48 protein-coding genes and 1 pseudogene (2 of these 49 running past the window's edge) are annotated in these 56481 nt (G+C 71.5%); 22 read left to right on the top strand and 27 right to left on the bottom strand.

The annotated features are described in order from the left end of the window. The 11 genes from crtI to MPPM_RS18365 all read left to right on the top strand — a co-directional run. Positions 1 to 674, top strand: the end of a protein-coding gene (gene crtI, locus MPPM_RS18415; protein ID WP_096486306.1) for a phytoene desaturase family protein. It extends 919 nt beyond the left edge of the window; only the last 674 of its 1593 coding nucleotides appear in the window; its start codon lies beyond the left edge, outside the window; it ends in the stop codon at positions 672 to 674. After that, complete coding sequence (locus MPPM_RS18410) at positions 674 to 1102, top strand: DUF2141 domain-containing protein (protein WP_096486305.1); 429 nt, start codon at positions 674 to 676, stop codon at positions 1100 to 1102. The genes crtI and MPPM_RS18410 overlap by 1 nt, the downstream gene beginning before the upstream one ends. A 7-nt stretch (positions 1103 to 1109) precedes the next feature. Then, the gene (locus tag MPPM_RS18405) at positions 1110 to 2078 is read left to right on the top strand and encodes an ABC transporter ATP-binding protein (RefSeq protein ID WP_096487913.1); all 969 of its coding nucleotides are present in this window, start codon (positions 1110 to 1112) and stop codon (positions 2076 to 2078) included. Then, positions 2075 to 3286, top strand: coding sequence for an ABC transporter permease (locus MPPM_RS18400; RefSeq protein WP_096486304.1), 1212 nt, complete (start codon positions 2075 to 2077; stop codon positions 3284 to 3286). Before MPPM_RS18405 ends, MPPM_RS18400 begins: the two co-directional genes overlap by 4 nt. Positions 3287 to 3383: 97 nt before the next feature. Next, the gene (locus MPPM_RS18395) at positions 3384 to 4226 is read left to right on the top strand and encodes a type 1 glutamine amidotransferase (RefSeq protein WP_096486303.1); all 843 of its coding nucleotides are present in this window, start codon (positions 3384 to 3386) and stop codon (positions 4224 to 4226) included. A gap of 144 nt (positions 4227 to 4370) precedes the next feature. After that, the gene (locus MPPM_RS18390) at positions 4371 to 5909 is read left to right on the top strand and encodes a phytoene desaturase family protein (RefSeq protein WP_096486302.1); all 1539 of its coding nucleotides are present in this window, start codon (positions 4371 to 4373) and stop codon (positions 5907 to 5909) included. 12 nt (positions 5910 to 5921) lie between these two features. After that, positions 5922 to 6734, top strand: coding sequence for a lysophospholipid acyltransferase family protein (locus MPPM_RS18385; protein WP_096486301.1), 813 nt, complete (start codon positions 5922 to 5924; stop codon positions 6732 to 6734). Continuing rightward, complete coding sequence (locus tag MPPM_RS18380) at positions 6731 to 7927, top strand: glycosyltransferase family 2 protein (RefSeq protein WP_096486300.1); 1197 nt, start codon at positions 6731 to 6733, stop codon at positions 7925 to 7927. The genes MPPM_RS18385 and MPPM_RS18380 overlap by 4 nt, the downstream gene beginning before the upstream one ends. Before the next feature lie 147 nt (positions 7928 to 8074). Next, positions 8075 to 9202 (top strand): Ppx/GppA phosphatase family protein, encoded by a 1128-nt coding sequence (locus MPPM_RS18375; RefSeq protein WP_096486299.1) that lies wholly within the window; start codon positions 8075 to 8077, stop codon positions 9200 to 9202. Positions 9203 to 9323: 121 nt separating this feature from the next. Continuing rightward, positions 9324 to 10040: an RlmE family RNA methyltransferase gene (locus tag MPPM_RS18370; protein ID WP_096486298.1), complete on the top strand. Its 717-nt coding sequence runs from the start codon at positions 9324 to 9326 to the stop codon at positions 10038 to 10040. Between the two features lie 195 nt (positions 10041 to 10235). After that, positions 10236 to 12041 carry an adenine deaminase C-terminal domain-containing protein gene (locus MPPM_RS18365; protein ID WP_096486297.1) on the top strand — a complete coding sequence of 602 codons (1806 nt, stop codon included), beginning with the start codon at positions 10236 to 10238 and terminating at the stop codon, positions 12039 to 12041. Positions 12042 to 12119: 78 nt separating this feature from the next. Here MPPM_RS18365 and MPPM_RS18360 read toward each other — a convergent pair whose 3' ends face one another. Then, the gene (locus MPPM_RS18360) at positions 12120 to 13007 is read right to left on the bottom strand and encodes a DUF3313 domain-containing protein (RefSeq protein WP_096486296.1); all 888 of its coding nucleotides are present in this window, start codon (positions 13005 to 13007) and stop codon (positions 12120 to 12122) included. 287 nt (positions 13008 to 13294) lie between these two features. Between MPPM_RS18360 and MPPM_RS18355 the strand changes: the two genes are divergently transcribed. After that, positions 13295 to 14776 carry an MFS transporter gene (locus tag MPPM_RS18355; protein WP_096486295.1) on the top strand — a complete coding sequence of 494 codons (1482 nt, stop codon included), beginning with the start codon at positions 13295 to 13297 and terminating at the stop codon, positions 14774 to 14776. Here the strand turns inward: MPPM_RS18355 and MPPM_RS18350 are convergent. Further along, a complete protein-coding gene (locus MPPM_RS18350) occupies positions 14733 to 15257 on the bottom strand; it encodes a DoxX family protein (RefSeq protein WP_096486294.1) in 525 nt (174 codons plus the stop codon). The genes MPPM_RS18355 and MPPM_RS18350 overlap by 44 nt on opposite strands. Positions 15258 to 15569: 312 nt before the next feature. Here MPPM_RS18350 and MPPM_RS18345 point away from each other — a divergent pair, with 312 nt between their 5' ends. From MPPM_RS18345 to MPPM_RS18335, 3 genes are read left to right on the top strand one after another with little or no spacing between them, the layout of a single operon-like run. Further along, positions 15570 to 15821: an acyl carrier protein gene (locus MPPM_RS18345; protein ID WP_096486293.1), complete on the top strand. Its 252-nt coding sequence runs from the start codon at positions 15570 to 15572 to the stop codon at positions 15819 to 15821. A gap of 19 nt (positions 15822 to 15840) precedes the next feature. Next, a complete protein-coding gene (locus tag MPPM_RS18340) occupies positions 15841 to 17358 on the top strand; it encodes an AMP-binding protein (protein ID WP_096486292.1) in 1518 nt (505 codons plus the stop codon). 4 nt (positions 17359 to 17362) lie between these two features. Then, complete coding sequence (locus MPPM_RS18335; protein ID WP_096486291.1) at positions 17363 to 18652, top strand: type III PLP-dependent enzyme; 1290 nt, start codon at positions 17363 to 17365, stop codon at positions 18650 to 18652. A 67-nt stretch (positions 18653 to 18719) separates the two neighbouring features. Here the strand turns inward: MPPM_RS18335 and MPPM_RS18330 are convergent, their stop codons facing one another. Next, positions 18720 to 19628 (bottom strand): LysR family transcriptional regulator, encoded by a 909-nt coding sequence (locus MPPM_RS18330; RefSeq protein ID WP_096486290.1) that lies wholly within the window; start codon positions 19626 to 19628, stop codon positions 18720 to 18722. 95 nt (positions 19629 to 19723) lie between these two features. Between MPPM_RS18330 and MPPM_RS18325 the strand changes: the two genes are divergently transcribed. Then, positions 19724 to 20605: an aldo/keto reductase family oxidoreductase gene (locus MPPM_RS18325; RefSeq protein ID WP_096486289.1), complete on the top strand. Its 882-nt coding sequence runs from the start codon at positions 19724 to 19726 to the stop codon at positions 20603 to 20605. Positions 20606 to 20702: 97 nt separating this feature from the next. Here the strand turns inward: MPPM_RS18325 and MPPM_RS18320 are convergent, their stop codons facing one another. Further along, positions 20703 to 21605 (bottom strand): LysR family transcriptional regulator, encoded by a 903-nt coding sequence (locus MPPM_RS18320; RefSeq protein ID WP_096486288.1) that lies wholly within the window; start codon positions 21603 to 21605, stop codon positions 20703 to 20705. Positions 21606 to 21732: 127 nt separating this feature from the next. Between MPPM_RS18320 and MPPM_RS18315 the strand changes: the two genes are divergently transcribed. Next, positions 21733 to 22611, top strand: a complete 879-nt coding sequence (locus MPPM_RS18315) for an NmrA/HSCARG family protein (protein WP_096486287.1) — start codon at positions 21733 to 21735, stop codon at positions 22609 to 22611. Between the two features lie 175 nt (positions 22612 to 22786). Here the strand turns inward: MPPM_RS18315 and adh are convergent, their stop codons facing one another. After that, positions 22787 to 24310 (bottom strand): aldehyde dehydrogenase, encoded by a 1524-nt coding sequence (adh, locus tag MPPM_RS18310; RefSeq protein ID WP_096486286.1) that lies wholly within the window; start codon positions 24308 to 24310, stop codon positions 22787 to 22789. Positions 24311 to 24509: 199 nt separating this feature from the next. Then, positions 24510 to 26345, bottom strand: coding sequence for a serine hydrolase (locus MPPM_RS18305; protein WP_244573341.1), 1836 nt, complete (start codon positions 26343 to 26345; stop codon positions 24510 to 24512). A gap of 226 nt (positions 26346 to 26571) precedes the next feature. On the opposite strand from MPPM_RS18305, the gene MPPM_RS18300 reads away from it, so the two are divergent. After that, the gene (locus tag MPPM_RS18300) at positions 26572 to 27168 is read left to right on the top strand and encodes a hypothetical protein (RefSeq protein ID WP_096486284.1); all 597 of its coding nucleotides are present in this window, start codon (positions 26572 to 26574) and stop codon (positions 27166 to 27168) included. 332 nt (positions 27169 to 27500) lie between these two features. After that, positions 27501 to 28667 carry a multidrug effflux MFS transporter gene (locus MPPM_RS18295; protein ID WP_096487912.1) on the top strand — a complete coding sequence of 389 codons (1167 nt, stop codon included), beginning with the start codon at positions 27501 to 27503 and terminating at the stop codon, positions 28665 to 28667. A gap of 39 nt (positions 28668 to 28706) precedes the next feature. Here the strand turns inward: MPPM_RS18295 and MPPM_RS18290 are convergent, their stop codons facing one another. Beyond that, positions 28707 to 29447 (bottom strand): 3-oxoacyl-ACP reductase family protein, encoded by a 741-nt coding sequence (locus tag MPPM_RS18290; protein ID WP_096486283.1) that lies wholly within the window; start codon positions 29445 to 29447, stop codon positions 28707 to 28709. An 81-nt stretch (positions 29448 to 29528) separates the two neighbouring features. Here MPPM_RS18290 and MPPM_RS18285 point away from each other — a divergent pair, with 81 nt between their 5' ends. Beyond that, positions 29529 to 30182 (top strand): TetR/AcrR family transcriptional regulator, encoded by a 654-nt coding sequence (locus MPPM_RS18285; protein WP_173807924.1) that lies wholly within the window; start codon positions 29529 to 29531, stop codon positions 30180 to 30182. Positions 30183 to 30251: 69 nt separating this feature from the next. Here MPPM_RS18285 and MPPM_RS18280 read toward each other — a convergent pair whose 3' ends face one another. The 3 genes from MPPM_RS18280 to MPPM_RS18270 all read right to left on the bottom strand — a co-directional run bounded on the left by MPPM_RS18280 (position 30252) and on the right by MPPM_RS18270 (position 37041). Then, entirely contained in the window at positions 30252 to 31160 is a 909-nt protein-coding gene (locus tag MPPM_RS18280) for a transglutaminase family protein (protein ID WP_096486281.1), read from the bottom strand. Next, positions 31157 to 33619: a circularly permuted type 2 ATP-grasp protein gene (locus MPPM_RS18275; RefSeq protein ID WP_244573582.1), complete on the bottom strand. Its 2463-nt coding sequence runs from the start codon at positions 33617 to 33619 to the stop codon at positions 31157 to 31159. The genes MPPM_RS18280 and MPPM_RS18275 overlap by 4 nt, the downstream gene beginning before the upstream one ends. A gap of 137 nt (positions 33620 to 33756) precedes the next feature. Continuing rightward, on the bottom strand, positions 33757 to 37041 hold the full coding sequence (locus MPPM_RS18270; RefSeq protein ID WP_096486280.1) for a transglutaminase family protein: 3285 nt from the start codon (positions 37039 to 37041) through the stop codon (positions 33757 to 33759). 239 nt (positions 37042 to 37280) lie between these two features. Here MPPM_RS18270 and MPPM_RS18265 point away from each other — a divergent pair, with 239 nt between their 5' ends. Further along, entirely contained in the window at positions 37281 to 38441 is a 1161-nt protein-coding gene (locus tag MPPM_RS18265; RefSeq protein WP_096486279.1) for a zinc-binding metallopeptidase family protein, read from the top strand. Positions 38442 to 38537: 96 nt separating this feature from the next. Here MPPM_RS18265 and MPPM_RS18260 read toward each other — a convergent pair whose 3' ends face one another. The 10 genes from MPPM_RS18260 to msuE all read right to left on the bottom strand — a co-directional run bounded on the left by MPPM_RS18260 (position 38538) and on the right by msuE (position 47932). After that, positions 38538 to 39227: a DUF2147 domain-containing protein gene (locus MPPM_RS18260; protein ID WP_096486278.1), complete on the bottom strand. Its 690-nt coding sequence runs from the start codon at positions 39225 to 39227 to the stop codon at positions 38538 to 38540. A gap of 237 nt (positions 39228 to 39464) precedes the next feature. After that, positions 39465 to 39674 (bottom strand): hypothetical protein, encoded by a 210-nt coding sequence (locus tag MPPM_RS18255; protein ID WP_096486277.1) that lies wholly within the window; start codon positions 39672 to 39674, stop codon positions 39465 to 39467. Positions 39675 to 39992: 318 nt separating this feature from the next. Beyond that, positions 39993 to 41375, bottom strand: a complete 1383-nt coding sequence (locus MPPM_RS18250) for an FAD/NAD(P)-binding protein (protein ID WP_096486276.1) — start codon at positions 41373 to 41375, stop codon at positions 39993 to 39995. A gap of 33 nt (positions 41376 to 41408) precedes the next feature. Further along, the gene (locus MPPM_RS18245) at positions 41409 to 42383 is read right to left on the bottom strand and encodes an aliphatic sulfonate ABC transporter substrate-binding protein (protein WP_096486275.1); all 975 of its coding nucleotides are present in this window, start codon (positions 42381 to 42383) and stop codon (positions 41409 to 41411) included. A gap of 74 nt (positions 42384 to 42457) precedes the next feature. Continuing rightward, complete coding sequence (locus MPPM_RS18240; protein WP_096486274.1) at positions 42458 to 43450, bottom strand: sulfonate ABC transporter substrate-binding protein; 993 nt, start codon at positions 43448 to 43450, stop codon at positions 42458 to 42460. An 18-nt stretch (positions 43451 to 43468) separates the two neighbouring features. Next, a complete protein-coding gene (gene ssuD / locus MPPM_RS18235; RefSeq protein WP_096486273.1) occupies positions 43469 to 44656 on the bottom strand; it encodes an FMNH2-dependent alkanesulfonate monooxygenase in 1188 nt (395 codons plus the stop codon). A gap of 32 nt (positions 44657 to 44688) precedes the next feature. Then, positions 44689 to 45453: an ATP-binding cassette domain-containing protein gene (locus MPPM_RS18230; RefSeq protein ID WP_096486272.1), complete on the bottom strand. Its 765-nt coding sequence runs from the start codon at positions 45451 to 45453 to the stop codon at positions 44689 to 44691. A gap of 40 nt (positions 45454 to 45493) precedes the next feature. Next, positions 45494 to 46354, bottom strand: a complete 861-nt coding sequence (locus tag MPPM_RS18225) for an ABC transporter permease subunit (RefSeq protein WP_096486271.1) — start codon at positions 46352 to 46354, stop codon at positions 45494 to 45496. Between the two features lie 8 nt (positions 46355 to 46362). Next, the gene (locus MPPM_RS18220; protein ID WP_096486270.1) at positions 46363 to 47340 is read right to left on the bottom strand and encodes an aliphatic sulfonate ABC transporter substrate-binding protein; all 978 of its coding nucleotides are present in this window, start codon (positions 47338 to 47340) and stop codon (positions 46363 to 46365) included. A gap of 7 nt (positions 47341 to 47347) precedes the next feature. Then, positions 47348 to 47932, bottom strand: coding sequence for an FMN reductase (gene msuE / locus MPPM_RS18215; RefSeq protein ID WP_096486269.1), 585 nt, complete (start codon positions 47930 to 47932; stop codon positions 47348 to 47350). Between the two features lie 402 nt (positions 47933 to 48334). On the opposite strand from msuE, the gene MPPM_RS18210 reads away from it, so the two are divergent. Further along, complete coding sequence (locus MPPM_RS18210) at positions 48335 to 49510, top strand: MFS transporter (RefSeq protein WP_096486268.1); 1176 nt, start codon at positions 48335 to 48337, stop codon at positions 49508 to 49510. A gap of 6 nt (positions 49511 to 49516) precedes the next feature. Here MPPM_RS18210 and MPPM_RS18205 read toward each other — a convergent pair. The 7 genes and pseudogenes from MPPM_RS18205 to argS all read right to left on the bottom strand — a co-directional run. Then, positions 49517 to 50223 (bottom strand): annotated as a pseudogene (locus tag MPPM_RS18205) (metal ABC transporter permease). Positions 50224 to 50367: 144 nt separating this feature from the next. Beyond that, the gene (tatC, locus tag MPPM_RS18200; RefSeq protein ID WP_096486267.1) at positions 50368 to 51168 is read right to left on the bottom strand and encodes a twin-arginine translocase subunit TatC; all 801 of its coding nucleotides are present in this window, start codon (positions 51166 to 51168) and stop codon (positions 50368 to 50370) included. Further along, positions 51165 to 51644, bottom strand: a complete 480-nt coding sequence (tatB, locus tag MPPM_RS18195; RefSeq protein ID WP_096486266.1) for a Sec-independent protein translocase protein TatB — start codon at positions 51642 to 51644, stop codon at positions 51165 to 51167. The genes tatC and tatB overlap by 4 nt, the downstream gene beginning before the upstream one ends. Positions 51645 to 51763: 119 nt before the next feature. Further along, positions 51764 to 52057: a twin-arginine translocase TatA/TatE family subunit gene (locus MPPM_RS18190; RefSeq protein WP_096486265.1), complete on the bottom strand. Its 294-nt coding sequence runs from the start codon at positions 52055 to 52057 to the stop codon at positions 51764 to 51766. 166 nt (positions 52058 to 52223) lie between these two features. Continuing rightward, a complete protein-coding gene (gene nagZ, locus MPPM_RS18185) occupies positions 52224 to 53237 on the bottom strand; it encodes a beta-N-acetylhexosaminidase (protein WP_096486264.1) in 1014 nt (337 codons plus the stop codon). Positions 53238 to 53524: 287 nt separating this feature from the next. Further along, the gene (locus MPPM_RS18180; RefSeq protein ID WP_096486263.1) at positions 53525 to 54949 is read right to left on the bottom strand and encodes an SPOR domain-containing protein; all 1425 of its coding nucleotides are present in this window, start codon (positions 54947 to 54949) and stop codon (positions 53525 to 53527) included. Positions 54950 to 54980: 31 nt separating this feature from the next. Then, a protein-coding gene (gene argS / locus MPPM_RS18175) for an arginine--tRNA ligase (RefSeq protein WP_096486262.1) crosses the window boundary here: on the bottom strand, positions 54981 to 56481 show its 3' portion. The gene runs 281 nt beyond the window's last position; the window shows 1501 of its 1782 coding nt (coding positions 282-1782); the start codon falls outside the window, past its right edge — the gene reads right to left on this strand; it ends in the stop codon at positions 54981 to 54983.

The following is a 56481-nucleotide window of genomic DNA, read 5'->3' as shown; positions in this document are numbered from 1 at the left end:
CGCGCTGGCGCGACGCCAAGATCGCCAAGGCGCGGCTCTCCTGCTCGACCTACATGCTCTATCTCGGGATCGAGGGCAAAATGCCCGAGAGCCTCGGCCATCACACGATCCTGTTGTCCAAGGAGTACGAGCGCAACATCACCGAGATCACCGGCGGCACCCTGCCGATGCAGCCGTCGATCTACGTGCAGCACGCGGGCTTCACCGATGGCGGCATGGCGCCGCCCGGCCATACCGCCCTCTACGTGCTGGTGCCGGTGCCCAATCTGAAGTCCGGCATCGATTGGGAGGCGGTCGGCCCGAGTTATCGCAAGCTGGTGCTGGAGCGTCTGAAGCTCCTCGGGCTTCCCGACATCGAGAGCCGCATCCGCTACGAGCGCGTGATCGATCCCCGTGACTGGCGCGACGAATTCGCCGTGCACGAGGGCGCGACCTTCAACCTCGCCCACGATCTCATGCAGATGCTGTGGTTCCGCCCCCACAACCGCTTCGGGCCGGGGCTCTACCTCGTCGGCGGCGGCACCCATCCGGGCTCCGGCCTGCCCGTGATCTACGAGGGCGCGCGCATCTCCGCCCGGCTCCTGATCGAGGATCTCGCAAGGGAGAAGGCGCCCGCGATCCTGGCGGACCTGCCGACGACCTCGCCGCTCGCCACGCAGGGCGATCCGAGCTGATGCGGGCGGTCATTCTCCCGGGTCTTGCCGTGCTGGCCGCCCTTGCGGGCCCGGCGGGGGCCGCGGGCGTGGAGGTCATCGTCGAAGGGACCCATCCGGGCGCGGGCGAGGTCTACGTCACCCTGTGCCAGGGCGGCCTGAGCGAGACCGCCTGCCCGATCGGCCGCAGCGTCCCGGCCCGCGGCGGCGCCGAGCGCTTCGTCTTCACCGATGTGCCCTCCGGCATCTGGGCGGTCGCCGCCTTCCAGGACGAGAACGGCAACGGCCGGCTCGACCGCACGGGGCTCGGCCTGCCGCTGGAGCCCTACGGCTTCTCCGGCGCGGTCGGACGCCGGGCGCGGCCGGATTTTTCGAGCGCGAGCTTCGACCTGCGCGAGCCCGGCGCCACCGTGCGGGTCCGCCTTGCCCGCCCCCTGCCGCGGCGCTGACGGGCGGGTGATGCACATCGAGGCCCCGCCCCTCGCCTCCGTCGAGGGGGTCGCCTTCGCCTATCGCGGCCGTCCGGCTCTGCGCGGGCTCGACCTCACCCTCGTGCGCGGGACGACGCTGGCGCTGCTCGGGCCCAACGGAGCCGGCAAGACCAGCCTGATCCGCCTGCTCGCCGGGCGGCTCGCGCCCGATGCCGGCCGCGTCCGCGTCCTCGGCGGCGACCCCTTCGCTGACCGGGCGACCCGGAAGCGGATCGGCTTCGTGCCGCAGGAAATCGCGCTCTATCCCCGCCTCACCGTTGCGGAGAACCTCGACGTGTTCGCCCGGCTCGCCGGGCTCAAGCGGGGCGAGCGGCGCGGGGCGGTCGCGGCGGCGATTGGGCGCTGCGCCCTCGCCGAGGTCGCCGGGCGGGTCGTCGCCACGCTCTCGGGCGGCTATCAGCGCCGGGTCAACATCGCCGCGAGCCTCCTCAGCGAGCCCGACCTGATCCTGCTCGACGAGCCGACGCAAGGCGTCGATCTCGAGGCCCGGGCGGCGATCCACGCGGTGCTGGCGGCCCTGCGCGCGGGCGGCGCCGGCCTCGTCGTCAGCACCCACGACTTCTCCGAGGCCGAGCGGCTCGCCGACCGTGTCGCCATCCTCGCCGACGGGCGGATCCGGCGGGAGGGCTCGCTCGCCGCCCTCATGCGCCCCCTCGACGCCGCCCCGCCGGAGCACGAGGCGGTTCTGGAAGGCGCTCCCGATGCCGCCGCCGAGGCAGCCCTGCGACGCTCCGGCTTCTCGCCGCTCCACGGCGACGCGCGGTTCTGGCGCGCCGACCACGGCGCGGCGGGCGGGCTCGACGGCGCGGCCCTGCTCGCCGCCCTGCGCGCCTCCGGCGTGCCGGTGGCCGAGATCCGCGTGCGCCGCCCCGGCCTGGAGACGCTCTACCGCGACGGCCTCGCCGACCGCCCGGACCTGGAGAGCGCGGCGTGATCGCGGCGGCGTTCCGGGTGATGTGGCTCTCGCTCCTGCGCGACCGCGCGGCGCTGACCATGGCCTTCGTGCTGCCCACCGTCATCTTCGCGATCTTCGCCGCGATCTTTTCCGGCGCGATCGGGGACCGCATCCGCATCCATCTCGGGCTCGCCGATCTCGCGGGCACCGCCACCACGCAGCGCCTCGTGACCGCCCTGGAGGCCGAGCCGTCCCTGCGCGTCGAGCGCCTCGGCGTGGCGGATGAGGCGGCCGCCCTCCACGCCGTGCGCCGCGGCGAGGTCGATGTCGCCCTGGTGCTGCGCGGCGACCTCGCGGCGCCGGGCGGCGCGGAGCAGGCGAAAGCGGCGGCGAGCCAGCCGGTGCTGCTGATCGAGAGCCCGTCCCGCGCGCTCGCCACGCCAATCGCGCTGGGCCAGCTCCAGCGCGCCCTCAACGACGCCCTGCCCGACGTGGTGCTCTCGCGCATCGTCGCGGACGTGGAGCGCTCCGGCAAGATCGGCCCGGACGAGCGCGCCTTCCTCGACGAGGCCTTCGCCGAGCAGCGCGCGAGGAAGGAGCCGTTCTCCTTCACCCGCCTCGTCGAGACCCGCACAACCGCGAGCGGACGCGGCAACGAGCGGGTGAGCTACTACGCGGGCGCCATCGCCGCGGTGTTCCTGCTGTTTGCCGCGATGCAGGGGGCGCTCTCCCTGGTGGACGAGCGCGAGGGCGGCCTGGCCGACCGCCTCGCCGCCGGCCCCGGCGGCCTGCCGGTGATCGTCCTCGGGAAATTCCTGTTCCTGCTCGGCCAGGGCGTGGTCCAGGCCGGGCTCATCTTCGCCGCCGCCGCCTTGCTGCACGGGGTCGATGTCTCCGGCCACTGGCTCGGCTGGCTCGTGACCTCGGTTCTGGTCTCCGCCATGGCGGCGGGCCTCGCGCTCGCCGCCTGTTCCCTCTCGGCGACGCGCCAGCAGGCGCACCTCGCCGCGACCTTCGGCGTGCTGCTGCTCTCGGCGGTGGGCGGCAGCATGGTGCCCCGCTTCCTCATGCCCCCCTGGCTGCAGCAGGCCGGCTGGCTGACCCCGAACGCCTGGGCGATCGAGGCCTATCAGGCGGCTTTGGGCGAGGGCGTCTCCGCCGCCTTGCCGGCCTGGGGCGTCCTGGCGGCTCTCGCGGCCGCGGGGCTGGCGGTGGCGGTCGGCGTGGTGGGACGCAGACGGATCTGAGGCGGATCGCCCTGCGGCGACCTGCACTCGCGACCCGGGGGCCCGGATCGGGCAGAGGCAGCGCCTGCCCTGTCTTTCCCGAGCTGCGCAAACTCCGATGACCCACGCGATGCTGCGCCTGCTGATCGCCGACGGCAACGACCGCGACGGTCGCGCCAAGCGCGCGGGGGCCGTCGGCCGGACCACCTCGCAGGCCTTCGCCGCCGTGGTGGCCGACCTCGCGCCCGCGGCGGTCTGCACGCTGGTCAACCCCGCCGACGCCGATGCGATTTCCGGACTCGGTTTCGAGGCATTCGACGGCATGGTGCTCACCGGTTCCACCCTCCGGCTCGCCGAGGACGGGCCGGCGGTGCGGCGCCAGCTTGACCTGATGCGCGCGGCGCTGGAGGCCGGCCTACCGGTGTTCGGCTCGTGCTGGGGCATGCAGGTCGCCGCGGCGGTCGCCGGCGGAGACGTCGGCGAGAATCCGCGCGGTCCGGAATACGGCTTCGCCCGGCGTATCGCGCCGACCGGTGACGGCGCCGCGCATCCGCTGCTCGCTGGCCGCGGCCTCGCCTGGGACGCGCCCGCGATCCATCTCGACGCCGTCCTCGGCGCCCCGCCCGGCGCGCGGGTGCTCGCCGCCAACGCTGTCCTCGACGTGCAGGCGATCGAGATCCGTTACGGTCGAGGGCTGTTCCGGGGCACGCAGTACCACCCGGAAACCGATCTCGACGAACTCGCGGCGATGCTGCGGCTGAGCGCCGACGACGTCGTCGGCGCCGGTCTTGCCGCCGACCACGCCGCGGTCGACGCCTATGCGGGCGAGGTCGGGGCCCTTGCCGAGGACGACGGTTCCGCCCGCCGCCGGCGCGCCTGGCGTCTCGGAATCGGGGACGACGTGATCGACGCCGTGCAGCGCCGCCGGGAGATCGGCAACTTCCTGACGTCTCTCTCCTGAAGTTCCCTGCCCGGGGTCTCTGTCCACAGCCCGCGGCGCGGAATGGCCGGTGCGCGACCGGGTGGCACGTTGACCCGTCCCCATCTGGGTCTAGCTTCGCTTTGACGGACTTCTTCCTTAGGTTCCGCGGGAGACGCGTTTTCAATGAGCCAGGGTTCTTCGGTCGCCGTCGTCGGCAGCGGGCTCGGTGGTCTTGCCTCCGCCTGCGTGGCGGCGGCCCGCGGGCATCGCGTCACGGTCTACGACAAGAACGATTGGATGGGCGGCAAGGCCGCGGTGCTGCACGAGGGCGGCTTCCGCTTCGATATGGGCCCGACCATCCTCACCGTGCCCCGCGTGCTGGAGCGCATCTTCGCCGAGGCCGGGCGCTCGGTGCACGACTACATGGATCTGCGCCGCCTCGACCCGCAATGGCGCTGCTTCTTCGATGACGGCTCCCGCATCGACCTGATCGAGGATGTCGACGCCATGGCCGCCACCATGGACCGGTTCGCGCCGGGCCAGGGCATCGGCGACGGCTACAAGCGCTTCATCGCCATCTCGGAGCACCTGCACGGCGTCTCCGAGCGGTTCTTCTTCTGGAAGGCGGTGCAGGACCTGTTCGACACGATCGACCTCCGCGCCAACATGAATCCCGGCACCCTGCGCGACGTCCTGTCCCTGCGCATGCACGCCACCGTCGCGAGCACGATCCGCGGCAAGGTCAAGGATGCCCGCCTCGCGCAGATGCTCGACCACTTCGTGCAGTATGTCGGCTCCTCGCCCTACGGCGCACCCGCCGTGCTCTGCGCCATCGCCCACATGCAGACGGCCGAGGGCGTGTGGTATCCGATGGGCGGCACCCGCGCGGTGGCCGAGGGGCTGATGCGGCTCGCCACCGAACTCGGCGCCACGTTGAAGCCGGCCGACGAGGTGCTCGGCCTCGACATCGCCGACGGCCAGCTTCGCGGCCTGCGCACCCGCGACGGGATCAGCGCCTACGACGCGGTGATCTCCAACATGGATTCGGTGCGCACCTACCGCGAACTCGTCGGCGGCGAAGTCGGCAAGGCCTACGAGAAGAAGAACTTCGAGCCGGCCTGCTCCGGCGTGGTGCTCTATCTCGGCCTGAACAAGCGCTACGACCACCTCGCCCACCACGACTTCGTCTTCTCCCGCGATCCCGAGGAGGAGTTCGACTTCATCTACCGCAAGGGCGAGCCGGCCCCCGACCCGACCGCCTATCTCGCCGCCCCCTCCTCCACCGATCCGAGCGTGGCGCCGGAGGGGGGCGAGGCGCTCTACGTCCTCGTCCACACGCCCTATCTGCGGCCGCACCACGATTGGTCGAAGATGTTCCCGGCCTATCGCCGGACGATCCTGGAGAAGCTCAAGCGCACCGGCGGGATGCCGGACATCGAGGAGCGCATCGTCGTCGAGCGCCACCTCACCCCGCAGGACATCCACGACCGCTACAAGGTCCTGAACGGCGCGATCTACGGGCTGGCCTCGCACGGGCGGATGATGGGCGCGTTCAAGCCCGGCAACCGCTCGCGGGAGGTGCGCGGCCTCTACCTCGCGGGCGGCGCCGCCCATCCGGGGCCGGGCATGCCGATGGTGATGATGTCGGGCTGGATCGCCGCCGATGCCCTCGATCAGGACCTGCGCGGGAGCCGGGAGCCGGAACTGCGCAAGAGCGCCTGAGCTTCCCCCGTCATGATGCGGTCGACAAAGCCGCCCGAGCGCTCACCGCGGCTCTGGCGGTTCATGGCTGCCTATTTCGACCGCTTCGTGCGGCGCCATATGAACGCCCTGCGGCTCGCCCGCTGGGGCGTTCCGGCCGGCGGGAGCGGCTTCGGCCCGCTGGTGATCTATTCCAACCATCCGGCATGGTGGGATGCGGCGATCCTGATCGTCGCCGCCGACCGCCTGTTTCCCGGGCGCGAGAGCTTCGCGCCGTTCGATGCCGCGATGCTGGAGAAGTACGGCATCTTCCGGAAGATGGGCGCCTTCCCGGTCGATCTCGACAGCGCGCGGGGCGCCGCGCAGTTCCTCGCGGCCTCCCGCGCGATCCTGGGGGCACCGAACCGCGCGGTCTGGATCACCGCGCAGGGGCGCTTCGCCGATGTGCGGACCCGCCCCCTCGGCCTGAAGGCCGGCGTCGCCCGGCTCGCCGAGATCGCGCCCGAGGCGACCTTCCTGCCGCTCGCCGTGGAATACGCCTTCTGGGACGAGCGCGGCGCGGAGGCCTTCCTCGCCTTCGGCGCCCCGCTCGCCGCCGCCGAGCTGCGGGCCCTGCCCCGCCCGGAGCGGCTCGCCCGGCTGGAGACGGCGCTGACCGCCACCCTCGACCGGCTCTCCGCCGACGTGATCGCCCGCGAGCCCGAACGGTTCGAGACGCTGCTGGCGGGCCGGCGCGGGGTCGGCGGCGTCTATGACGGCTGGCGCCGGCTCGCGGCGGCGCTGACCGGCCGCCGTTTCGAGCCCGGACACCGAAGCGGCGATGCCGAGGAGATGCGATCGCGATGATGCTGGCGCTCCTCGTTCTCGCCCTTGTCGCCCTGGCGCTGGCCCTGCTCCCGGCGGGGCTGGCGGCGGTCAACCTCGCGATCCTGCGAACCCCTGCGCCCACGCCGACCGACGGCCTCGTCTCGATCCTGATCCCCGCCCGCAACGAGGCGGCGGTGATCGAGGGCACCGTGCGGGCGGCGCTGGCGAGCCGCTTCGTTCCGGTCGAGGTCCTGGTCGGCGACGATCACTCCACCGACGACACCGCCGCGATCGTCGCGCGCATCGCGGCGACCGATCCGCGGCTGCTGCTCGTCGCCGTGCCCGCCCTGCCCGAGGGATGGACCGGCAAGAACCACGCCTGCGCCGCGCTCGCCGGCGCGGCGCGGGGCGAGCGCCTGCTGTTCCTCGATGCCGACGTGACCCTGGCGCCGGACGGCGCGGCGGCGCTCGCCGCGCACGCCGGCAAGAGCGGGGCCGATCTCGTCAGCGGCGTGCCGCGCCAGGTGATGGGGACGCTGGGCGAGCGCCTGACCGTGCCGATGATCAATTTCCTGATGCTCGGCTACCTGCCGATCGCTATGATGCGGGCCTCGCCCCGGACCTCGCTCGGCGCCGCCTGCGGGCAGATGATCCTGATCGCCCGCGAGGCCTACGCCGCCACCGGCGGTCACGGCGCGATCCGCACCTCGCTGCACGACGGCGTGCGCCTGCCGCGACTGTTGCGCGAGCGCGGCTATCGCACCGATCTCGTCGCCGGCCACGCGCTCGCCGCCTGCCGGATGTATCGCGACTTCGCGCAGTCCTGGGCCGGCTTCTCGAAGAACGCGCACGAGGGCATGGCGACGCCCGCAGCGCTCCCCGTTTGGACGGTTCTGCTGTTCGGCGGCCATGTCCTGCCCTGGCTCGTACTCGCCGCCGCGCTGGCGCTCGGCGCCGGCACCGCCGTCGCGATGGCGGGCGCGGCCGCTCTCGTCTCGCTCGCCACCCGCGCAGCGATCACCTTTCGGGTGGCCGAGCCGGCGGCGACGATCCCCCTCCACCCGCTGACCGTCTGCACGGCCCTGGCGATCCAGTGGAACGTGCTGCTGCGCCCGGCGCGTGCCGGCCGGGCGGTGTGGAAGGGCCGCAGCTACGCGGTGGGCGGATCGATGGGCGGACCCGTGGGTGGATCCTTGGAAGGAGCGTCGAAGCCGCAGCGGAAGCCGGGCTGAACCCTTTCAACCCAAAACAATCCGTGCGGCAAATCGTGTTAGGCGCGTCATCCAGCCTTTGCAGTTCCTGAACAACGCCTGTAGCCTTGGTGACACGACGGCCCGGCACCTTGCCGGGCCGCATCGCCAGGAAGTTCGGTCGCGTCGATGAGGGATGAGAGCGCCGCCGCCGTGTCGGCCCGCCCCACCGCCGACCCGCACACATCGCGGGAGGGATCCCGCACGGTCACCGGTGGACGTCCGATCGAGAGCTACCCCCCGCGCTACGAGACCGGCCGTCACGGCCGCCGCGACGCCTACGCCGCGCTGGATCTCGGCACCAACAATTGCCGCCTGCTGATCGCCGAGCCGACGCCCAACGGGTTCCGGGTGATCGACGCCTTCTCCCGCATCGTCCGCCTCGGCGAGGGCCTGGGCAATTCGAACCGCCTCACGGAGGCGGCGATCGAGCGCACGGTGGAGGCCCTGCGGATCTGCCGCGGCAAGATGAAGTCCCGCGCGGTGGCCCGCTCCAAGGTGATCGCCACGGAGGCCTGCCGGCTCGCCGTCAACGGCGCCGAGTTCGTGGCCCGCGTGCGCGCCGAGGTCGGGCTCGATCTCGAGATCGTCGACCGGCAGACGGAAGCCTATCTCGCCGTCACCGGCTGCGCCGCGCTCGCCGACCCGCGGGCGGAATCGGTCGTGATCTTCGACATCGGCGGCGGCTCCACCGAGATCGCGTGGCTCGACGGCGCCGCGGCCAATCCCTCGACCGACCCCACCCTGCGCATCCGCGCCTGGGATTCGCTGCCCGTCGGCGTGGTGACGCTGGCTGAGCGCCACGGCGGCACCGAGGTCACCCGGCGCACCTTCGAGGGCATGGTCGAGGAGGTGGGCGACCTGATCTCGCCCTTCGCGATCCGCGCGGCGGCGGCGGCCACCGCGCCCTACTTTCACCTGCTCGGCACCTCCGGCACCGTCACCACGCTCGCCGCCATGCATCTGCGGCTCGCCCGTTACGAGCGGCGCCGGGTCGACGGGCTCTGGATGAGCGACGGCGAGGTCGGCGACGCCATCGAGGATCTGCTCGACACCCGCCTCGAACAGCGCGCCGACAATCCTTGCATCGGCCGCGACCGGGCCGATCTCGTACTCGCCGGCTGCGCCATCCTGGAGGCGATCCGCCGGGTCTTCCCCTCGGACCGCCTGCGCATCGCCGACCGCGGCCTGCGCGAGGGCCTCCTGATGAACATGATGCGCGAGGACGGCGTCTGGCGCCGCGGGCGCTACCGCTAGAGCATCATCCCGAACGCTGGCCTCCGGCTTTCGGAAAAGGACGACGCGAGAACAAAAGCCCCGCGCACTTCACGGGCCGGACGGACCGCGATAGGGACGGACCCGTGAAGGAATCGAGATCATGAGCGACCGGCGAGGCGGGACGGGCGGCCTGCGCGGCGACCTGAAGCAGCGGGTGAAGACCGGCCGCGGGCGCACCCTTTCCCAGAAGCGCTGGCTGGAGCGCCAGCTCAACGATCCCTACGTCGCCCGGGCCAAGCGCGAGGGCTACCGCTCCCGTGCGGCGTTCAAGCTCATCGAGATCGACGAGCGCTTCAAGCTACTCAAGCCCGGACAGCGCATCGTCGATCTCGGCGCCGCGCCCGGCGGCTGGTCGCAGGTGGCGGCGAAGATCGTCGGCGAGAGCGGGCGCATCGTCGGCATCGACCTGCTCGATGTCGAGCCGATGGCGGGCGCCACCTTCATCACCCTCGACTTTCTCGACGACAGCGCACCCGAGCGCCTGACCGAGCTTCTCGGCGGCAAGGCCGACCTCGTCCTGTCCGACATGGCCGCCAACACCACGGGCCACAAGAAGACCGACCACCTGCGCACCATCGGCTTGGCCGAATCCGCCGCCGCCTTCGCCGCGGAGATCCTGGCGCCGGGGGGCGCCTTCCTGGCCAAGGTGTTCCAGGGCGGCACCGAGGGAAGCCTGCTGGCCGACCTGAAGCGCGATTTCGCGGTCGTGCGCCACGTCAAGCCGGCGGCGAGCCGGGCGGATTCGAGCGAACTCTACGTGCTGGCCACCGGATTCCGCGGGCCGTCGGCCGATCCCGTGGCGGACGACGAGGGCTGAGCCTCAAGACGCGTTCCGTCGGGGTGAGGCGAAGCCATCCGGCGACGCGGCCCTTCCAGGGTTGGGCGGCGCCCTCCGACGGCCTCGCTCCGCTCGCCGTGACGAAATCGGTCGGGGCGGCTGCCCGCCGCCGCCCGGTCGTGGCACGATAGCTGCGCGTTCCATTCGAGAGCCCGCGCAAGCCTGAAGGCCCCGATGACCGTCAAGCCCCTCAACCGTTTCGCCGTCGCACCCCTGGCCCAGATGACGCGTCGCCTCGCCGAGGTCGCCGCCGGGCGGGCCGAGCCCGATCTCGTCATCACCGGCGCACGGGTGCTCTCCACCTATTCCGAGCGCATCCTGCCCGACCGCGAGATCTGGATCGCGGGTGGGCGCATCGCCGCGGTGAAGCCGGCGGGCCAGCATCGCGGTCATGCCCCGCGCCACGACGCGGCCGGCGGCCTGATTGCGCCGGGTCTGGTCGACCCGCACCTGCATATCGAGAGCAGCATGATCACGGCCTGCGCCTATGCGGAGGCGGCGCTGATCAACGGCACCACCACGATCGTCTGCGACAGCCACGAGATCGGCAACGTGCTCGACGTGAACGGCGTCGAGTGGATGCTGGAGGATGCCCGCGCCGCGCCGCTCAACATGTTCCTCACCGTGCCGAGCACGGTGCCCGCCACGACGCCGGAGCTCGAGACCGCGGGCGGCGACCTGACGGCGGAGAAGATCGCCCGGCTGTTCGATGCCTGGCCCGAGGCGATCGGGCTCGGCGAGAAGATGGATTTCGTCGCGGTGGCTGCCGGGGACGAACGGGCGCACGCCATCCTCCGCGCCGCCCTGGAGCGGGGTCGCCCGGTCTCGGGCCACGTCTACGGCCGCGATTTCGTGGCGGCCTATGCCGCGAGCGGCGTCACCGACACCCATGAGGCGGTGGATGCCGACATCGCCGACGACCTTCTGGAGGCCGGCCTCTGGATTTTCCTGCGCGGCGGCCCGCCGACCACTCCCTGGCACTCGCTGCCCAAGGCGATCGGCACGGTGACCGAGTACGGCGCCGCCTGGAAACGCGTCTGCGCCTGCACCGACGACCGCGACGCCGACGACCTGCTCGCCTTCGGCCTCGACTGGGTGGTGCGCGAGGCGGTGGCGCGCGGCATCCCGAAGCCCGCGGCCTGGGCCATGGGCTCGCTGCACGGGGCCACCCGCTACGGCCTCGATGGGGAGATCGGCGGCCTCGGCGGCGGGCGCCGGGCCGACCTCGTGCTCTTGAACGACGATCTCGTGCCGCAGGCGACGTGGTACGGCGGCGAACGGGTGGTGGCGGACCGCAAGCCGACGCCGCGGCTGGAGGAAGCCCTCGCCCGTCCCTACCGCTACCCGGCGCCGGCCTACGCCACGGTGCGCCTGACCGATCCCCTCCCCGCCCTGATCCCGCCGCTGCCCGCCGGGCCCTGCACGGTCAACGCGATCCGCACGACGCTGCCGGGGATCGAACTGAGTCATGAGCGTGTCGCGCTGACACCCGGCGCCGATTGGCCGGCGACGCTCGCCGCGCACGATCTCTGCCACGTCGCGGTGATCGAGCGGCACAACCGCTCCGGCGGGATCGCCCACGGGCTGCTCTCCGCCTTCGGCCTGAAGCGCGGCGCGGTGGCGAGCAGCGTCGGTCACGACTCGCACAACCTCATCGTCGCCGGACGGAACGAGGCTGATATGCGGGTGGCGCTCGACGCCATCGCCGCCGGTCAGGGCGGGGTCTGCGTCGTCGAGGAGGGGCAGGTCGTCGCGATGGTGCCGCTGCCGGTGGCGGGGCTCCTCTCCGACAAGCGCGTCGGCGCGGTCGCGGAGGAGGTGAAGGCCCTGAAACGGGCCTGGGACCGGGCCGGCTGCAGCATCCCCTATATGGGCTTCAACCTGATCCCGCTCTCGGTGATCCCGCAGATCCGCATCACCGACAAGGGCCTGGTGCTGGTGCCGGAGATGCGACAGGTGCCGCTGTTCGAGGCCGCTTGAGCGCGGCGACCGGCTTTCCCTCTCCCCGCAGGCGCGGAGAGGGGATGTCCGGCCGGTTTGAGGGGACGCGGCCGCGGCTCAGCGCGCCGTGGAAATGCCAGGTCCCTTATCGGTCCATTCCGGCGGCAGACCGAACATGTCGCCGATGATGCCGTCCACGCCCGGAGCGCGGCCGAAGGCCTCGCAGTCGGGATCGAGCGGGGCCTCGCCCAGCGTGGTGATGCGGATGCGGTCGTAGGTCGGGAGCTGCAGCTCGCCCTTGAACGGGTCCTTGCCGGTGGCGAGGTAGGAGCCGAAATCCTGGCCGAACTCGCCCGCGAGGTCGTAGGCGTCGCCGGCCGCGGAGAAGCGGGCCTGGTTGGTGAAGGAATTGGCCGCGCCGGCCCAGATCATCGCCGCGCGCTGGCGGTTGCGGGCGTCGAGCGCCTCGGCCTCGATGGTCAGGCTGCCCAGCCCGATCGGCACCCGCGGCACCGGCACCTTGCCGATCGTGTTGGCGAATCCGACGCCGACCTGCGCGGCGACGGAAATCGCCGCCGAGGCGCCGATGGTCGCGCTCGCCCCCGGAACGTTGGTGACATCGACCCGCGTGATTGCCGAGCGCACCGTGAGGTCGGCGCGTCCCGAGGACACGATGTCGTAGCGCAGCGACAGGTCGTAGCAGAGCGCCCGGTCGGCGGCGTTGGCGATCACGCGCCGCTCGGCCGGCGTCAGGCCGGGGCCGGAGACGGCTTCGGTGAACACGGTCGGCACGATCCGCACGGTGCGCACGGTCTGCGGCAAGGTCGGGTCGATGAACAGCTTCGACTCGGAGGCGACCGCGTCGCTGGTCACGAACTGGTCGCGGCGCGAGAGGGCGCCGCCGTCGGTGAGAACCACGTCGCCGCAGCCGGCGAGGCCGGCGAGCAGGGCCGCGGCGAGCGCGAGGCGGGACAAGCCGGAACGAGGATACGACCGCAGGGGCATCAGGCTCTTTCGCGGGATGGGAGGCCGGCGCCGTCGGGCGCGCGGGGTACGCATCCGACCGAGGCCGGACAGCACCGCTTTTCGGGCGGAAGCCTAGCGGTAAGGTGGCGGTCCCGGAAGGATTCCGCAGGCCCCTGCGCACGGATCTCGCGGGTCTGTGACCGTTCAGCCACGTTGTTTCATCCCGCAACACTCCGGTAGTCGATCCCGCCGCCCCACCGAAACGATGGGGCGCCCCCGCTCCCCGTGGCGCAACCCTTCGGCGCGTCGCACGCTTCTTCCTGCCGATGCGTCCCGCCCAGATCGTTCCCCTTGTCGTCGCCACCGCCCTGTTCATGGAGAACACCGACTCGACGGTGATCGCCACGGCGCTGCCGGCGATCGCGGCGAGCCTCGGCGTCGATCCGATTGCCCTCAAGCTGGCGCTGACCGCCTATCTCGTCAGCCTCGCAATCTTCATCCCCATCTCGGGCTGGGCCGCCGACCGCTACGGCGCCCGCAACGTCTTCCGCGCCGCGCTCTGCGTCTTCATGGCGGGCTCGCTGGCCTGCGCCGCCGCGAATTCGCTCGCCGGCTTCGTCGCCGCCCGCTTCGTGCAGGGGATCGGGGGAGCGATGATGGTGCCGGTCGGCCGCCTCGTGATCCTGCGCTCTGTGCCGAAATCCGAACTCGTCGGGGCCCTGGCCTACCTCACGATTCCCGCGCTGATCGGCCCGATCCTCGGGCCGCCGCTCGGCGGCTTCATCACCACCTACGCCGACTGGCGCTGGATCTTCTTCATCAACATCCCGATCGGGCTCGCCGGCATCGTCCTGGCGACCCTGTATTTCGGTGATATCCGCGAGGAGGTGCGGCCGCCGCTGGACGGGGTCGGCTTCCTGCTCTCGGGGGGCGGGCTCGCCCTCCTGATGCTCGGCTTCGCCTCGACCGGGCGCCACCTCCTGCCGGATGGCGTGTCCTGGGCCTGCATGGCCGGCGGGCTCGTTCTCGTCGGGCTCTATCTGCGCCACGCCAAGCGCACCGCGCACCCGCTGATCCGCCTCGACCTGCTCAAGCACGACACCTTCCGCGCGGCGGTGACGGGGGGCAGCCTGTTCCGGATCGGCACCGGAGCGATTCCCTTCCTGCTGCCGCTGATGCTGCAGATCGGCTTCGGCCTCGATCCCCTGCATTCGGGGCTCATCACCTTCGCCGCCGCCGCGGGCGCGCTGCTGATCAAGATCGTCGGTCCGCGCATCCTGCGCGCCCACGGCTTCCGCCGGGTGATGGTGACGAACGCGCTGGTCGCCTCGGCCTTTCTCGCCGCCAACGGGTTGTTCACGGCGCAGACGCCGCACTGGATCATCGTCAGCGTGCTGTTGCTGGGCGGATGCGTGCGCTCGCTGCAATTCACCTGCGTCAATGCCATCGCCTATGCCGACCTCGAATCGCGCGAGATGAGCGCGGCCACCAGCCTCGCCAGCGTCGCGCAGCAGCTCTCGCTGAGTCTCGGCGTCTCCATCGGCGCGCTGGCGCTGGAGGGCGCCGCCGCGTGGCACGGCCACGGCGGAATCGAGGCGCAGGACTTCCCCCTCGCCTTTCTCGCGGTGGCCGTGATCTCGGCAGGCTCGTTCTTCGTGTTCCGGCGGCTGGCGCCGGATGCGGGCGCGGAGGTCTCGGGGCAGCGCCGTGTGGCGCAGGGTGTCCCGAGACCCGCCGAAGGATCGCCTCAGAGCCTCGCGCCCCTCACGCCGCGGCCCGCGCCGGAGCCCGGCCGCCCGTCCGCTTGACGCCTCCGGTCTTGGCACGCGCCGGCCCCTTGGGCGCGGCTTTCGTCGCGCGGGCCGGAGCCGCCGCCTCGCCGCTTCGAAAAAAGCCCTGCCAGCCCCAGGCGCCGGGGCCGGTCATCGCGTACATCAGGAAGGCGCCGGCGAGCCCGAGATCGGCGAGCAGGAAGCTGCGCTCGGTTACCGCCGCGGCCCCGGCATGAAGCCAGAACGGGTGCAGCAGGGCCGCCATGCCGGCGACGAAGCCGGCCATGGCGAGCCCGGTGAGCCGCGGCATCACGCCGAGAATCACCGCCAGCGGCCCGAACACCTGCACGATCACCGCCGCGGTCGCGACCGCGTTCGGCGCGGGGCAGCCGGCGCCCGCCAGCGTCACCGCGAAGCCGGAAACGTTGAGCGCCCGCGCGACGCCGGTCGGCAGCAGGGCCGAGGCCATGAGGAGACGGGCGGCGAGAAGCACGCCGTTCTGGGCTGAACCGAACACGGGCCGAGGACTCCGGAAGAGAGGCGGGAGAGAAGGATGCCGCGAAGCCTCGGGCGCCAGCGTGAATCGGGAGTTAAGCCGTTCCGGCGAATCGGCGGATGGCTGGGGATGGCTCGACGTCCCTCACCGTCTCCGGGGCCCTTGACGCGCGAGCCCGGAAACGGCGGCCCCGAGGACGGGGCGCCTCGATCCTGAGCCGTGAACGCGCGACGGACCCGGCGCGCCATGGACTTGCCCGTGCGATGGGCTTAAGCCCGCAACCCGAGACCAGCGCAGGACGGTTCGAGGGGTCGAGAAGCCGTGGTTCAGTCGATGGCCGACGTGCGGGAGGCGATCTTCGCCTTCATCGCGGCCCGCAACCCGGGCCTTCCCTCCGGCGCCGTCACCGGGGAGACCTCCCTCGTGACCAGCGACGCGCTCGACTCGATCGGCATTCTCGACCTGATGATGCATCTCGGCGATCGCTTCGGCGTCGAGATCGACGAGGACAGCTTCGATCTGGCCAACTTCGCCAGCGTCGACACGTTGGCCCATTTCATCGACGACCGGCGTTCCGACGTCTGATCCCCGCCTGATTCCTTCCATGGCCCCGACGCTGCTGCACCACCTGCTCGACGGAGCCGGCGCGGACGTTTCCCCCGCGATCGTCGAGGAGGCCGAGGTCCTCACCTACGGCGGCCTGCGCGTCCGCGTCGCTGTCCTGGCTGGGCGCCTCAGGGCCCTCGGGATCGCGCCGGGTGACCGGATCGCGATCCTTCTGCCGAAATCGATCCGTGAATGCGTCGCGATCTTCGCGGTCAGCGCCGCGGGCGGTGTGTTCGTGCCGATCCATCCGTCCTTACGCCCGCGCCAAGTCCACCACATCGTCGCGGACAGCGGCGCGCGGGTGCTGCTGACCGACGCGGCCCACGCCGCCGGGCTCGAGGGCGCGCTCGACGATTGTCCGGCATTGCGCGTCCTGACCGCAGAGACGGGAGAGGACGGCTCTGTGCTTCCCCCCGGCGAGCCGGCTCCGGAGGGGTTGGCGGCGATCCTCTACACCTCGGGCTCGACCGGTCTGCCCAAGGGCGTGATGCTCTCCCATGCCAACCTGATCGCCGGCACCCGCATCGTGCGGACCTATCTCGGCATCGGACCGGGGGACCGCATCCTCTCGGTGCTGCCGTTCTCGTTCGATTACGGCCTCAACCAGCTTCTCACCGGCGTGGAGCAGGGCGCGCGGATCGTTCTCCTGACGCCGCGGCTGGGCGACGACGTGGTCCAGGCGCTGGAGGCGCACCGCATCACCCTGCTCGCGGGCGTGCCTACGCTGTGGACCCTGCTGACGCGCGCCGCGCCGCATCTGGCCAAGGCCGACCTGTCGGCCCTGCGCGCGATCACCAATTCCGGCGGCAGCCTCGCCCTGCCGACGATCGCGCGCCTGCGCGCCCGGCTGCCGCACACCGCCATCGTGCTGATGTACGGCCTGACGGAAGCCTTCCGCTCGACCTACCTGCCTCCGCACGAGATCGACCGGCGGCCGGATTCGATCGGCCGCGCCATCCCCGAGACCGACATCTTCGCGCTCACCCCCGAGGGGCGGCGGGCCCGGCCGGGCGAGCCCGGCATCCTGCACCACCGCGGCCCCACCGTCTCGATGGGCTACTGGAAGCGGCCGGAGGACACCGCCCGCGTGCTGGTGCCCGACCCGTTCCCGCCGCCGGGGACCGAGCCGGGGCTCGTCTGCCGCTCCGGCGACCTCGTGATGGAGGACGCGGACGGCTTCTTCCGGTTCATCGGCCGCGAGGACACGATGATCAAGACGCAAGGATTCCGCGTCAGCCCGACCGAGGTCGAGGCGGCGCTGATGGAGACCGGCGCCTTCCGCGCCGCCGCCGTGATCGGCCTGCCGGATCCGAGCCTCGGCCAGCGCATACACGCGGTCACCGTTCCCGCCGAGGGCGCGCCGGGCACGGCGGACGTGCTGCAGCGCCTGCGCACGGCCCTGGCGCCCCACCTCGTGCCCCGCACCATCGAGGCGGTGGCGGCGCTCCCGACCACGCCCAACGGCAAGGTCGATTACAAGCGCCTGACCGCCGAGCGCGCGGCGGCGGAGATCTAGGCCGATGGCGGTTCCTCCCGATCTCGCCGCCGCCCTGATCGCCGAGAATTTTTCGCGCGACGCGGGGGGCGTTCTCCGTGTCGGCGGCCTGTCGGTGACCGACCTGACGAAGGAATTCGGCACGCCGCTCTTCGTCTACGATGCCGGGACGATGCGCCGGACCTACCGCGCCCTGTGCGCGGCGGTGGCCGGTTTCGCCGAGGTCGACTTCTCCGTGAAGGCGAACCCGAATCCGGCGGTCATCCGCGTCTTCCACGAGGAGGGCGCGGGCGCCGAGATCGCCTCCGGCGCCGAATTCGACGCGGCCTGCGCGGCCGGTGTCCCGCCCGAGCGGATCCTGTTCGCGGGGCCGGGCAAGGGCGCGGCCGATCTCGACCGGGTGGTCGCCGGCGGCATCGGCGAGATCCACCTCGAGAACCGCGAGGAGATGGTTCGGGTCGCAGCGGCAGCGGAGCGTCACGGCGCGACCGTGCGCGTCGCCCTGCGGATCAATCCCGGCGCCGCGGCCCAGGGCGGGGCGATGCGGATGGGCGGCAAGCCTTCCCCCTTCGGCTTCGACGAGGAGGCGATGGACGCCGCCATCGACGCGGTGGAGGCGCAGCCCTCGCTCCGCCTCGTCGGGCTTCATCTCTTCGCGGGCACGCAGGGTCTGAAGGCGGAGACCCTGCTCGGCCAGTGGGCCTACGGCCTCGGCCTCGCCGCGCGGATCGCCCGCCGGACCGGTCGCCCGCTGGAGACGATCGACCTCGGCGGCGGCCTCGGCATCCCGTATTTTTCCGGTGACGCCGCCCTCGAACTCGGCGCGCTCCGCGCGGGACTGCCCGACCTGATCGCGACGCTGCGGGCCGATCCCGGTCTGGCCTCGGCCCGCGTGGTGCTGGAGCCGGGCCGCTACCTCGCCGGGCCGGCGGGCCTCTACGTGGCGCGGGTGCTGGCGGTGAAGGAATCCCGCGGCAGCCGCTTCGTCATCACCGATGGCGGCATGCATCACCACCTCGCCGCGAGCGGCAATCTCGGTCAGGTGGTCAAGCGCGACTTTCCCCTCGCGGCCGTCATGGACGGCGGCGGTACGGAGCGCGGGGCCACGGCCGTCGTCGGCCCGCTCTGCACGCCGCTCGACATGCTGGCCCGTGCCGCGCCGCTGCCGCCGCTCGCCGAGGGCGACCTCGTCGCCGTGCTGCAGTCGGGCGCCTACGGACTGACCGCGAGCCCGACCGGCTTTCTCAGCCATCCGCTGCCGGCCGAGGTGCTGGTGGAGGGCGGCCGGGCGACCGCGATCCGGCATCGGGGCTGATCACGCCCGCCTGCCTCCACCGCAGCCGCGGCCGGGAGCATCCCCGCATCGGCATCCATCGGCGGCGTCAGGGCGCGCGCCGCGGCTGGCCGATGAAGTCGATGAAGGCCCGGAGCGGGGCGGGAAGGTAGCGGCGGCCGGGATAGTACAGGAACGGGCCGGAAAAGCGTGGCCACCACGGCTCCAGAATGGGCTCCAAGGCTCCGCTGTCGAGATGCGGCCGCAGCCAGTCCTCGAACAGGGTGAGGATGCCGACCCCAGCGACCGCCGCCTCGACCGCGAGGTCGGTGGCGGCGCCGACGCGTACGGTGAGCGGCCCGCTCGGATCGACGCGCAGGATCTCTCCGTCCCGCTCGAACTCCCATTCCGTCGTCCGGCCGCTCGCGAAGCGGCCGCCGATGCAGGCATGGTGCAGAAGGTCGCGCGGGTGCTCCGGACGGCCGCGCCGGTCGAGATAGGCCGGCGCCGCGACCGTGGCGAAGCGTTGCTCGCGCGGGCCGATCGGGACGGCGATCATGTCCTGTTCGAGCCGCTCGTCGTAGCGGATGCCGGCATCGCAGCCCGCGGCCAGCACATCGACGAAGCTGTCCTCGGCGATCACGTCGAGACGGATGTCCGGATAGGCGGCCAGGAACGGCGGTACGATCTCGGGCAGGACCAGCCGGGCCGCGCTGACCGGCACGTTGAGCCGAAGCGTGCCGGCCGGCCGGTCGCGGAAGCCGTTGACGACGTCGAGCGCCGCCTCGACCTCCCCCAGCGCCGGCATCAGGCGTTCCAGGAGCCGCATGCCCGCCTCGGTCGGGGCGACGCTGCGCGTCGTGCGGTGGAGCAGGCGCACGCCGAGCCGCCGCTCCAGCCGGCGGACGGCCTCGCTCAGCCCGGACGCGCTCATGCCGGACGCCCGCGCGCCGTCGCGAAAGCCGCCGGCCTCCGCCACCGCGACGAAGGCGGCGAGGTCGCCGAGATCCGCCGGCATTGTTCGTTTCTCCGCACAGCCCGTGCCGATACATCCGTATTATCGCGCGGTCCGGCAGGGTCTAGAGCCGCGGGTGTCACACAGGAGAGACCCCGATGAACGATCTCGAACGAGCCGGCACCTACGCCCTGGGCGATCGCGTGGTGAAGCGCCTGGGCTACGGCGCGATGCAACTCGCCGGGCCGCACGTCTTCGGCCCGCCGAAGGACCGGGACGGCGCCGTCGCGGTGCTGCGCGAGGCGGTGGCTCGGGGCGTGAACCACATCGACACGAGCGACTTCTACGGCCCGCACGTCACCAACCAGATCATCCGCGAGGCGCTGCACCCCTATCCGGACGATCTCGTCATCGTCACGAAGGTGGGTGCGAAGCGGGGATCGGACGCCTCGTGGAACCCGGCCTTCTCGGCCGAGGACCTCACCCGGGCGGTCCACGACAACCTGCGCAATCTCGGCCTGGACGCGCTCGATGTCGTCAACCTGCGGATCATGTTCGACGTGTCGGGTCCGGCCGAGGGCTCCATCGAGGCGCCGCTCGCCGTCCTGGCGGATCTCCAGCGCCAGGGTCTGGTGCGCCGGATCGGCCTCAGCAACGTGATGCAGCGGCAGGTGGCCGAGGGGCGGAGGATCGCGGAGATCGTCTGCGTCCAGAATGCCTACAACCTCGCACACCGGGCGGATGACGGGCTCGTCGACGACCTCGCGGCGGCGGGGATCGCCTACGTGCCGTTCTTCCCGCTCGGAGGCTTCAGCCCGCTGCAATCGACGACGCTGTCCGGAGTCGCCGAGCGGCTCGGCGTGACGCCGATGCAGGTCGCGCTCGCCTGGCTCCTGCGCCGCGCGCCCAACATCCTGCTGATCCCCGGTACGTCGTCGGTGGCGCATCTGCGCGAGAACCTGGCCGCCGCCGATCTCACCCTGCCGGACGCGGTGATGGCGGAGCTGGACCGGATCGCGGCCCCGGCCGAAATGGCCTGATCCTTCCAAGCGCAATCGAAGCGGCGACCCGGATCGTCACGCCCCGCGCGGAGCCCGGGCGGGGTCCGAACCCGCCGTTCCGGAGGGATCGCTCGGATCAGGTCCGGGGCGCGGTGGGAGGCGCTTCGGAAGGCTGAAGCGCCTCCGCCAGATACGACACGAAGGCCGAGACCTTCGGGCTGACCAGCCTGCGCGAGGTGTGCAACGCCCAGACCTCGTTCGGCGGGCCTTCGAGCCATCCCCAGAGCGCCAGCCGGCCCGCCGCGACATCGCCGCCGACGAGGGAGCGCGGGAGCACTGCGGCGCCGGCACCCGCGACGACCGCGTCGCGCAGCATCGGCAGCGAGGACAGCCGCAGAACCGGCACGGGGGCGAAGGCGAGGCGCGCCGAGCCCTCGCGCACGGTCCAGACCTCGCCCGGCCGCGGTTCCGCGCGCACCACGCAGGAGAGCGGGGTCGGCCCGCCATCTGACCTCGGATCCGGGCGGACTGCGTCGCCTGCGGCTACGAGCCAGGGCGCGTCGCGCAGCACGCAGCGCCCGACTAGGCGCGCGTCCGGCCTCGGATTCACCCGGATGACGACGTCGAAATCCTCCTCGACCGGATCGACGAGGCGGTCCTCCGATCGGATCGTCAGATCAACCTCGGGATAGGCGCGCACGAAGCGGGCGGCGATGCGACCGAGCGCGGAATCGGAGAGAAGCAGCGGCGCGCTCACCCGCAGGCGCCCGCGCGGCCGGTCCAGGCCCCCACGCACCGCCGCGCCGGCCTCGGCAATCTCGCCGAGCAGCGGCCCGGTGCGGGCGTGCAGGAGGGTCCCCGCCTCGGTCAGGCGCAGGCTGCGCTCGCCCCGCTCGATCAGCCGCGCGCCCAGGCTCGCCTCGAGCTCCGCGACGCGGCGCGACAGCGTCGCCTTCGGCCGGCCGCTCGCCCGGGCGGCGCGGCCGAACCCGCCGTGGCTGGCGACGAGAAGAAAGTCCGAGAGCGCCGAGAGGTCCATGCCCGTTCCAATTTCGAGACACCCAGTCCCGATCTTGCCGTCTATGGCCCAGGAGGGGAACGGCGCATTTTCCGGTCATCGGCGGCGGCCCACAGCGGACCGCCCCGCTTCAACCCGGAGAACGACCATGACCATCCTCGTGACAGGCGCCACCGGCCGCATCGGCTCCAGCGTCGTCGATCACCTCGCCGGGGCCGGCGCTTCCGTCCGCGCCCTGACCCGCTCGCCGGACACGGCACGCTTCCCCGCCGGCGTCGAGGCCGTTCGCGGCGACCTCACCGACATCGATGCCCTGCGCGCGGCGCTCGTCGGCATCGACACCCTGTTCCTGCTGGTCGCCAACGTTCCGGACGAGCTGACGCAGGCGATCACGGCCCTCAACCTCGCCCGCGATGCGGGTGTCCGCGGCATCGTCTATCTCTCGGTCTATCGCGGCGAGGCCTATGTCGATGCGCCCCATTTCACCGGCAAGCACGCCGTCGAGCGGATGATCGCGGCCCTCGATCTGCCGGCCACGGTGCTGCGGCCGGCCTACTTCATGCAGAACGACCTCGCCCAGAAGGATCCGCTCCTCGGCGCCGGCCTGTACGGGTCGCCGATCGGCGGGCGCGGGATCTCGATGGTCGACGCGCGCGACATCGCCGAGGCCGCGGCCCGCGAACTCCTGCGCCGCGATCGGTCTCCCGCGCCACTTCCGGCCGAGACCTACGAACTCGTCGGGCCGGATGCCCTCACCGGTCCGATGATCGCCGCGGTCTGGGCGGAGGTGCTGGGCCGCGACGTGCGCTACGGCGGCGATGACCTCGACGGGCTGGAGGGCCGCCTGCGCGCCTTCGCTCCCGCCTGGCTCGCCTACGACCTGCGCGTGATGATGCGCCGCTACCAAGAGGACGGCGCCTCGGCGAGCGCCGCCGAGGTCGCACGCTTCGCGGCCCTGCTCGGCCGTTCCCCGCGCCGCTATCGCGATTTCGCGGCCGAGGCGGCGCAGTCCTGGCGGGGGGCCTGACCGGTCTGCCGGCCGAGCCGGTGCGGGCTGAAGCGCCCGTCCATTCCCGCATCGGGAGCGGTCCGTCAGTCGGGCGCCCGATGCCGGGCATGCCGCGCCGCCGATGCGGCCCCGACAACAAAAGACCCCGGCCTTTCGGCCGGGGCTGAAGTTGGTCTCGAACGCTTTGAGGCTCTTAGAAGAAGCCGAGCTTCTTCGAGGAGTAGCTGACCAGCATGTTCTTGGTCTGCTGGTAGTGGTCGAGCATCATCTTGTGGGTCTCGCGGCCGATGCCGGACTGCTTGTAGCCGCCGAAGGCCGCGTGCGCCGGGTAGGCGTGGTAGCAGTTCGTCCAGACGCGGCCGGCCTGGATCGCGCGGCCGAAGCGGTAGGCACGGGTTCCGTCGCGGGTCCAGACGCCGGCGCCAAGGCCGTAGAGCGTGTCGTTGGCGATCGAGAGCGCCTCCTCGTCGTCCTTGAAGGTCGTGACCGAGAGGACGGGCCCGAAGATCTCCTCCTGGAAGATCCGCATCTTGTTGTGGCCCTTGAACACCGTCGGCTGCATGTAGAAGCCGTCGGCGAGATCGCCCTCGCGGTTGCCGCGGGCGCCGCCCGTGAGGCACTCCGCACCTTCCTGCTTGCCGATATCGACGTAGCTCAGGATCTTCTCGAGCTGCTCCGAGGAGGCCTGGGCGCCGATCATGGTCGCCGGATCCAGCGGCGAGCCCTGGGTGATCGCCTCGACGCGCTTGATCGCGCGCTCGATGAAGCGGTCGTAGATCGACTCGTGCACCAGCGCGCGGCTCGGGCAGGTGCAGACCTCGCCCTGGTTGAGGGCGAACATGGTGAAGCCTTCGAGCGCCTTGTCGAAGAAGTCGTCATCCTCGTTGGCGACGTCCGCGAAGAAGATGTTCGGCGACTTGCCGCCGAGCTCCAGCGTCACGGGAATCAGGTTCTGCGAGGCGTACTGCATGATGAGGCGGCCGGTGGTCGTCTCACCGGTGAAGGCGATCTTGGCGATGCGGGGCGAGGAGGCGAGCGGCTTGCCGGCCTCGAGGCCGAAGCCGTTGACGACGTTGATCACGCCCGGCGGCAGCAGGTCGCCGATGAGTTCCAGCACCACGAGGATCGAGGCCGGGGTCTGCTCGGCGGGCTTCAGCACGACGCAGTTGCCGGCGGCCAGAGCCGGCGCCAGCTTCCACACCGCCATCAGGATCGGGAAGTTCCACGGGATGATCTGGCCGACGACGCCGAGGGGCTCGTGGAAGTGGTAGGCCACCGTGTCGTGGTCGATCTCGGAGATCGCGCCTTCCTGGGCGCGCACGCAGCTGGCGAAGTAGCGCCAGTGGTCGATGGCGAGCGGGATGTCGGCGGCGGTGGTCTCGCGGATCGGCTTGCCGTTGTCCCAGGTCTCGGCCAGCGCGATCAGATCGAGGTTCTCCTCCATCCGGTCGGCGATCTTGTTGAGGATGCGGGCGCGCTCGGCCGGGGCGGTGCGGCCCCAGGCGTCTTTGGCGGCGTGCGCGGCGTCCAGCGCCTTGTCGATGTCCTGCGCGTCGGAGCGGGCGACCTCGCAGATCACCTTGCCGGTGATGGGGGAGGTGTTCTCGAAATAGCGGCCGCCGACGGGGGCGACCCACTGGCCGCCGATGAAGTTGTCGTAGCGCGCCGAGAACGGCGACTTGGTCTTGGCGTCGGCCAGGAATTCGGGCTTGTTCATCGCGTTTCCTCCATTGCGCTCGTTCGGCGACCGCTCTTCCGCGTTGTGGCGGGAGACAAGAGCAGTGGCCCCGTCTGATCAAGGTGGACTTTTGGCCAACGCGGCTTCTGGCGGCCGCCGACTTGATGGATGTCGCAACTGTTTTCGGCGGTCGCAGGGGGCAGCGAGGCCACCGCCGATGCGACCGGCGACAGGTCCATCAGTTAGACCCTTTCGGATCCTGTGGCGACCCCGCCCTTGGTCCAAGGCGCATCGTCGGCTCGCCCCCGTCGGGGAGGCGGGGCGCATCGGTCTCGAGGCCGTTCTGGTACAGGATCAGGCCGGTGACGCGGCCCGCCTCGTCGGCGGTGAAGGTGATCTGCGCATCGACCGCGCGGAGGAAGAAGGCGCGCTCGGCCTCGGGGAAGAGTTCGTTGCGTGGCTGCCGGGGCGCCTGCGCGAAGATCCGCCCGTCCTCGACGGTGACCGCGATCTCGAAACCCGGTGACAGGGCGTAGCGGCCGGCGAGCGCCGTCAGGCCGGCGCGATCGATGGCGACCTCGCGGTGCTCCCGCGGCGGCTCGGCGAGGCTCGCCCGCGCCTCCGCCTCGCTCACGCGCGGCCCGGTCCGGTCGCGGTGCTCGCGATGCAGGATCACCCCGGTGGGGCTGCCGTCCGGCTCGGTCTCGAAAGTAAGCCGCATGTCGGCGACGGGGCTGACGAAGGTGCGGTCGCTCTCGGGCACGAAGGGAAAGGCCGGCTCGCGCAGGCCGGGCCCGTCCAGCCGCGCCGTCAGGCCCCTGCCCTCGCGGGCGACGGTGAGGACGGCGCGCGGGCCGAGGCGGTAGGTGCCGGGATAACGGTCGAGGATCACGTCCTCCAGCACGATCTCTTCCGGCGCCTCGTAATGGCCGAGATGAAGCGCGGCGAGGTCGCGGGCGATCTTCTGGGCCGGGGCGGTCTCGGTGTTCGAGAGCACGATCACGGTCAGGCGATCGTCGGGATAGAGGTCGTTGATCGACAGGAAGCCGGGGATCGACCCGGCATGGCCGAAGACGCGGTGGCCGCTCCCCGGCACGCCGGGCTTGCCGAAGGCGCGGGCGACGAACCAGCCGAGGCTGTAGCCGGTGCCGCGGTCGTCGAACATCGCCGCGCGCGAGGCCTCCGACAGCAGACGCGGCCCGGAGAGTGCCTCGTCCCAGGCGAGCAGGTCGTCGACCGTCGCGTAGAGCGCTCCCGCGGCAAAGGCCGAACTGGCCGCCATCGGCACGGCGTTGCGCCACTGCGCCCGGCCGCGGCGGTAGCCGGCCGCCCGCCGCGGCAGGATCACCGTCAGGTCGTCGTAACCGGTCTCCTTCAATCCCAGCGGCGCGAGGATCGATTCGCGCAGATAGGCTTCGTAGGAGCGGCCGGAGGCCGCCTCGATCGCCATGCCGAGCAGCACGTAGTTGGTGTTGCTGTACTCGAAGCGCTCTCCCGGCGGGAACAGCAGCGGGTCGCCCGCCGTCAGCGCCACGATCTGCGCCGGCGTGTGATCGACCCGCGCGATCTGGTCGTAGTAGTTCGGCAGCGCCGTGAAGTTGATGATGCCGGAGCGGTGCTGGAGCAGGTGCCGCAGACTCACCCCGGCCCACGCCTCCGGAACGGAGGGAACCCAGCGGCGGATCGGGTCGTCGAGGCCGAGCCGGCCGGCCTCCGCGAGCTTCAGGATCGCCGCCGCCGTGAAGGCCTTGGTGAGCGAGCCGATGCGGAAATGGGTGCGCGGCGTGTTGGGGATCTCCCATTCGCGGTCGGCGAGGCCGTAGGCGCGGCGGAAGACCGGCTGACCGTCCTTGGCCACGAGGATGACGCCCGAGAACAGGCCCGCCTCGAGATAGGGGGTGACGAGGGCGTGGGCCCGCTGCGCAAACGCCTCTTCGGCGCGGGCCGGCGCCGCAATCCCGCTCGCGAGGACGGCGCACAGGGCGGCCAACAGGGCGGCGCGCGGAGCGGCAGGGCGGCGAAGCGGGCGGGCGCCGGGCCGTCGCCACACCGGTCTCGGGGAGGTCTGGCTCACGGGGCTCCTGTCTCCTCTCGGCGGGCGCGACGAGCAGAGGCGGCCTTTGCGGCCAGGGCGTGGCGCGTCCCGTCTCTGCGGCGGCGCACGGCCCGGCCGGGACCGGGCATGCGATCACGGTTTCGCCGCGACCCGTTGCGAGAAGCGCGCCGCCCGAGGCCGGAGCCGCATCACGCGCGCGGAACGGTGCCCGGTGCAGCCGACGAGACATCAGAGGCAGACGATCATGACGATGCTTTCGCGCGCCGTTCGCGCCGCTTCCCTCTCCGCCCTTCTCGCCGGGGCCGTGCTCGCTCCCGGAGCCGCGCTCGCCCAGGCCAACCCCTCCGCCGCGGCGCAGGACCGCCCGCCCGCCGGGGCGCCGGAGCCGGGCAAGGAGATCGCTCTGACGCAGGGACAGATCGACGGTCTCCTCGCCGCGCAGCCGGAACTGGCCAAGCTGTCCGGCGGCGCGCCCGACAAGCCCGATCCGAAGGCGGAGGCGCAGGCGCAAGGGCAGGCCGAGGCGATCGTGAAGCGCAACGGCTTCGCGAGCCTGGAAGAGTTTCAGGATGCCAGCGACACCGTCGATGCGGTGCTCGGCGGGATCGATCCCGAGACGAAGAGCTATGTCGGCCCGACGCCGCTCCTGAAGAAGCAGCTCGCGGCGGTCCAGGCCGACAAGGGCATGCCCGCCAAGGAGAAGGCCGAGGCGGTCAAGGAGATCAAGGAGGCGCTCGCGGCAGGCGAGCCGGCCAAGCCGTCGCAAGGCAACATCGCCCTGGTGACGAAGAACTACGCGCGGCTCAGCACGGCGATGGGCGGTGGCGAGGACAAGAAGTAGAGGCCGCCTCGCGATCCCTTCCCCCGCTGCGGGAGAGGGGCCGGCTCAGGCCCTTCCGGAAACGGCGCTCCCCTCACCCGACTCCCCCGCGGGGGCCACCCTCTCCCGCAGAGGGGAGAGGGAAGCGCGGCGGCCTTCACGCGACCACATCCCTGCCTTGCCGCACCCGATCCCGGCCGGCACTGCCCCTGAGAGCATCCCCAACCGTGACATCCTCCCCTCGGCCCCTCCCCGGCAGCCCCGCCTCCGAGGCCGCGCCGGGCGCATCTCCGAGTACGCCGCCGTGGGTCGGACCGGGATTTGCCGAGTTCGTCGGCATCGTCGCCCTGATGATGGCGGTCACCGCCATGTCGATCGACAACCTGCTGCCGGCCTTCCCGCTGATCCAGGAGCGGTTCTCGGTCGCCGACCCGAACAGCCTGCAACTCCTCGTCTACGTCTACATGATCGGCTTCGGGGTGGCGCAGATCGTCTACGGGCCGGTCTCGGACGCGATCGGGCGCCGGCCGACCCTGCTGATCAGCCTCGGCATCTACACCGCCGGCTGCATCCTCTCGATGCTGGCCCCGAGCTACGAGTGGCTGCTCGCCTCGCGGATCATCCAGGGCATGGGCGCGGCCGGGGGGCGCGTGCTCTCCACCGCGATCGTGCGCGACCGCTTCTCGGGGCGCGAGATGGCCAGCGTGATGTCGCTCATCATGATGGTGTTCCTGATCGTGCCGATGCTTGGGCCGGCGATCGGCGCCACCATGCTGCTGCTCGGCTCGTGGATCTGGGTGTTCGTGTCGATGCTGGCGCTCGGTGGCATCCTCACCCTGTGGTTCGTCCTGCGCATGCCCGAGACGCTGCATCCCGAGTACCGTCGCCCGCTCTCGCTTCGGTCGACGGGGCAGGCGCTGCTGATCGTGCTGCGCACCCGCGCGGCGATCGGCTACGCCACCGCGCTCGGCCTGCTGACGGGCTGCATCATGGGCTATGTCGGCTCGGCCCAGCAGGTGTTCGACACCGGGCTCTACCATCTCGGCGGGCTGTTTCCGGTCGCCTTCGGCGTGGTGGCCGGCGCCATGGGCGCGGCGACGCTGATCAATTCCCGCGTCGTGCGCTGGCTCGGAATGCGCACGCTCTCGCATGCCGGCGTCACCGCCTTCACCGCGGTCGGTCTGGTCCAGGTCGGCATCGGCCTGCACTACCAGGGCCATCCGCCGCTGGTGCTGTTCCTCTCGGTGCTGGCGCTGAACCAGTTCCTGATCAGCTTCGCCCTGCCGAACTTCAACGCCCTGGCGCTGCAGCCGCTGGGCGCGATCGCCGGCACCGCCTCGTCGTTCCTCGGCTTCTATACCACGATCCTGGGCGCCTTCTGCGGCTTCCTGATCGGTCACGCCTTCAACGGCACGGTGATGCCGGTGGCCTACGGCTATGCCGGGCTCGGCGCGCTCGCCCTGCTCACCGTCCTCTGGACCGAGCGCGGGCGCCTCTACCGGGCGGGCGTCTCCGGCTGAAGCCGACGACCCGGACCGGGTCCGGGCCGTGGCGAGGGGTCAGGCGTTGGCGCCGCCATCGACCGTGAGGGTGGTGCCGGTGATCTGCCGCGCCGAAGGGCTCGCCAGGAAGGCGACCGCGGCGGCGATGTCTTCCGGACGACCGTAATGGCCGAGCGCGGTCATGGCGCGCTGGAGGTCCGACTGTTCGCCGTCGGACGGATTCATGTCGGTGTCGGTCGAGCCCGGCTGCACGAGGTTCACGGTGATGCCCTGGGGGCCGAGTTCGCGGGCGAGCCCACGGGTGAACGAGAGCAGGGCGGACTTCGTCATCGAATAGACCGTCACGCCGGGAAACGGCACCCTCTCGCCGAGGCAGGAGCCGATGGAGATGATCCGTCCGCCCTCCCCGAGATGCGGGATCGCCGCCTGCGAGGCGAGCACGACGGAACGGACATTCACGGCGAGAAGCGCATCGATGTCGGCGAGCGCCATCTCCGCCACCGGACCGCCGCGGGCGATGCCGGCATTGTTCACGAGGATGTCGAGACCGCCGAGCTCCGCGGAGGCCGCCGCGACCGAGCGCTTCACCGCCTCGGCATCGGCGCTGTCGGCCTGGATCGCGAGGCCGCGCCGGCCCTGTCCCTCGATCGCCCGCACGACCTCGGCGGCCCGCTCGGCCGAGCGCTCGTAGGTGATCGCCACATCGGCGCCCCGTTCCGCCAGCGCCAGGGCGATGGCCGCGCCGATCCCGCGGGAGGCACCGGTGACGAGGGCGCGCTTGCCTGCCAGTTCACTCATGGATTGATCTTTCTGTATCGAACGACACAGAAATGGCTACGAGCGTTGTCCGCCGCGGTCAAGCGAATTAAATAATGATCGATGCAAAATTCTGGAACCACTCCCCGTCCCGTTGACGCGCCGCCCCGCGGCCGGGGCCGGCCGCGAGCCTTCGATCGGAACGCGGCCCTGAGCCAGGCCATGCACCTGTTCTGGCGCAAGGGGTTTGCGGCGACCTCGATCGCCGAACTGACCGCAGCGATGGGCATCGGTTCGCCGAGCCTCTACGCGGCGTTCGGCTCGAAGGAGGACCTCTACGCCGAGACCCTGCGCCACTATCGCGAGCAGCACGAGGCGCTCGTCTGGGGGAACTTCGCTGCGGCCGCGACCGCCCGCGCCGCCGTCGAGGCGCTGCTGATGGACACGGCCACCGCGCTGACGGAGGTCTGCGCGCCCGACGCGCCGCGCGGCTGCATGGTGACGCTCTCGGCCGTCGGTGGCGAGGGGCAGGCGGAACTCGGCGAATGCGTGCGGGCGGCCCGCGCCCGCGGCCTCGAGACCGTCGCGGAGCGGCTGATTCGGGCGGTGGCGGAGGGCGAGATCGCCGCGGCGGTCGATATCCAAGCGCTCGCCCGCTACGTCATGACGGTGCAGGGCGGCCTGTCGCTCCAGGCCCGCGACGGTGCGAGTCGGGCCGAGCTGGAGGCGGTCGCCGGGCTGGCGATGGCGGGCTGGGACGCGCGGGTCGGCGGCTGATCGCTTCGGGGTTTGCCCACACCCGCATCGCGCGGCGAAAGACGACACCGATGCGAACCGCAAACGGGATCAGGCCGTCTCGTTCTCGCGCTCGCCCTCGGGGATGACGTCGACCTCGACGGTGAGTTTCTGCGCGCCGGCGGAGGCGACGATCCCGTCGATCGGCGCCACGTCGGCGTAGTCGCGGGCGCGGGCCACGACGATGTGGTCGTCGCGCACCACGCAGGCATTGGTCGGATCGAGGCCGATCCAGCCGCCCTCCCCCGCATCCGATCCGCACCACAGCCCGACCCAGGCGTGGCTGGCATCCGCCCCGCGCAGGCGCGGACGCCCGGCCGGCGGCCGGGTGCGCAGGTAGCCGCTGACATAGGCCGCCGGCAGGCCGAGGCCGCGAAGCCCCGCGATCATCACGTGGGCGAAGTCCTGGCAGACGCCCGCCCGCAGGGTGAAGGCCTCCGCCAGCGGCGTCGAGACCGTGGTGGCCTTGGCATCGAAACGGAAATCGTCGCGGATGCGGTGCATCAGCTCGACCGCCGCCCCATAGGCGCCGCGACCGGGCGGGAAGCTCTTGCGGGCGTAGTCCGTCACCTCGGGCACGAGGGGCACCCGCTGGCTCGGAAACTGGAAATGCGCCGGCCCGTCCGGCCCGAGGGAGGGCAGCGCAAGCGCCGCCTCCCGCACCTTCTCCCAGGCGAGGCCGTATTCGGGCGGCGGCGGGGCCGGCCGCTCCACCGCGACGCGGGAGACGGCCTCGACCGCGAATTCGCGGTGGGGCTCGTCCAGCGTCACGGTCAGGGTGTCGAGGCCGAAGAAGTCGCGCCGCTCCAGGCGGCGCGTCGGCTCGGGCGCGATGTGGAGCGCGCTCTCCAGCACCCGCTGCCCCTCGTCGTCGCGGGGGCGCAGGCGCAGGTTGCAGCGCGCGAAGCGGACGGTCCGCGCGTAGCGGTAGGTCGTCAGGTGACGCAGGGTGTAGATCAAGCGAGACCCGTGAGCTTCTCGGGCCGCAGCGCGTCGGGGCCATTCGGAAAGTAGCGGCCGGCGATCCGGTCGGCGAGGCCCTCCAGATCCGTCTCGAAACGCTCCAGGGTCTCGGCGTCGAACGCATCGGCCTCCGCCGTCTGGAGCGTCGTGGCGAGCGCCAGCGCCCGGCGGCGGTGCGGCTCGGGCAGCCCGTCGGCGGCGAGCGCCGGCAGGGCGTCGAGATGGGCGGTGATCGCCTGAAGCTGGTAGGCGACGGAGCGCGGATTGTTGGGGTCGAGCACCGCCATGTCGCAGACCGCGTCGCGGCTGACGCCGACGAGGTAGCGCGCCCCGTAGGCGATCTGCGAATCGGCGAGCGAGAGCATCACCCCGAGATCCTCGGCGCCGGCTTCGGGGGCGCAGAAGCGCAGGGCGAAGCCGCAGGTGTTGATCGCCCGCTCGATGCGCCGGCCCATATCGGCGAAGCGCCAGCCGGCGGCGTGGCCCATATTCTCGTGGATCAGGCCGGTGAGCGCGGCGAGATGGCCGAGCGCCCGCTCGGCCTTGCCGAAGAGCTGCGCCTCGGTCGGCGCCCAGGCCTCGGCGTAGACCAGGGTGTCACGCAGATCGGCCAGCGCCCGCCAGGATTCTGTCGGCAGCCGTTCGCGCAAGGAGGCGGCGATGCGGCGCGCCTCCATCACGTGGGACAGGGCCGAGCCGTGGACGGTCTTGCCGGACAATGCCTCCTGGGCGAGCGCGGCCGGGCCGAGATCGGCGGCGCTGACCGAGCCCCAATCCTTGAGAAGGGCGCGGATGGCGAGCGCCGTCGGCGCGCCTTCCTCGCCCGAAGCATCGGCGGCGACCGCCTCGCTGAACACGCCGAGATGGGCCTGGACGAGGCGGATTACCGCCTCCGCCCGCTCCAGGTAGCGCCCGAACCAGAACAGGTTGTCGGCGGCCCGCGACGGCAGGTGGCCGGCGATGCGGCGGATGCGCGGCGCGCTCGTATGCACGAGCGTCGGCGTATCGACGGGGGTGTCGGACAGGACCCAGACATCGGCCGAGCGGATGCCGGCGCGCATCTCGCTCGGGTCGGCGCCCTCCCGCTCGGCGACGCGGCAGAAGGCGCTCGGCAGCACGCGCCAGCCCTCCGGCGTGGCGGCGGCGAAGACGCGCATGACGAACGGCCGGGCGACCAAGCGCCCGTCCTGCCACGCGGGCATGGTCGAGAGCGGCGCGGGCTCCTGCGCTACCCAGTCGAACGGGCGCTCGCGTAAGGCCGCCACGGCGCGGGCGCGGGCGGCGTCGAGGGCGGGACCGGCGAGCATCGCGTCGCGCTCGGGGCCGCGCACAGGGGTTGCCGCGGGGCGCAGCGTCAGGTGGTCGAGATTGGCCAGGGCATGGGCGAGACCGTCGGGGTCGCCGCACCACCATGTGCGCGGGCCGGTGAGCCGCAGCTCCTCGCCGGTGAGCCGCCGGGCGATGGCCGGCAGGTAGGGGCTGAGCGCGGCCGATTCGAGCACGCCGGAGCCCGGCATGTTGCCGATCACCGCTCCGCCCCGGCGCAGCACCTGCAGGATGCCGGGCACGCCGAGGCGCGAATCCGAGCGCAGCTCCATCGGGTCGAGGTAGTCGGCGTCGATCCGGCGCCAGACCGCGTCGGTGCGCTTGAGCCCGGCGATGGTGCGCACGTGCAGGAGCCCGTCGCGCACCACGAGGTCGTCGCCCTCGACGAGGAGGAAGCCGAGATAGCGCGCGAGCGCGGCCTGCTCGACATAGGTGCTGCTGTAGGGGCCCGAGGTGAGCAGACAGATGCGCGGATCGCTGCGCGCGCAGGAGGCGGCCAATCCGGCGCGAAACGCCTGGAAGAAGCCGGGCAGGCGCTCGACCTGGAGGTCGGCGAACAGGTCCGGGAAGGCGCGGGCGAGCACCATCCGGTTCTCCAGGGCGTAGCCGAGGCCCGAGGGGGCCTGCGTCCGGTCGGCCAGGACCTGCCAACGCCCGTCGGGTCCGCGGCCGACATCCGCCGCGTAGATCGGCAGCCAGCGGCCGCCGGGGGGCGCGATGTCGTGGACGGGGCGCAGGAACTCGGGGTGCCCTGCCACCACGCCCGCGGGCAAAAAGCCCTCCGACACGAGCCGGCCCGACCCGTAGAGGTCGGCAACGATGCGCTCCATCAGCCCGGCGCGCTGGACGATGCCGGCGGACAGCTCCGCCCAGTCGGCGGCATCGATCACCAGGGGCAGCGACCCGAGTGGCCAGGGATGCTCGCGCCCGTCGCCATAGACCCGGTAGGAGATGCCGGCGTCGCGGATATGCCGCTCGGCGGAGAGGAAGCGGGCGGCGACCTCGCGGTCCTCGAGGCGGGCCAGCCGCTCCAGGAAGCGGGGCCAAGCGCCGCGCAGGGTGCCGTCGGCGTCCATCAACTCGTCGGCGAGACCGGGACGGGCTGTATAGCCCTCCGTCCAGCGGCGCATGCGCGCGGCCGGATCGTCGGCCGCCCAGGCGGAGGCGTCGGGCAAGGGCCCGTCCGCGAGGGCGGCTGCGGATCCCTGCTGGGTCGCGCTCTCTTGCGACGAACCGGTGACCACTTCGACGGAGAGCGCTCCGGCTGTCATCGGGGTGCGGGCGTGCGCAGGTCGAGGGTCAGGGGGAAGTCGCCGGTACGCTCCTCGGCCGGCATCGCGACGCGTCCGGGGGTGTGGCCCATCGCCTCGAAGCGGGCGAGGCGGCGCCCCTCCGCCTCGTAGGCGTTGACGGGGAAGCTGTCGTAGTTGCGCCCGCCCGGATGGCTGACATGGTAGCGGCAGCCGCCGAGCGAGCGGCCGCTCCAGGCATCGAGGATGTCGAAGGTGAGCGGTCCGTGCGGCGGGATCGTCGGGTGCAGCGAGGAGGCGGGCTGCCACGCCTTGAAGCGCAGGCCCGCGACCGCCTCGCCGCTGGCGCCGGTCGGCGTCATCGGCAGGCGCCGGCCGTTGCAGGCGATCACGTGCCGGCCGGGGACATAGCCCTCGACCTTCACCTGAAGCCGTTCGACGGATGCGTCCACGAAGCGCACGGTTCCCCCGGCGGTCCCCTCTTCGCCCAGCACGTGCCAGGGCTCCAGCGCCTGGCGCAGTTCCAGGCTCACACCGCCCTGCTCCACCCGGCCGAAGACGGGGAAGCGGAACGCGGCCTGTGCCGCGAAGGCCTGAGGGTCGAAGTCGTAGCCGCCGGCGCGCAGGTCTTCCAGCACCGAGAGGAAGTCGGCCCAGAGGAAATGCGGCAGCATGAAGCGATCGTGCAGGGCCGTGCCCCAGCGGACACAGCCGCCGGTCTGCGGCTCGCGCCAGAGCCACGCCACGATCGCCCGCAGCAAGACTTGCTGGGCAAGGCTCATGCGCGCGTCCGGCGGCATCTCGAAGGAGCGGAATTCGAGGAGGCCGAGCCGCCCCGTCGGCCCGTCCGGCGAGAACAGCTTGTCGATGCAGATCTCGGCCCGGTGGGTGTTGCCGGTGACGTCCGCGAGGATGTTGCGGAACAGCCGGTCCACCAGCCAGTGCGGGATGTTGGCCTCGTCCGGCCCCGGCACCTGGGCCAGCGCGATCTCCAGCTCGTAGAGCCCGTCATGGCGCGCCTCGTCCATGCGCGGCGCCTGGCTCGTCGGGCCGACATAGAGGCCGGCGAACAGGTAGGACAGGCAGGGATGCCGCTGCCAGAACAGCACGAGGCCCTTCAACAGGTCCGGCCGGCGCAGGAACGGCGAGTCGGAGGGGCTGGCCCCGCCGAGCACGACGTGGTTGCCGCCGCCGGTGCCGGTATGGCGCCCGTCGATCATGAATTTTTCCGCGCAGAGGCGGGTCTGGCGGGCCTCCTCGTAGAGGCCGGCGGTGATGTCGACCGCCTCGCGCCAGGAGGCGGCGGGATGGACGTTCACCTCGATCACGCCGGGATCGGGCGTGACCTTGATGACCGAGAGGCGCGGATCGTAGGGCGGCTCGTAGCCCTCGATATGGATCGGCTGGCCGACGGTCTCGGCGGCGTGCTCCAGATGCCCGACGAGGTCGAGATACTCGTCCGCGCGCTCCAGCGGCGGCATGAACACGCAGAGCACGCCGTCGCGCGGCTCGACCGCGAGCGCGGTGCGCACGGCCACGCCCTCGATGCCGCCGCCGTTCGCTCGGTCCGCGCCCTTGGGCAGCGGTGCGTCCTTGAGGCCGCCGGGCTCGGCGGGGAGGTCGCCGCGAGCCTCCAGCGGATCCTGCGGGTGGTAGTAGGGGTAGGAATCCGGCGGCACGTAGGGCAGCGAGGCGAGCGGCAGGCGGAAGCCCATCGGCGAGTCGCCGGGGCTGAGATAGGCGCCGCCGCGGCGGAAGGCCCACGCCTCCGAGATCCAGGCGCGGCCGCCATCCACGGCAAGGTTGGCGAGCGGCAGCACGTAGCCGACGGGCGTGTCGAGGCCACGGCCGAACACGCGCTTGAACCGGGCATCGGTCTCCAGGCTCCCGGTCCGCGGCGCCGCGGTCGTGACGTTGACCGGCAACTCGCTCTCGCGGCTCTTCCAGTAGACCGCGTCCTCGTAGGCCGGGAAGACGAAGCGGGCGAGTTCGAGCCGCTTGGCGAGCGCGCCGATCAGCCGCTCGGCATCGGCGATGGTGGCGGTCTTCGGCCCGTCCTCGACGGCGATCAGGTCGGCGTCGCGCCAGACCGGCACCTCGTCCTTGCGCCAGTACAGGGCGAAGGCCCAGCGCGGCAGGCTCTCGCCGGGATACCACTTGCCCTGGCCGTAATGCAGCATGCCGCCGGGCGCGAAGCGGTTGCGCAGGCGTCGCACCAGCTGATCGGCGAGGCCCCGCTTGGTCGGGCCGACGGCGGCGACGTTCCATTCGGGCGACTCGAAGTCGTCGACCGAGACGAAGGTCGGCTCGCCGCCCATGGTCAGGCGCACGTCCTGCGCGGTGAGATCCGCGTCGATCCGTTCGCCGAGCGCGTCCATCGCCGTCCAGATCTCGTCCGAGAACGGCTTGGTGATGCGCGGGGCTTCAGCCACGCGGCTAATCGTCATCTCGTAGGCGAACTCGACCTTGGCCGGCTCGGCGAGCCCGGAGATCGGCGCGGCGGCGTTGTAATGGGCGGTGGCCACGAGCGGGATGTGGCCCTCGCCGGTGAGCAGGCCGGAGGTGGCGTCGAAGCCGATCCAGCCCGCACCTGGCAGGTAGACCTCGGCCCAGGCATGCAGGTCGGTGAAGTCGGTGCTGGTGCCGGCCGGGCCGTCGACGGCGGTGGTATCGGGCACGAGCTGGATCAGGTAGCCCGAGACGAAGCGGGCGGCGAAGCCGAGTCGGCGCAGCACCTGCACCAGGAGCCACGCGGAATCGCGGCAGGAGCCGCTTTTCAGCGTCAGCGTCTCGGCGGCGGTCTGCACGCCGGGCTCCATCCGGACCCCGTAGGCGACGTGCGAGCGCACCCTCTCGTTGAGCGCCACGAGGAAGTTGACCGTGTGCGTCTCGTCGGGGATCTCGGCGAGGAAGGCGTCGATTTCCGGCCCCTGCGCCTCATCGAGGACGAGGTAGGGGGCGAGCGCGACCTTCAGATCCGCCTCGTAGTCGAAGGGGCGGCGTTCGGCGTAGGGCTCGACGAAGAAGTCGAACGGATTGATGACCGCGAGGTCGGCGGTGAGATCGACCTCGACCCGGAACTCGGTGGTCTTTTCCGGAAAGACGAGGCGGGCGAGCCAGTTGCCGGCCGGGTCCTGCTGCCAGTTGATAAAGTGGTTCTCCGGGCTGACCTTCAGCGCGTAGGCCGGCACCTTTGTCCGGGCATGCGGCGCCGGGCGCAGGCGGATGGTCTGCGGCCCCAGCGCAATCGGCCGGTCGTAGCGGTAATGCGTGACGTGGTGCAGGGCGGCTTGGATCGACACGGAGGCTCCGGATTGTTGCGAGGTCTCTCGACGCGATGGAGGCGGCGCGCTCTGCCGCTGGTTGCGCGCCTTATACATCCCGGCGCTCGGAATGGAGGGATTGAAAAAGCAAGAACCGTGCAGCCGTCAGGGTCGGCGCGGCCGCTCGGGACGGCGGAACCTCACCCGGCTCACGACCCTTGGTTTGGCGGCGGCCCGGTTCTTGTCTGGTCCCCGCAGAGGACGGAGCGGGGCCTCCCATGAAGATCTTCCAGTGTCAGGCCTGCGACCAGCCGGTCTCGTTCGAGAGCACGGTCTGCGAGAGCTGCGAGCGCCGGCTCGGCTACGTCTGCGACCGGCACGAGGTCTCGGCGCTGGAGCCTTGCGGCGAGGACGAGCGCGGCCCCCTGTTCCGCGCCTACGCGCATCCGGGCCGCAAGTATCGCCGCTGCGCCAACGCGGCCCACGACGCCTGCAACTGGATGGTGCCCGCCGAGTCCGGTGAGCGCTACTGCGTCACCTGCCGGCACAACCGGGTGGTGCCGGACCTCAGCGTGGCGGCCAACATCGACCGCTGGCGCCAGATCGAGGCGGCCAAGCACCGGCTGTTCTACTCGCTCCTGCGTCTCGACCTGCCGCTGGTGACGCGGGCTCAGTATTCCGACGGGCTGGCCTTCGACTTCCTCGCCGAGTCCTCCGGACCTCCGGTGATGACGGGGCATCTCGACGGGCTGATCACGCTCTCGATCGCCGAGGCCGACGACGTCGAGCGGGAACGACGCCGCAAGATGTTCGGGGAGTATTACCGCACCCTGCTCGGCCACTTCCGCCACGAGATCGGGCACTATTTCTGGAACCTGCTGGTGCGCTTCGACGCGAGTCTGCCGGCCTTCCGCGCCCTGTTCGGCGACGAGAGCCTCGATTACGGCGCCGCGCTCCGGCGCCATCACGCCGCCGGGCCGCCTTCCGATTGGCAGGAATCCTTCGTCTCGTCCTACGCCACGGCGCATCCCTGGGAGGATTTCGCCGAGACCTTCGCCCATTATCTGCACATCATCGACACGCTGGAGACCGGCAGCGCGTTCGAGATCCGCCTGCGGCCGAAGCTGCGCGGCGCGGCCGAGCCGGCGGCGCTGTCGACCTGCATCGACTTCGATCCCTACGAATCGCCGGATTTCGAGCGGGTGGTCGAGGCGTGGATCCCGCTCACCTACGCGGTGAACTCGCTCAACCGCTCCATGGGTCAGCCACCGCTCTACCCGTTCAAGCTGACGCCCGCGGTGATCGCCAAGCTCGCCTTCGTGCACGAACGAGTCTACGCCGCGCGCACGCCCGGCGGCCTCTCGGAGGAGGCGAGCGCCGAGATGCTGAAGGCGGTGATCGCGGGCCTGCGCCAGCGCGTGGCGGCACCGACGGCCTGACGCCTTTCCGGAGACCGGCCGCGGTTTCCCCGCAAGCGTCATTCCGAGGCCGCAAGGCGGGGCCCGGAATGCCTGCGGGCGGGGTCGCGGGCCGTCTTACTGCGCCGGGGCGGGAGCGGCCGGGGCCTTCGGTGCGGCCGGCTTCGGAGCCGGCTTGGCCGCGGGCGCAGCGCCGGTGGTGCCGGTAGCGGCGGGGCCGCTGGCGGTCGCGCCGGGGGCCGTCTTCGGCGCCCACTCGGCATCGGCGCGGGGACCGTTCGCGCCATTGGTCGGGCCGGTGAGCTGGCCGGGCAGCGCGTCGCTCACCCGGGTCCAGGTCTGGGACTGGCACAGGAAGGCGATGAGGCAGCCCTTGACCGTCAGCTCCTCGGGAGCGTCCGACCAGATCGTCACGTCGTAGAACTTGCCGTCCTCGGCGTTGTAGATCTTGCCCTCGTAATGGGCATCCTTGTTCAGCTTGAGCCCGAGGATGAGCTGGTGGCCGAGGGAGGCGCGGGCGCGCTTCTTCGGATCGGGGTTACGGAAATCGACCCGCGGCTTGCCCTCGTCGTTGAGGGGGGTCTTCAGCCACACCGCGTAGCCGCACAGGTTCTTCTCCTGTGGGCCGCACTTCTCGACGCGGATGCGGGCCTTGCCGTCCTGCGTCAGCCACGTGCCGCTCGGGTCATGCGCCGGCGCGGCCGCCGAGGCGGGCACGGCCGACAGGGCAGCCAAGCCGGCAGCCAGGGCCGCGGCGCGGCCGGTGCGGAGGAAAGGCGCGCGCGCACCGATCGGTCCGAAGATCATGCAATCATCCCCACTCGGGCGCGGCGGCACGTGCGGGCCGCGCCGTTCAACCTGACGACCGGGCCGTCCGCTCACGGACCGTTGCCCCTTCGCCGCAGCCATCGAATCGGAAGGTGACCGGATCATGACCGCCGCGGGGCGGTTGCGACGCAATTCGCCGGCGTTTGCGCGGCGCACGCAAAAAGGGCCGGTGCGCGCGGCACCGGCCCTCTCGAATGACTTCCGTCGAAGCCCGGCTTACTCGGCCGGGGTCACGTCGGCGGTGAAGTGGCCGCACCAATCCTTGGAGGCAACGACCGGCCACAGGCCCTGGCTCTGCGGGTCGGGCTGGCTCACCGGCGGGTTGTAGCGGCACAGGCCCTGGTCGCCCGCGGCCTGGGCGCCGTTGGTCTTGTGGTCGTCGAAGAAGCGGCAGCTCTGGCAGGCGGCGTTGCTCGAGGTGGCCATGATCTCTCTCCGGTTTGTCGTCGCTGGCGGTCTTTTCACCGTCCCGAGCCGTTCGGCTCCAGACGTCCGCCGTCACCGTTCTTAATTAGAACAAGTCCAAACTCACTTCAACCTCTTTAGAATGATTCCGATTTGTGAGCCGGCGGACGAACTGCCGGCACCGCGGCTGCCGAAACGGAAGATGGGACAGGGTGTTAGAGCCCGACGCAGCGGTGGTCCCGTCACGGGCGGCAGGATCCGTTCGGGTCACGAATGCGTGAAGCGGCGGCGAGCCGGTGCTCTCCGCCGCTTTCGGGACGGTCGAAGGATGCGGGTGTGCTAGGCTGCGGCGGCGCGGTCGAGGTCGCCGGCGACGAGGCCGGCCAGTTCGGCCGCCTCGTTGCGGATGTCGGGCACCGCGGTGCATTCCCACAGGACGCCGCGCAGGAGCGGCCCGAGGATCCAGAGCGGTCCCCCGCCCTCCGCGGTCGATCCGCCGACGGCCCGGTAATCCACGCCGGCATCGAGGCCGAGGCCGAAGGGCCCGGGGCGCACGAAGCCGCGCTCCAGCAGACGCCGCAGCAGCGGATCGCGGCTCTCCTTCAGGTGACCGAATCCGGTGGCGTCGATCATCGCCTGGACGGCGAGACGCTCCGGACGGTCGGCGCCGCGCAGGCGCAGCGTCACCACCGCCTGCGCCGCCTCGTCCTCGATCGCGAGTAGGCGCCCGGCCCGCACCGTCAGGGCGCCGCGGGCGCTCTCGTCGGCGATCGTCCGTGCGGCCGGCGGGGCGGTGCGGTGGCGATGCACGTCCCAGAACGGGCGCAGGTGGCGCTGGAACCGGGCCTGTTCGCGCGGGGGCAGGCTGCGCCAGATCGTGTCGGTGAGCGGACGCAGGGCATCGATGACGCCGTGCCAGCCGATGCCCGCCGTCGCCGCCCGCGCCACCTCCCCGCGGATGCGGGTTAGCAGCCGCTTCAGGGAGGCGAGGTCGGCCGGCGTCAGATCCGGTGCGGGCCAGAAGTCGGCGGGGGCGTGGGCGTTCGGCAGCAGGCCGCGGCGCGACAGGGCGAGGATCGCGCCGGAAAAGCCCTGCGCCCGCAGGCTCGCCACCGCATCGAGCATGGTGAGGCCGGTGCCGACGATGAGGACCGGCGCGTGCGGGTGCAGGCGACCGAAGCTTTCGGGGGCCCAGGGGTCGAGGCTGTGGCGGCTCTTGGGCGCGGCCGAGGCGAGGTTGCCCATGGCGAGCACGGCCCCGGCGACCCGGTGGGCCTGCCCGCCCTCCGTGCGCAGCACGAAGCCGCCGGCCCGGGGCTCCAGATCGACCACCGCGTCATTGACGAGGCGCAGCCGCGGCACGCCCGGCCCGGTGACGGCCGCGGTCAGCAAATCGGTGAGGTAGCTGCCGTAATGGCCCCGCGCCACGAAGGTGCCGGCGGGGGTTTTGACCACACCCTCGCCGAGATCGGCCCCGGCCAGCCATTCCTCGAAATGGCCCGGCCGGTCGGGGAAGGCGCTCATGTTGGCGGCGCGCACGTTGAGGAGGTGGGCCGGGTTGCCGGTGCCGTAGGCCAGCCCCCGGGCAAAACTCCCCGAACGCTCGCACAGCAGGACCGGACGCTCCGGCGGCAGCGCCGAGAGAAGCTGGAGCGCGGCCATGGTGCCGCTGAACCCCGCGCCGATCACCGCGATGGGGGGCAGGCTCGCCTGACGGGTCATCGTGAACGTCCTTAAGCTCGCTCTCCTTCGCCCTCAGCGCGTCGGCGGATCCCAGACCGGAAGCGCCGCGGCATCGACGGCGCGCGGCAACAGGCCCTCGGCGCGGAAGGCGTCGGCGATGGTCTGCTGCTCGCCGAGACCCTTGCGGCTCACCGGCTCGACCCGGTAGGAGCGGCGGGCATTGGCCTGCTTCACGATGTCGGGCTCGATCTTCCACAGGGCGGCCAGCCGCGCGGCGGCCGCGTCGGGATTGGCCTTCACCCAGGCCCCGGCCTCGCGCAGCCGGGCGACGAGCAGGGTCAGCACGTCGGCGCGCTTTTCCGCGTAGGCATCGGAGGCGAGATAGTAGCGCTTGTAGGCCGAGAGCCCGGTGCCGTCCTTGAGGATGCGCGCCCCGGCCTGGATCTGCGCGGCCGACAGGAACGGGTCCCACGCCACCCAGGCATCGACGCTGCCGCCGGCCAGCGCGCTGCGTCCGTCCGCCGGGGTGAGGTAGGCCGGAGTGATGCTCTTGAACGGCAGCCCTTCCGCCTTCAGCGCGGCGAGCAGCAGGTAGTGGCTGCCGGCGCCTTTGGTGACGGCGACCTTGCGGCCCTTCAGGTCGGCCACGCTCTTCAGCGGAGAATCCCCCGGCACCAGGATCGCCTGCGCCTCCGGCGAGGCCGCCTCCTGGGCAAAATAGGTGATCCTGGCATTCGCCGCCTGGGCGAAGACCGGCACGGTGTCGGCGACATCCGCCGAGACGTCGATGCGGCCGACATTGAGCGCCTCCATGATCGGCAGGCCGCTGGTGAATTCGTGCCAGGAGACGGTGACGCCGAGGGGCTTCAGGGCCGTCTCCAGGGTCGCGTCCTCGCGCAGGAGCGAGATCAGCGCCGAGGAGCGCTGATAGCCGATGCGCAGGGTCGAATCCTGCGCGACGGCCGGGAGGCCGCCGAGCGGGAGCCCGAGGGCGAGGCTGAGCGCGAGGCCAGCGAGGACGAGGCGGGCGGCGGACCGGCGGTTCATGGGCGCTTTTCGGCTTCTCGGCAGGACGTGGACGGTCGGGGCTGTCTGCTCCCGCAGCGGGAGGAGCGGTGTTCTCAGCTTCCGGGCTTGCGCACGGCGGCGGCGATGTCGACGCTCCTCGGTATGAGCTTGAGCCCGTGGAAGGTGTCGGCGATGCGCTGCTGTTCCCGCGTCACCGCCTCGTCGAGGGGGCGGATGCCGTAGGTCTGGCGCTTGAGGGCGACGCTCAGGATCGGCGCCGGGATGCCGACGGAGGGCGCCAGCTCCCTGGCCGCGGCGTCGGTGTTGGCCTTGGCCCAGGCATCGACCTCGGCGATGGCCGCGACGATGGCGTCGAGCGCCGCGCCGTTCTCGGCCGCGAAGCTCTTGGAGGAGAGATAGAACTGGTGGTTCGGCACGAGGCCGGTGCCGTCGGCGAGCACCCGGGCGTTGCCGCCGGCCTCGGCGGCGGCGAAGTACGGGTCCCAGATCACCCAGGCATCGACCGCGCCGCGTTCGAACGCCGCCCGCGCATCGGCGGGCGCGAGGTAGAGGGGGGTGATGTCGGCGAGGCTCAGGCTCGCCGCCTCGATGGCCCGCACCAGCAGGTAGTGGACGTTCGAGCCCTTGTTGAACGCAACTTTCTTCCCCCGCAGATCGGCGACCGATTGAATCGGACTGGCCTTGGGCACCAGGATCGCCTCGCCCCTGGGCGCCGCCGGCTCGTGGGCGACGTAGATCAGCGCATCGCTCGCAGCCTGGGCGAAGATCGGCGGGGTTTCGCCCGCCGAGCCGAAATCGACGGCACCCGCGTTCAGCGCCTCCATCAGCGGCGGGCCGGAGGGAAACTCCGACCATTGCACCCGGTAGCCGAGCGCCTTCAGCCGCGGCTCGAGCGTGCCGCGGCCCTTCAGCAGGACCAGCGTGCCGTATTTCTGGTAACCGACCCGCACCGTGCGCTCGGTCTGTCGGTTTTCTTGCGCATGGGCCGCGAGCGTCAAGCTGGCGAAGATCAGCGCGGCGAGCGCCAGCCAGAGGCGCGGCAGCAGCGACGGTGTGATGGGAGCGGAGCGGGCGCGGACAGTCATCGCGAAAAACCTTCCCGCTCAGTGGGCGCCGACGCGGCGGGTCGGCACGATGTCGTTGGCGATCACCTCGCCGAACGGACCGTTGTTGCGGGCGGTGCTCGGCGCCGTGCCGGTGGTCGCGCGCAAGGGGAGCTTCGGGAAGACCAGCTCGGCGAAGCGGTAGGCCTCCTCCAGATGCGGGTAGCCGGAGAGGATGAAGCGGTCGATGCCGAGATCGATGTACTCCTTCATCCGGTCGGCGACCTGATCCGCCGAGCCGACGAGCGCCGTACCCGCCCCGCCGCGCACGAGGCCGACGCCGGCCCAGAGGTTGGGCGAGACCACGAGCCTGGATCGGTCGCCGCCGTGCAGGGCCATCATCCGGCTCTGGCCGACGGAATCCTGGCGCTTCAGCGTCGCCTGCGCCTGGGCGATGGTGGCGTCGTCGAGCCGCGAGATCAGCCGCTCCGCCGCGTCCCAGGCCTCGCTTTCCGTCTCGCGCACGATCACGTGCAGGCGGATGCCGTAGGAGAATTTTTTGCCTTTTTTCTCAGCCGCCTCGCGCGCCTTGGCGATCTTCTCCGCGACGCCGGCCGGGGGCTCGCCCCAGGTGAGGTAGACCTCGCAATGCTCGGCCGCGACCTCGATCCCGGCCGGCGAGGAGCCGCCGAAATAGAGCGGCGGATAAGGGGCCTGCACGGGCCGGAAGATCACCCGGCCGTTCTCGGTGCGCAGGTGACGTCCCTCGAAGTTCACGGTCTCGCCGGCCATCAGGCCGCGCCAGATATGCAGGAACTCGTCGGTGACGACGTAGCGCTCGTCGTGGTCGAGGAAGACGCCGTCGCCCTTCAGTTCGACGGGGTCGCCGCCGGTCACGACGTTGATGAGCAGGCGCCCGTCGGAGATCCGGTCCAGTGTCGCGGCCATGCGTGCGGCGACGGATGGCTCCTGCAGGCCGGGACGCACGGCGACGAGGAAGCGCAGGCGCTGCGTCAGGGGGGCGAGCGCCGAGGCGATCACCCAGGAATCCTCGCAGGAACGGCCGGTCGGCAGCAGCACGCCGTAATAGCCGAGGTCGTCCGCGGCCTGCGCGATCTGGCGGAGATAGGGCAGCGAGACGTCGCGGGCGCCTTCCGAGGCGCCGAGATAACGGCCGTCGCCGTGGGTGGGCAGGAACCAGAGAACGTCGGTCTTGCCGTCGGCGGGGGGGCGGCTCTGCGCGGTCATGGGATACGCTCCGAAGAATACGAGAGGGGAATTCAGGCGCGGTGGCCGAGAAGCCGCTCGAGGATGCGGCCTTCGAGTTCGGCCAGCGCCGGGTCGCCGCGGCGGCGCGGGCGCGGCACGTCCACGGCGACGTCGAGCGCGATGGCGCCCTGCTCGACCACGAGGATGCGGTCGGCCATCGCCACCGCCTCGCCGACATCGTGGGTGACGAGGATCGCGGTGAAGCCCTGATCCTGCCAGATGCGCTCGATCATCTCCTGCATCTCGATGCGGGTGAGCGCGTCCAGCGCCCCGAGCGGTTCGTCCAGCGCCAGCAGCGCCGGGCGGCTGACGAGCGCGCGGGCGAGCGCCACCCGCTGGCGCTGACCGCCGGACAGCGTCGCGGGCCAGTTGCCGGCCTTCGCCGCGAGCCCGACCTCGTCGAGCACCCCGAGCGCGCGCCTGCGCCGCTCGGCGCGGGGCGTCTCGCGCCCGAGTCCGACCGCGACGTTGTCGGCGACCCGCGCCCAGGGCAGCAGCCGCGGCTCCTGGAACATGATCCTCTTCGAGTTGCGGTCGCCGTTGATCGTCACGCGGCCGGCGGTCGGCTCCTCAAGCCCGAGGATCAGACGCAGCAGGGTGCTCTTGCCGCAGCCCGAGCGACCGACCACCGCCACGAACTGGCCGGCGGGCACGTGCAGGTCGAGGCCACGGATGACGGGGGCACCCCCGTCAAAGCTCTTCGAGAGGCCGCGCAGGGTGATGGCGAGGCCGGCGTCGGGACGGTCCTCGACGCGCAGGGCGGTGGCAGCGGGCATGGAACTCACTCGCGAAAAGAAAGACGCGCGGTAAGAAAGATCAGGCGTTGCGGTAGGCCGGGTTCCAGGCGAGGCAGGTACGCTCCAGCGCCCGGGTCAGGCTGTCGGCGAGTTTGCCCAGGGCGGCGTAGATCAGGATCGCCAGCACCACGACGTCGACCAGCATGAACTCGCGGGCCTGCATCGCCATGTAGCCGAGGCCCGAATTGGCCGAGATCGTCTCTGCGACGATCAGCGTCAGCCACATGATGCCGAGCGCGTACCGGATGCCGACGAAGATCGAGGGCAGCGCGCCGGGCAGCACCACGCGCCAGAACAGCTCGCGTCGGTTCATGCCGTAGACCCGGCCCATCTCGATCAATTGCGGATCGACCGAGCGGATGCCGTGCAGGGTGTTGGCGTAGATGGGAAAAAACACGCCGAGCGCCGCGAGGAAGAGCTTGGCGCCCTCGTCGATGCCGAACCACAGGATCACCAGCGGGATCAGCGACAGGTGGGGCACGTTGCGCACCATCTGCAGCGTGGTGTCGGTGAGCTTTTCCGAGAGGTTCGACAGGCCGTTGGCGAGCCCGAAGAAGAGCCCGATGCCGCCGCCGATGAGGAAGCCGGAGGCGGCCCGGGCGAAGCTCACCCACAGGTTCTCCCAGAGCTCGCCGGTCTGGGCGAGGCGCCAGCCGGCGGCAGCGACGTCGAGCGGCGCGGGCATGAACCGCGTCGAGACGACCCCGAGCGACGCCGCCGCCTGCCAGCCGACGATGACGAGGGTCGGCAGGAGCCAGGGCAGCAGCCGAGCGAGGGGCAGGCGCAGGAACTTGCCAAAGGGCTTGCGCTGGAGTGGCGCGGCGGCCTCGGCGCGGTGCGCGCGGCCGGGGAGCGATCGGATCGCGGCGGAATCGGCCATGGCTCGGCTCACCCGTTGTTCTGGGTCTTGTTGGGGGTCTCGGGCGGCGTCCAGACGATGTCGGACACCCGCACCGGGCGGGGGATCACGCCGATGGCGTGAAAGCGGTCGGCGATGCGCTGCTGCTCGGCGGTGACCGCCGCATCCATCGGCGCGATGACGAAGCGAATGCGCTCCACCGCGCGGCGCGTGGCGGCGAGCGGCACGCCGGTGATCTTCGACAGGCTCGCCGCGACGCTGGGTCGGTTGCCCTCGCACCAGACCGCGACCTCTCCGAGCGCGGCGATGGCCGCCTTGAGCACCTCGGGCCGCTCCTCGGCGAAGGCCTTGTTCGCCAGGAAGAAGTTGTTGGTGGGGGTGATGTCCGAGGCCTGCACGAGGATGCGGGCGCTCTGCCCCTCCTCGGCGATGGCGAAGTACGGGTCCCACACCGTCCAGGCGTCGATCGTGCCGCCGGCGAAGGCCGCCGCGCCGTCGGCCGGCGCCAGCAGGACCGGCGTGATGTCGCGGTAGGTCAGGCCCGCCCGCTCCAGGGCGGCGACGGTGAGGTTGTGCGCGCTCGACCCCTTGGCGAAGGCGACGCGCTTGCCCTTGAGGTCGGCGAGGGAGGCGACGGCCGAACCCTTCGGCAGCAGGATCGCCGAGCCCGAGCCGCCCTTCGGCTGGGCCGCGGCGTAGACGAGACCCGCGCCCGCGGCCTGGGCGAAGATCGGCGGGGCGTCGCCGGTCTGGCCGAAATCGATCGCGCCGAGATTCAGCGCTTCCAGCAGCGGCGGGCCGAACGAGAACTCGACCCAGCGCACGGAAACGTTCCGCGGCTTCAGCGCGGCCTCGATCGCCGCCTGCTCCCGGGCGACGGCCAGGATGCCGTTCTTCTGGTAGCCGATGCGCAGCACGCCCGGTTCCGCGGCGCGGGCGCGTCGGAGCGGGAGCGCGGTGCCGGCCGCGAAGAGGCCGGCGGCAAGGAACTGGCGGCGGTCGAGCATCGCGGCCTCAGCGGGCGGCGCTCGCCAGCGGCGCCAGGGCCGCGGCGGAGACGTTCGCACCCTGCGCGACATCGAGGAGCCGGGCGAGTTCGCCCGCGGCCTGGGCGACGCGGGCCCGCACGATCTCGTCGGCGACCCGGCCCTCGCTGATCTCGGTATCGCCGGCATAGACCGCGGTCGGCGCGGCCTGCGCCGAGAAGAAGCCGAACAGGGGCCGCAGGGAGTGCTCGACCACGAGCGCGTGGCGCGGGCCGCCGCCGGTCGCCGTCAGCACCACCGGCTTGCCGATCAGCGCCTCGGGGGCGACGAAGTCGATCAGGTGCTTGAACAGCCCGGCGTAGCTGCCCTTGTAGACCGGCGAGCCGACGATCAGCGCATCGGCCGACTCGATCCCCTCCACGATCCGCGCCGCCGGAAGCGGCAGGGCCGAGCGGCTCGCCACCGCGATGCCGGTGCCGGCGTCGACGAGGTCGTAGACCTTCAGGTCGATCGGGCGCAGCCGCGACAATTCAGCGGCCACCGCCTCGACCAGGGTGCGGGTACGGGAGGGGCGGTGCGTGTTGCCGGAGAAGGCAACGATCCGTGCGGGCATCGCGAAGCATCCGAAGGCAAGGCCCCAGCCAAGGAAGACCGGCCCCCGAATCTCCGACAGGAGATGTTCGAGGCTTCGATATTCACAAGATCTGCGGAGCGTTGTTGAGACGTTGTTGCTATGAAATTTAGAGACCTGGGGTGGGGCAAATCAACGGATTGTTTTTGCGTTGTTTCTCCAAGGTGGAGAACGGTTCTATTGCTGCGCCGGGTAGTGCCAGGAAAATCTTTTTGTCCGCGAGGGCCGGTCCTCGGCTCAGCCAGGGCGTCCATGCGGAGCCGGCCGCCCTGACGTGTGCGCAGGGCTGCTTCCCGGTCACGCGGCTGTCGCGCGTGCCGTGGATGACCATGTTGCGGCGCTCATCTTGCGGCGCAGCAAAAGCGCCGCCTCGGAGCATCCTGCATGGTTTCCCTGCCGATCCTCGCGCTCGCTGTCGCCTCCTTCGGCATCGGCACGACCGAGTTCGTCATCATGGGCCTCCTGCCGGAGGTGGCGCGCGACTTCGGCGTCACCATCCCGCAGGCGGGCCATCTCGTCTCGGGCTACGCGCTCGGCGTGGTGATCGGCGCGCCGATCGTGGCGATGGCGACGGCGCCCCTGCCGCGCAAGGCGGCGCTGCTCGCGCTGATGGCGGTGTTCACCCTGGGCAACCTCGCCTGCGCCCTGGCGTCGAGCTACGAATGGCTGATGGCCGCGCGGGTCGCCACCGCTTTTGCCCACGGCGCCTTCTTCGGCATCGGTGCCATCGTCGCCCGCAACCTCGTGCCGCGGGAGAAGCGCACCCAGGCCGTCTCGCTGATGTTTGCCGGGCTGACGCTCGCCAACGTGCTGGGCGTGCCGCTCGGCACCGCTCTCGGTCAGGCGCTCGGCTGGCGCTCGACCTTCTGGGCCGTGGTCGGCATCGGGCTCGCGGCAGGGATGGCCATCGCCCTCGCCCTGCCGGGCGGCATGCCGGGCACCCGTGGCGGCCTCGCGAAGGAATTCCGGGCGCTCGGGCGCTGGCCGGTGCTGCGGCCGATGCTGGTCTCGACCCTGTCCTCGGTGAGCTTCTTCACCGTCTTCACCTACATCGCCCCGTTCCTGCTCACCGTGACGCATCTGACGCCCGGCGGCGTGACGGGAGCGCTGTTCGCGGCCGGTCTCGGGCTCACCGTCGGCAATCTCGCTGGCGGCTGGCTCGCCGACCGCAGCCTGATGCGCACCGTCCTCGGCAGCTTCGTCGGGCTGATCGCGGTGCTCGCCGCCTTCGCGCTGGTCGCACCCTTCCCGGTGCCGGCGCTGGCGGTGCTGGTGCTGTGGAGCGGGCTCGCCTTCGCCCTGGTCTCGCCGCTCCAGGTCTGGGTGGTGGAGGCGGCGAGCGACGCGCCGAATCTCGCCTCGACCCTCAACCAGGGCGCGTTCAATCTCGGCAACGCCCTCGGGGCCTGGCTCGGCGGCACGGCGCTGACGCTCGGCGCGGGCTATGCGGAACTGCCGGCCCTGGCGGCCTTCGTCTCGCTCCTCGGGCTCGGCCTTGCCGCCACGGCTTTGGCCCGGCCGCTGTGGCCGTCCCTGGCGGGGAGCCAGGGACGGTCGTGAGTCCGCTTACATCGGCGGGGTGAGGCCGTCCTTGCCCACCGCGACGAGCTTGCCCGCGAGCTTGCCGCCGTCCTTGGCCGCGACCACGAAGATCTTGCCGCCCGGCGTCAGGATCGACTTGTCGGCGGGCTCGAAGGCGACGATCGGCGCCTTCGGCGGCACCACGATCGTCTTCGAGCCGTCCTTGTCGTAGGTCACGGTCAGCGTGCGCTCGCCGCCCGTGCCGGAGCCGGCGGTGCTGCTGGCCACGGTGGCGTTGGTCATCGAACTCTTGACCTTCGGCGCGCCGCCCGCGCCGGCACCGCCGGCGGCCTTCACGGTGCCGTTGGTCATCGAGCTCTTCACCACCGGGCCGCCGCCGCCCGTCGTGTGGTCGGGGATCGCGTCCCAGCCGTAATGGCCTTCCGCCGTGCCGCGCATGGATTCGGGGAACAGCACCACTTCCAGCGCCGTCATCGGGTTCTCGCCCTTGGTGGCAGTGCCGATGAAGGTGCTTCCTTGATCTGGTCGAGGCTCGACTTGACCACCCAGGCGAATTTGGCGCCGCCGAGTTGAACCGTCTCGGACGCGCCGTCGGTGGTCTTGATCGTCACCGAGCCGGCATCGCTGCTCTCGATCGTGCCGCGCACCCGCTGCAGATCCGCGGCCTGGACCGCACCGGCCAGGGTCGTCAGGGCGGCGACCGCGATGGCGGTCCGCATCGTGTGGAACATGGGCTTCCCTCCGTTCTGAGTCGGAGGGTTATGGAGCAGGCTCCATCGGCGGACAGATTTGCGCACAATCAAGTGATGCGCAAAGTGCCTTATTTTCCGCTTAGCGCACCGCGTCCCGCCGACGATCCGCGCCGGTGATCCCCGTCAGTCCTCGATCCCTTCCGCCCGCCGCCGGGCGGCGCGGATCTTCTCCATGCGCGCGACCGAGAAGACGGAGGCCTCGTAGAGAAGCAGCATCGGGATCGCCAGCGAGAGCTGCGAGATCACGTCCGGCGGCGTCAGCACCGCGGCGGCGACGAAGACGAGCACGATGGCGTAGCGCCGCTTCTCCCGCAGGAAGGCCGCGTCGATCACGCCGATCTGACCCAGAAGCGTCAGGATCACCGGCATCTGGAAGGCGAGGCCGAAGGCGAAGATCAGCGTCATGATCAGCGAGAGGTACTCGTCGACCTTCGGCAGCAGCCGGATCGTCGCCTCGCCCGGCTGCCCGATCTGCTGGAGCGAGACCGAGAACTGGATCAGCAGCGGCATCGCCAGGAAGTAGACGACCAGCGCGCCGAGCAGGAAGAAGATCGGCGTGGCGACGAGATAGGGCAGGAAGGCCTGCCGCTCGTTGCGGTAGAGGCCGGGCGCGACGAAGGCGTAGACCTGCGTGGCGATGACCGGGAAGGCGAGGAAGCCCGCCCCGAACACGCTGAGCTTGATGTTGGTGAAGACCTGTTCGAGGAAGTGGGTCGCGATCAGTTCGGCGTTCTGCGGCCCGACGATCGAGACGTAGGGGTGCACCAGCACGTTGTAGATCTGCTTCGAGAAGAAGAAGCAGCCGAAGAACATCACGATGAACGCGAGCAGCGACTTGATGAGTCGCGCGCGCAGTTCGATCAGGTGCTCCAGAAGGGGTGCCCGCGAGGCCTCGATCTCGGCCTCATCGCGCTCGTCGCTCATGGAGTCGGGCCTGTCTCGGTCTTGGTGCCGGAGGTGGCGGGAGGCGCCTCGGTGGTGGTGGAGGCCGCCGGAGTGCCTTCCATCGGGGCGCCGTGCATCTGGGCGGCTTGCTGTTCGGGCGTCGGTCGCGGCACGTCGAAGCTGCCGGTATCCTTGACCCCGGATTCCTTCGTATTGGCGCCGGGACGGCTTTCGACCGCGCTGCGGATCTCGTTGCGGATCGTATCCACGGGATTGAAGGTCGGGCGCGCGGCGTCGACGGTGCGCTTGACGCCCTCGACGTCGCGGCGGACCTCTTCCAGCTCCGCCTCACGAATCGCTTCGTTGAACTGCGACTGGAACTCGCCGGCCATGCGCCGGACCTTGGTGGTGATCTGACCGAGGGTGCGCAGCGCCTTCGGCAGGTCCTTGGGTCCGATGACGATCAGGGCGACGCCGCCGATCAGCATCACCTCGCCCCAGCTCATGTCCAGCATTGCGTCGTCCGTCCCGCGGGGCCGCGCCTGATGAGGACGGGCGCGCGGCCCGCGCTATCCTGCCCGGAGCCGATCTTCAACCGTGCCCGACCGCCGTTTCAGCCCGACAAACCCGTTATTCAGACGGCCTTGTGGTCGCCCGCCGGCACGCCGGGTTGAACATGAGCCTGCTGCGGGGGGGGGGTGCCCGGCGCGCCCTGGTGCGGCAGCGTGCGCACCGGATCGTTCGGACCCACCGGCGTGGTGGTGTTCACCGTCTGGTTCGGCTGGGTCTCGTCGTCGGCCATGCCCTTCTTGAAGGCCTTGATGCCCTTGGCGACGTCGCCCATCAGCTCCGACACCTTGCCGCGGCCGAACAGCAGCATGACGACGACCGCAACGATGACCCAGTGCCAGACACTCATGCTGCCCATGGCAACCTCCTGCGCCGCACCAACTCCGGCGGCGCCTCCACTTGAATTGGGGCGAACCTAGGGATCGAGTGGCGCGAACACAAGCAGCGCAGGGCGCACAAGCGGGCAAAGGCCGCGCAGCCCTTGCCCTTCTTTGTCGCACTTCGCCTCGTTGTCGGGCGGGCCGTCAGGCGGACGGGAAGGCCACATCGAAACGGGCGCGGGCCTCGGCGATGTCGAGAGCGTCCGGCGCCGCGCGGCGGGCGAGCGCGGCCTCGGCGCGGCGCGCGCCCTCTCCCGCGAGATCGGGCGTCGCCTCGGCCACCGCCCGCATCTCGTCCATGCGTCCATTGCAATGGAGCACCACGTCGATGCCGGCGCGGTACGCCGCTTCCGCCCGCTCGCGAAATGGCCCCTGGAGCGCCTGCATCGACAGGTCGTCGGTCATCAGCAGGCCGTCGAAGCCGATCTCGCCGCGCACGATCTCGCCGATCACGCGCTCCGACAGGGTGGCGGGCCGCTCCGGATCGAGGCTCTCGAAAACGACGTGGGCGCTCATGGCGAGCGGCAGGTCGGCGAGCGCCCGGAACGGCCGGAAGTCGCTGTTCGCCAGGCTCGCCCGGTCGGCCGCGACCACGGGCAGGTCGAGATGGCTGTCGCAGGTCGCCCGGCCGTGACCGGGAATGTGCTTGATTACCGGCAGCACGCCGCCCGCCATCAGACCTTCGGCCACGGCGCGGCCGAGCTCGATCACCCGCTCCGGCGTATCGCCGTAGGCGCGGTCGCCGATGATGTTGTCGGAGCCCGCCACGGGGACGTCGAGCATCGGCGCGCAATCGACCGTGATGCCGACGTCGGTGAGGTCGTGCGCCATCAGCCGGGCGCCGAGCCGGGCGATGTCCGCGGCCGCTTCCCCGAGGGCATCGAAGCGTCCGCCGGCGGGGTATTTCGGCCAGTGCGGCGGGCCCATGCGCTGCACCCGCCCGCCCTCCTGGTCGATCAGGATCGGCGCGTCCGCCCGCCCGACCGTCTCGCGCAGCGAGGCGGTCAGCGCGCGCACCGCGTCGGGGGTGCCGATGTTGCGCTTGAACAGGATGAAGCCCCAGGGCCGCAGGTCGCGGAAGAAGGCGGTCTCCTCGGCCGACAGCGCCGTGCCGGAACAGCCGAGGATGACGGCGCGGGGCGTGCTGGCTGAGGTCATGGGACCGGCGTCCTGGGCTGGAAGTGGCGGTGGGGTATCTGCCGTCGGCCGTGACTCCGGCTTCTCGCCGATGCCGGTGCAAGACGGATTGCCGTCGCGCCCCTGGATCGCTTCGCCTCCGCTCGGAATGACGCGCCGGTGACCCGAGCCGTCATTGCGAGCCGTCAGCCGAAGCGATCCAGGGGCGCGACGGGGCCGGGTCGGCGCGTCGCTCGGGATGCCCGTCAGGGCGACCGACTGGCCGATGCGGTTTCAGGCGCGGGGTTTGGCGCCTAGTTCTTGTCGCCTCAGTTCTTGGCGACGAAGCACTGGCCGCCCGCGCCCTGGAGCGCGCTGCACAGGCTGGAGGCTTCGTTCTTGGCCAGCGGCCCGACGCGGACGCGGAACAGGGTCTTGCCGTTGACCTCGGCCTGCCGGATCAGCTCGGGCTTGCCGGCGAGCTGGCTGTACTTGCCCTGCATCTCGCGGAAGGCGGCCCGAGCCTCGCTCTCGCTGCCGCGCACGCCGAGCTGCACCGAGTAGCCGCTGACCGGCGCGGTGAGCGAGGCGGAGGCGGCGGCCGGCTCGGTCGTGCTGGCGGTGGTCTCCGGCGAGACGGAGGCGAGGCGCTGCGGCGCCTTCGGACGCGCGGCGGGTGCGGCCGGCGGCTCCTCGGCCACGGGCGTGGTCGCCGCCGGGGCCGGATTCGAGGCCAGGGTGCGCGAGGGCGGCGAGGTGGGGCGCCGTGCTTCCGCAGCGGGTGTCGTGGTGCCGCCGGAGGCGTCGGGCATCGTCATGGTCGGGATCGGCGAGGACGGGGCCTGGGCATGAGCCTGGGCCGTCTCGGCCGGGGGCTGAAGGACCGGCGTATCCGGCTTGACCGAAACGGTACGCACCCGGCGCGGCTCCCCGAACGTGTCGGACAGCATGCCGCCCTGGCCGGGCGTTGCCCCGCCCTGCCCCGGCTCCGTGCCCTCGCTGCGCGCGGCGGCGGTGCGGGCGGCCTGGTTGACGTCGAGGGGCTGCTCCTCGCGGTTGACGATCTTGATCTGACCGTCCTTGGCGTTGCGGTCGTAGATCTGCTTGTTCTGATCGGGAATCTCGACGCCGTCGGTGGCCGTCGGCTGCACCTTCAGCGGGGTCTTGTCGGCGAGCACGGTGATCGGGCCGCCGCCGCCGACGCCGTGGGTGCCGCGCCAGGCCAGCGCGCCGCCGACGCAGACCGCCACCACCGCGAGGCCGGCCCCGACCTGGACGAGGCGGTTGCGGGCGCGCGGGGCCTCCGCGCGGCCGGTCCGGTAGCCCTTGTCGGCCTGGGCGAAGGCGGCCGGATCGGTCGGACCGTCGGCGTACATGCCCTGCTCGACGGAGGCGAGATACTGGTCGAAGGCGTCCGCCGGGCTCTGGGGCTGACCCTGCATCGGACCGTGGGCCGAGCTGGGAAGAGGGGCATCGACGAAGGTCGGCTCGACCCGCGCCGGCCGGCCCGTCTCGGGGGCCCGCGCCGCGGGGGCTGCGGGCGCCGGCGCGTCCTGGCCGGCATTCTTCTCCCGCGCCTCCAGCAGGGCGCGGAAGGGATCGTCCTGCCCGACGATGCGGGCGAGCTCGGCGAGCGGGTCGCCCTTGGGGGCGACCTGCGGCGCCTTCGCCCGGACCGCCTCCTGCGACGTCTGACGCAGCTCGCGCTCGAAGGCATCGAAATCGACCGTCGCGCGCGAAGCGTGTCCCGTCATGGCCTCATCCTCTCAACAGCACCGTGCCTGGTCACCGCATCTCGTCGGGTGCGGAGACGCCCAAAACCGCGAGACCGGAGGCAAGAACGCCGCCTAGGGCCTCGACGAGGGCCAAGCGAGCCCGAGTGGAGTTTCTGTCGGTTGGATTAACAATCCGTAATTGCGGCAAGTCTTTGCCCTTGTTCCAGAAACTATGAAGCGAGCTGGCCGTTTCATAGAGGTAGAACGCGATCCGGTGTGGTTCGTGCGCCGCAGCCGCCGATTCGAGCACCCGCGGATATTGGGCAATCAGACGCATCATCTCGATCTCGCCGGGATCGGTGAGAACCGAAAGGTCCGCGTCGGCCAGAAGCGCCTCGCGCGAAAAATCCTCGCCGGGCAGCGCCTCGCGGGCCTGCCGCAGCACCGAGAAGCGGCGGGCATGCCCGTACTGCACGTAGAAGACCGGGTTGTCCTTCGACTGCTCCACGACCTTGGCGAGGTCGAAATCCAGCGTCGCGTCGTTCTTGCGGTAGAGCATCATGAAGCGGATCGCGTCGCGCCCGACCTCGTCGATGACGTCGCGCAGGGTCACGAACTCGCCGGCGCGCTTGGACATCTTCACCGGCTCGCCGGCGCGCAGGAGACGGACCAGCTGGCAGAGCTTGACGTCGAGCCGGGCCTGCCCGTCGCTGACCGCCTTCACCGCCGCCTGCATGCGCTTGACGTAGCCGCCGTGGTCGGCGCCGAGCACGTCGATGAGCTCGTTGGCGCCGCGCAGCCACTTGTCGCGGTGATAGGCGATGTCGGAGGCGAAGTAGGTGTAGGAGCCGTCGGACTTCAGCAGCGGCCGGTCGACATCGTCGCCGAACTGGGTCGAGCGGAACAGGGTCTGCTCCCGGTCCTCCCAATCCTCGGGCAGCTGCCCCTTGGGCGGCGGCAGGCGCCCCTCGTAGACGAGGCCCTTCTCACGCAGGGCGGCGAGCAGTTCCGCGACGCGGTTGCCCCCTTGGCCGCCCCCTTGCCCGCCGTTCTCGCCCTGGAGGGTGGCCTCCGAGAAGAACACGTCGTGGCGGATGCCGATCGCCGCGAGATCCTCGCGGATCGTGTCCATCATCGCGTCGATGGCGAAGCGGCGCACCAGCGGCAGCCATTCCTGCTCGGTCTTGTCGAGCAGCGCCCGGCCATGGATGTCCGCGAGCTTCGCGCCCACCGGCTTGAGGTAGTCGCCGGGATAGAGGCCCTCGGGGATCGTGATCGTCTCGCCGAGCGCCTCGCGGTAGCGCAGGAAGGCGGAGCGGGCGAGCACATCGACCTGCGCGCCGGCATCGTTGATGTAGTACTCGCGCGTCACCGGCCGGCCGGCGGCGGCGAGCAGGTTCGCGAGCGCGTCGCCGAACACCGCGCCGCGGCCGTGGCCGACATGCATCGGCCCGGTGGGGTTGGCCGAGACGTACTCGATGTTGACCGGCCCGCCCGGCATGTTTCCGCGCCCGAACGCCTCGCCCTCGCGGAGCGCTGCACGGATCACCTCGTGAAAAACCTCCGGCGCG

Source organism: Methylorubrum populi (genome assembly GCF_002355515.1).
Lineage (GTDB): Bacteria > Pseudomonadota > Alphaproteobacteria > Rhizobiales > Beijerinckiaceae > Methylobacterium > Methylobacterium populi_A.
Note: the sequence above shows the minus strand (reverse complement) of the source record. Positions and strands in the feature narration are given on the sequence as shown.

Coding starts and splice junctions, on each gene's coding strand:
- MPPM_RS18385 (WP_096486301.1), top strand. CDS start 5,922: ATGATGCGGTCGACAAAGCCGCCCGAGCGCTCACCGCGGCTCTGGCGG.
- MPPM_RS18335 (WP_096486291.1), top strand. CDS start 17,363: ATGGCGGTTCCTCCCGATCTCGCCGCCGCCCTGATCGCCGAGAATTTT.
- MPPM_RS18360 (WP_096486296.1), bottom strand. CDS start 13,007: ATGCCCCTGCGGTCGTATCCTCGTTCCGGCTTGTCCCGCCTCGCGCTC.
- MPPM_RS18300 (WP_096486284.1), top strand. CDS start 26,572: ATGACGATGCTTTCGCGCGCCGTTCGCGCCGCTTCCCTCTCCGCCCTT.
- MPPM_RS18390 (WP_096486302.1), top strand. CDS start 4,371: ATGAGCCAGGGTTCTTCGGTCGCCGTCGTCGGCAGCGGGCTCGGTGGT.
- MPPM_RS18380 (WP_096486300.1), top strand. CDS start 6,731: ATGATGCTGGCGCTCCTCGTTCTCGCCCTTGTCGCCCTGGCGCTGGCC.
- nagZ (WP_096486264.1), bottom strand. CDS start 53,237: ATGACCTCAGCCAGCACGCCCCGCGCCGTCATCCTCGGCTGTTCCGGC.
- tatC (WP_096486267.1), bottom strand. CDS start 51,168: ATGAGCGACGAGCGCGATGAGGCCGAGATCGAGGCCTCGCGGGCACCC.
- MPPM_RS18285 (WP_173807924.1), top strand. CDS start 29,529: ATGCAAAATTCTGGAACCACTCCCCGTCCCGTTGACGCGCCGCCCCGC.
- MPPM_RS18255 (WP_096486277.1), bottom strand. CDS start 39,674: ATGGCCACCTCGAGCAACGCCGCCTGCCAGAGCTGCCGCTTCTTCGAC.
- MPPM_RS18410 (WP_096486305.1), top strand. CDS start 674: ATGCGGGCGGTCATTCTCCCGGGTCTTGCCGTGCTGGCCGCCCTTGCG.
- MPPM_RS18370 (WP_096486298.1), top strand. CDS start 9,324: ATGAGCGACCGGCGAGGCGGGACGGGCGGCCTGCGCGGCGACCTGAAG.
- msuE (WP_096486269.1), bottom strand. CDS start 47,932: ATGCCCGCACGGATCGTTGCCTTCTCCGGCAACACGCACCGCCCCTCC.
- MPPM_RS18355 (WP_096486295.1), top strand. CDS start 13,295: ATGCGTCCCGCCCAGATCGTTCCCCTTGTCGTCGCCACCGCCCTGTTC.
- MPPM_RS18230 (WP_096486272.1), bottom strand. CDS start 45,453: ATGCCCGCTGCCACCGCCCTGCGCGTCGAGGACCGTCCCGACGCCGGC.
- adh (WP_096486286.1), bottom strand. CDS start 24,310: ATGAACAAGCCCGAATTCCTGGCCGACGCCAAGACCAAGTCGCCGTTC.
- MPPM_RS18240 (WP_096486274.1), bottom strand. CDS start 43,450: ATGACTGTCCGCGCCCGCTCCGCTCCCATCACACCGTCGCTGCTGCCG.
- MPPM_RS18250 (WP_096486276.1), bottom strand. CDS start 41,375: ATGACCCGTCAGGCGAGCCTGCCCCCCATCGCGGTGATCGGCGCGGGG.
- MPPM_RS18395 (WP_096486303.1), top strand. CDS start 3,384: ATGACCCACGCGATGCTGCGCCTGCTGATCGCCGACGGCAACGACCGC.
- MPPM_RS18375 (WP_096486299.1), top strand. CDS start 8,075: ATGAGGGATGAGAGCGCCGCCGCCGTGTCGGCCCGCCCCACCGCCGAC.
- MPPM_RS18265 (WP_096486279.1), top strand. CDS start 37,281: ATGAAGATCTTCCAGTGTCAGGCCTGCGACCAGCCGGTCTCGTTCGAG.
- tatB (WP_096486266.1), bottom strand. CDS start 51,644: ATGCTGGACATGAGCTGGGGCGAGGTGATGCTGATCGGCGGCGTCGCC.
- MPPM_RS18290 (WP_096486283.1), bottom strand. CDS start 29,447: ATGAGTGAACTGGCAGGCAAGCGCGCCCTCGTCACCGGTGCCTCCCGC.
- MPPM_RS18220 (WP_096486270.1), bottom strand. CDS start 47,340: ATGCTCGACCGCCGCCAGTTCCTTGCCGCCGGCCTCTTCGCGGCCGGC.
- MPPM_RS18210 (WP_096486268.1), top strand. CDS start 48,335: ATGGTTTCCCTGCCGATCCTCGCGCTCGCTGTCGCCTCCTTCGGCATC.
- MPPM_RS18190 (WP_096486265.1), bottom strand. CDS start 52,057: ATGGGCAGCATGAGTGTCTGGCACTGGGTCATCGTTGCGGTCGTCGTC.
- ssuD (WP_096486273.1), bottom strand. CDS start 44,656: ATGACCGCGCAGAGCCGCCCCCCCGCCGACGGCAAGACCGACGTTCTC.
- MPPM_RS18295 (WP_096487912.1), top strand. CDS start 27,501: ATGGCGGTCACCGCCATGTCGATCGACAACCTGCTGCCGGCCTTCCCG.
- MPPM_RS18245 (WP_096486275.1), bottom strand. CDS start 42,383: ATGAACCGCCGGTCCGCCGCCCGCCTCGTCCTCGCTGGCCTCGCGCTC.
- MPPM_RS18315 (WP_096486287.1), top strand. CDS start 21,733: ATGACCATCCTCGTGACAGGCGCCACCGGCCGCATCGGCTCCAGCGTC.
- MPPM_RS18340 (WP_096486292.1), top strand. CDS start 15,841: ATGGCCCCGACGCTGCTGCACCACCTGCTCGACGGAGCCGGCGCGGAC.
- MPPM_RS18365 (WP_096486297.1), top strand. CDS start 10,236: ATGACCGTCAAGCCCCTCAACCGTTTCGCCGTCGCACCCCTGGCCCAG.
- MPPM_RS18225 (WP_096486271.1), bottom strand. CDS start 46,354: ATGGCCGATTCCGCCGCGATCCGATCGCTCCCCGGCCGCGCGCACCGC.
- MPPM_RS18330 (WP_096486290.1), bottom strand. CDS start 19,628: ATGCCGGCGGATCTCGGCGACCTCGCCGCCTTCGTCGCGGTGGCGGAG.
- MPPM_RS18275 (WP_244573582.1), bottom strand. CDS start 33,619: ATGCGCCGCTGGACGGAGGGCTATACAGCCCGTCCCGGTCTCGCCGAC.
- MPPM_RS18180 (WP_096486263.1), bottom strand. CDS start 54,949: ATGACGGGACACGCTTCGCGCGCGACGGTCGATTTCGATGCCTTCGAG.
- MPPM_RS18345 (WP_096486293.1), top strand. CDS start 15,570: ATGGCCGACGTGCGGGAGGCGATCTTCGCCTTCATCGCGGCCCGCAAC.
- MPPM_RS18320 (WP_096486288.1), bottom strand. CDS start 21,605: ATGGACCTCTCGGCGCTCTCGGACTTTCTTCTCGTCGCCAGCCACGGC.
- MPPM_RS18325 (WP_096486289.1), top strand. CDS start 19,724: ATGAACGATCTCGAACGAGCCGGCACCTACGCCCTGGGCGATCGCGTG.
- MPPM_RS18260 (WP_096486278.1), bottom strand. CDS start 39,227: ATGATCTTCGGACCGATCGGTGCGCGCGCGCCTTTCCTCCGCACCGGC.